This window comes from Mangrovibacterium lignilyticum, from assembly GCF_010882175.1.
Lineage (GTDB): Bacteria > Bacteroidota > Bacteroidia > Bacteroidales > Prolixibacteraceae > Mangrovibacterium > Mangrovibacterium lignilyticum.
Window position 1 is genome coordinate 575,464 of the sequence record NZ_WKLH01000001.1, and the last position, 57,671, is coordinate 633,134.

The following is a 57,671-nucleotide window of genomic DNA, read 5'->3' on the forward strand; positions in this document are numbered from 1 at the left end:
CCGATACGCTCGCGCCGCCCAATGCTGCTTCGATCTCTTCGGCTGTTGGGTTACAACCAATGTCGCCTCCCTGGCTCGCTGCTGTTATCACAGGGGCCTCGGTATCGACTTTCCACATCACGGTGACCTCTACCGGAACGGCTTCATTCAAACATTCGTCTATGGCTGTGAATGTACGGGTCTGGCTCATCATACATCCGTCGGAACTAACGTCTCCGTCACTGTAATCTGCGCTCAGGCCGGTATCACAATTATCCGATACGCTCGCGCCGCCCAATGCTGCTTCGATCTCTTCGGCTGTTGGGTTACAACCAATGTCGCCTCCCTGGCTCGCTGCTGTTATCACAGGGGCCTCGGTATCGACTTTCCACATCACGGTGACCTCTACCGGAACGGCTTCATTCAAACATTCGTCTACGGCTGTGAATGTACGGGTCTGGCTCATCATACATCCGTCGGAACTAACGGCTCCGTCGCTGGAATCTGCGCTCAGTCCGGTATCACAATTGTCTGATACGCTCGCGCTGCCCAATGCTGCTTCAATCTCTTCCGCTGTTGGGTTACAACCCAAGTCTTCTCCGGGCATGTCTGCGGTAATAACCGGTGATTCAAGGTCTTCTTTCCAAGCATAAATTACTTCGCCGACACTTGAATTGTCACAAGCATCGGTTGCAGTATAGGTAAAAGTCTGACTCTTACTGCAATCTCCCGTAATCTCACCGGCTTCACATACAACAGCAATTTCTCCGGCACAATTATCTGTCGCTATCAAATTATCAATACAAACCGGCGGCGTTGGATTACAACCCAAATCTCCGCCAGCAGGCAATTCCGGAAGCACCGGCGCTTCATTATCGACAACTCCAACAACTAACTCACATTCTGAGTTACAGATTAATCCATCAGAAGACACTGTTAAGGTCAGCGTATAACTTCCACATGCCGAATTGGCCTCTACCGACACTGTTTGTTCATTCTCCCCTGCAGTAATCGTCGCCCCTCCTGAAACACTCCAGCTATACGACGCATAATCTTCCGGAGCCGAATATTCATTCACAGAACCAGGACAAACGACTTCCAAACCTGTAATCGAACATTTCGGAGTAGAAATAAAGTCGTCTGCAACAAAGTCATCCAAAGATGCAGTTAACTCTTGAGAAGAACGGGTTTCTAACATAAATGATGATCCGCACAGCTGAACAATCTCCTCGCCTAATATGAAAGACAAATCGATATACCCTTCATAAAAAGTATTGGTTTCGTAATCATTATTAATAAACGACCATCCGCCAGGAACCGCCACAGGTCCTCCATTGTTTTCTGCCACTTGAGCTGGAGTCGTAATTAAATCAAAATGATCGTCTGGGGCAGTTCCATCACCATTACCAGCGCCCACCCATTGATAAACTGTAACATTACCGTTTTTACCTCCTCCTGTAAAATCAGCAAGGACCAGCAAGTCTCCAGGAGCAATGTTATGTTGAGGGAAGAAGGCTCCTTTCCCCTTACTATCGACAGGCAAAGGACCTGTCCCATCTAAAAAGAGCCAAAAACCAATTTGTGCATCACCGTTATTCGAGGTTCGGTCTCCTGCAAAAAATAAGGTATCACCCTTTAAAAACACAGCGCCATTGGCGATATCATTTTTTGCTTTGGTCTGGCTTACACTCCAAACCCACTCTTCTGCGGGAATAATGTCTTTAGTCCCTTCAGTAAACTGGTTGTCAACAACACCATTGCCATATGCATCCTGCACATGGACGTAAGTAGGCAATGGATTTGCGTTTAACATATTCCAATCATCCGTATTACCGTCAACCGTAATCTGGGAATACCCACTAAGGCTACAAATAAGTCCACAACAGACCATCACAAATGCCCACAAACGGGCATGACGAGTTTTTAAATCATAAAAAACCAGGTAGATTTTTTTCATTTCAGGAATCGCTAAAATTTTATCACATAAGTTAAGTACAACAGAGAGGCATTTGAAGAGATACCACAAGCTCTTCAAACGAGGACCACGTAACAGTTTTTCTTTCTGTGTGATAAAATCGCAATTTCTATACTGGAGATATTTATGGGAGGTTTCCCAAATCGGCAGTAGCACCAAGTCCTGAAATCACATGAGTTATCAACAATGAATTGTTAATAACCACCCAAAGGAACGACAATCTGATCCCAAAAATCAATAGGTAATTTCCACACCCTCAGAATAACAAAATAAATTTTCACTTGTAATTTCCCGACCGCGCATTATTTCTATAGCTATCAGAGCGCTATCTTCTTTTTATTATATTTGTTAAGCAAAATTTAACCAACAGAAACGGGATGCCTGAGGACTTAGATGAAAAAGAATGGTTTGCCCTGACTTTCGACAAACACTATGAATACATTCGAAACTACCTGTATTATCTTTCCGGCGATATCGCTTTAGCGGAAGATTTAAGCCAGGATGTTTTTCTTCAAGTGTGGGAAGAACGCGCCCATGTTAATCGACAGACAGTTCGCTCGTATCTTTTCGCCATCGCCCAAAATTCGTATTTCAAGTATCACCGGAGAAAAAATGTAAAACTCAATTTCATTAATTCTTTATTGAATGAAAATGAGCATGAATCACCTGAATTCTTATTAGAACTCAAGGAATTTGGTCAGAAGCTACAGGGAGTGATCGCCGAGATTCCGGATAAAACCAGGGCAATTTTTCTAATGAGCCGCATTGACTCGATGAGCTATAGCGAAATTGCTGTAAATTTGGATATCAGCAACAAGGCGGTTGAAAAGCACATGAGCAAAGCTCTAAAGTATTTAAGATCAAAAGTCGACCGAAAACTTTAAACAGCATGAAACAAGAAAAAGACATCAGAAAGCTGGTTTCAGGCTATAAAGTTCCGGCAACAAAAACCAAAGCGGAGGCTTGGGAACAACTAACCCGGAAAATATCGGAGAAAGAGCAACCGAAAAAGGAGAAAATACGCCGACTCCCATACTATATCTCAGCTGCCGCAGCGGCTGCAATTCTTGTTATTTTCTTTTCGCTGAATTCACTACAACCAGTTCAGAAAGCTCAAAACACACAACTTGCTGCTCAACAAACCATTTTACCCGACAGCAGTACGGTCGTGTTAAAAACAAATTCCAGCATTAAATACCATGAGCGATTGATCGACGGAGCCAGATTAGTTAAACTTGACGGAGAAGCGTTTTTTGAAGTCACCAAAGGGAAAAAATTCCAGGTAGATTTCCCAGGAGGAGAGATCGAAGTATTAGGCACAAAATTCAATATTCAGGCATATTCTAAAAACGTCGGACGGGTTGATTGCTACGAAGGGGCTGTTCGTTTGACAATCAATAAAAACGAATTTTTATTAACCAGAGGAAAAGCAATTAGCTTTACTCCGAACAGCATTGACGGTCCTTTTGATTTTAGCACCGATGTGGTTACCAATATTTCCAATAACCTTTATCATTGGGCCGACAGACCTCTAAGAGAAATTCTCACACTCATTTGTGCGCGCGAAGGTTACCAGCTACAAGCCTCCGAAACCATTCTGGGAAAACGATTCACCGGATCGTTGAACCTGAACAACAGCAAACTCGCGCTCACAATTCTAACTAAAGCGATGAACCTGGACTACGACTTAACCAACAAACAACTTAGTATCGTTGAAAACAATTAAGCCTTACTTCACCTTATTAATAATTGGCTGTTTATTTTCCATACAGGGATTTTCTCAGGCAAAACAGATAGCGGTCAATGCAAAGCAAAAAGCGTTAAGCTCAGTATTGGAAGAAGTGGCCTCCCAAAACGACCTTCAATTTGCATTTGATGCCAATTATTTTGCTGAGATAAAGGTTGACCTTACGATTGAAAATAAGAGTCTGGACGATTTTCTCAGCCTAATTTGCACCCGATACCACTTGATCTCAGAAAAGATAGACAACACGATTGTCATTTATAAAAACCCGGACCCCTTGCCCGAGCCGGAACCTGAGATGGTTAAATTTTCGGGAATCATCCAGGACGGAACAACCGGAGAACCACTTCTTTTTTGCCACCTCGGTTTTCTAAATTCAGAACATAAAGGAACAACGACCAACGAATTGGGAGTCTTTACAACAAACGTTGAAAAGCAGGATAAAATAACAATCGCGATTAGCCATTTGGGCTACCAACGACTGGATACGACCCTATACCTGTCGCCGGAAAAATTTCACACCATCAACCTGAATCCGTTTTCAATACATATAGAAGCGATCCAGGTTTTTCAACAGGAAAAAGATGTGGTCGAAATGGGCAACCAATCCGAGCGCATCGCTTTCAACCCAAAACAATCGGCCAATTTACCACGCGCCGACGACAGCGACCTGATCAGCTCTTTAAGCCTGATTCCCGGGGTTAGCTTCATTGGAGGACAAACGGCTGGCATTTCAATCAGGGGAAGTTCACCGGACCAGAACCTGGTTGTTTTAGATGGCATACCTGTTTTGGAAACAAGCCACTTATTTGGGAACCTGAGCGTATTGAACTCAAAATACATTTCGCAGGCATTCGTTTCACGCGGAGCTTTCGATGCTACTTATGGCGAAAAGACATCAGGCGTGGTTGAACTAAAAGGAAAAAGCAATTACTACAAACCCAGTTTGGACTTATCGGCCAACCTCCTAAATGTAAGTGCAACAGCCAATGTTCCGGTTGGGAAAGCTGTTTCACTTACCGGCTCCTACCGGCTATCTTACATCGACAAGTGGGAAAATTACCTGTATGAACAAATTCTGGAACAAGGCAGCTCCGACGATGGGTCTTCAGTCTCACCAGTTGTACAGTACGATGATCTAAATTTCAAAATAGGAATTAAACCTTCCGACAAGCACGAAATTTCATTCAATTTTCTAAACAGCAACGACCTGCAAGTGCGCGATTATGAATTTAAAGAGGGCTCGCGTTTTTACCGTTACGAAGATGCAGACAGCGAAAACCGGGGAGTTAGCGGGAACTGGTTTTACCAAACGACGACAAATTTTCAACAGCAACTAACTATTGGCTACAACGACTTAACCAGAACCTCCTATTCTCACTCGGGAATGGGGCCAAACAGCCAGGGAAAAGGAGGCAAAGACGAAAAAGATGAGGACCGCAATTATCTGGAAGAATTTTCAGCCAAATGGTCGGGTGAATTGAAAACCGGAGATTTTACCCACCAGGTAGGATTTGGTGCCAGCACAAACCAGGTGACCTACGATTACCTTGCCGAACGTTCGACTGGGAATAAACTCACCGACTCGATTGTATTCGATTCGGAATCGACCGTATACCACGCTTACCTGCAGGAAAAACTCAACCTGTTTGATAAACTTGAGGCCAGAATCGGACTTCGCGCAAATTACCTCGATTTAACATCCGAAGTCTACCTGCAACCTCGAATCGGGCTGAAATATAAATTGAATGACTATGTGAATCTGCTATACGCCGGCGGTCTGTACAACCAGTTTCTTTCGCGCATACGCAAAGTTGATATCAACGGCAACAACGATTTGGTTTGGTTTCTACCAAATGAATCCGGCGAAGGCGTACTGGAAGCACAACAGCATGTACTGGGAGTGCAATTCGCGCACAACGGCTGGGCCGTTAATGTTGAAGGGTACTACAAAAAAACCGACGGCAAGGTGAATATTTTTTCGGAACAAACAGGCGGCCAGCAAAAACTGATTGAATACAACCAACGCAACGGCAGCTCCGAAAATATCGGGCTGGATGTACTGCTCCAATATAAACAAGGCAAGTTCACACACATATTAACCAGTTCGTTGTCAAAATCGGAAGAACAGTTCGAAGTTTTCAACAACGGAGAAGCCTATCCGTCGTTCGACGACCAGCGCTTTAAAATCCGGTGGACTGAAATGGCCAAAATTAAAGGCTGGGTTATTGCCAGCAATGTTTATTACCACAGCGGAAGTCCGTATTTGGTATCCGACTCAAATTCAGGGGACTCAGAATTCGACCGTTTGCCTTATTATATGCAGGCCGACTTATCCTTCATTAAGCGTTTGCAATACAAATTTTTCAATCTAAGCACGGGGGTCTCACTGATGAATATCCTGAACCGGCAAAATGTCCTGGAGGTCGATTATTTTAACGTATCAGACGCTACCGGATCTTATTCCGTGCGAACCGACATTACAGCCATGCGTTTTACTCCCGTATTTTTTGTGAATATTCTTCTTCACTAATTAGTTCCCGATTCGCTCGATAATAACGAGGCTCCCTGTAACCAGAATTGGCACATGCTGTCAATAATAACGTACGTTTATCACCGGCACCCACAAACAATTCCCTTGGCAGACCGTTCGTCATAAGCATCAACCGTGTCAAATTTCCTTTTAGGACTAATATTTTTTCTTCAAAAATAAACCGACACAAACAAACACACCAAACAACTATACAGCAACACATTACGAACACACAAAAACCTTCCTACAACATCTAAAAGTGTACTTATTTCATCTTTTATTAGAAAAAAAAACAAAATTAGGGGTAGGGTATTTTCCAACGAAAGGATAATAAGCTCAGACAACGAAAAAACATCATGTTTGAAGCACGCAAAATATGTCTACTCTCTGCCTTTCTTGTTCTACCCGCTTCCGAAAATCGGATCGAACAAGTTATTCGTGCATATTGCATTCCGGCACGAAAAGACAAGCATGCTGCTTACAACGAAACTCTAAAAAAGATTGAAGAAGGTAAAAGACGACGGATTGAGCACGGAGCACTATTACTAAGTCCTGTTTATCGAATCGCAATTTCAACCGCTGCTTCTCTCATCCTGATTTTCCTTCTTCAACTTCTTTTATTTAGTCAGACGCGTTTTGAGAGTACAGATCAGGCTGCCACTTTTCGTTTACCCGACCAATCGAGGGTCGTGTTAAGCGAAAACAGCTCGATCAGTTACTCGAAATATATATGGAATAGAAAAGTAAAATTACAAGGCGAAGCCTACTTCGAGGTACAAAAGGGAGAAAAGTTTATTGTAAAGACCGATGAAGGTAGTGTGAGCGTTCTTGGAACCCGGTTTCTGATAACAGAAAAGGAAGACAAACTGAAAGTTAGCTGCTATGAGGGCAAAGTTGCCTACGAAAACAAAAAACTGCAGGAAGTCATACCTGCCGGCACGAGTAAGGAATTTAAAAATGACGAGCTAATCAGTTCGGAAACAACAGATGTTACTTACCCGCAGACAGCCGTTTTCAGTGCAAATTATTCAGGCGAACAGCTTAATCAGGTAACGAAAGATTTGGAAGATTTTTTCCAGGTAACAATTCATCTTGAAACAAGCCGAAACCTGTTATTCAGCGCAACCCTTGAGACGGCAAATCTTGAGTCAGCCTTAAAAATTATCAGCCGCTCTCTCAATCTTCATTACTCTTTCAAAACAACTGAAGAAGTATTTTTAACAGAAAAACAGTAAAGAGTTATGAAAAGAAAAATTAAATCGTCCCTAGTATTATTAACTGCATTTGCGTTAGGAGTCCTTGCGTCATGTACCAGTACCGACGAAGGTATCGCCGGCAACGATTCTACAAAAGGCAGTTTAAAGGTTTTATTGACCGATGCGCCATTTCCGAGCGATCAAGTCGCAGAAGTTAATGTAACGATCGACAAAGTATCGATTAAAAAAGTAGATGACGCAACAACCGAAGAAACAGATGAATCCGGTTTTATAATTCTATCTGAAGAAACTCAGGAATTCAACCTGCTTGATCTTCAAAACGGAATCGTAGCGAATCTTGCAGACACCTCTGCGATCGAAGTTGGAACTTACAGCGAAATTCGGCTGCATATTGTAAAAGCTGAAGTTGTACTTACTGAAGAAGAAGGCAGTGAGACATTCGATCTAAAAATACCAAGTGGAACCAGCAGTGGTCTAAAAATCAAAATTGACGGTGGTGTCGAAATTAAAGGCAATCTGGAAGCAGTTGTGATTGTTGACTTTGATGTGAGCCGTTCATTCCTCGTTCAAGGAAATCCAGCAAAAAACGGAAAAGAACTAACTGGATTTAAATTCAAGCCCGTTGTACGTGCCACTGCTCAAGACTTTAGTGGAGAAATCAGTGGAAAAGTAACCTTCAATTATTACGATGACGCTAATGCGCCATTAGATTCAATAAGCGCTGGAATTCCTGTCTATATTTTAAGTGGAGAAGATACAATCTCTTCAGCTTTAACCGACGACCAAGGATACTATTCCGTAATAGGACTTGTAGCCGGCACTTACACAGTTGCATGTTCTGTTGACGGTTATAATGACTTTAGCGAATCTTATGATGTAATCGAAAAGGAAACAACAACTGTGAATATCAACATGGAGGAGACACTTGGAACAATCGAGGGAACTGTTTCCACAACAGAGGGAGAAGGAGAAACTGCGACCACTGTTCTGCTAGGTGGTGTAACTGTTGAAATAAAAAATGCGGCTGACGAAATAATAGCCTCAGCTGTAGCCAACGAAGAAGGATTTTACAGTGTGGCTGACTTACTTCCAGGAACCTATAAAGTCACATGTAGCGTTGCCACATATGACAGCTTTGAGCAAACCAATGTAATAGTCGCAAAAGGCGATGTAATCACGGTTGAGATTTCGCTGTCATTGACATCAATATAGTCGAGACAGCAGCAGACGACAAGTCTGCAACTTAAAACGAATTCACAACATTTACATACGTGTAAATATATTTCTAAAAGCAAAACGAAAGGTATCCTGTGGTGGGATACCTTTTATCTTTTCACCAATTCCGGCAAACCGTTCCGGCTGGTTTTAATTCTTAGAAACTATCTGCTATTTCCGGAGCTTAGAAATTCCATTCAACACCTAAACGGGCTGAAAAACGCCTCATATTGTCATCGTTTTTCTCATACAATTTCTTGAAATAAAGCGTGTACTCGGGCGATAAGGTTATTCCCAAATGCTTATTGATATTGTATTTAAAAATAGCACCGCCAATAAAACCAGCCATGTTATCAGCATAAGCCGACGATACATAGCTCAAATCCGAAGTTGTACCATCGGTTTTATCGGTTACCTGATCCGAGTCATAAATATATTCGAGTTTCAAACCGGGAGAAACAAACAATTCAAATTTGTCTTTTGTCCATACCCGAAAATCAAACCGTGGGTTAATGTTGAAGTAACTCATGGTCATCTCTGTTTGAATAAGGTCCGCCCCTGAGTAATATTGCCCGAAGCTGTATTGCCCGAAACGAGATTCAATACGGAAACGAACGATATCAGAGAATTTATAACCAAGGTCTAATCCCCAACTGAGATCATTCCCTTCATTTTCAAAAATGTCGTAGTTATTGTAATTGTAATATTTATTGGCCGAGTAGTCCCAACCGGCATTTAAATTGACAAAAAAGCGTGATTGCGAAAAGCCCAAAAAAGGCACTGTAAGAATTGAAAGTAAGATGAAATACTTTTTCATGTTGTAAATATTAAAATTGGTTGTCTGTTTCTGATACTAAAAAACAAAGTTGATTACGATCCACCAGCCAATCAAACAGAACCGATGGTTTGTGCAATTTCACCGACGTTTAGGGTAAATCTGCGGACCAAATAATCATGCCCCCACTTAGCAAAGATTATTCCACTATTCCAACTCAAAAGCCAAAGACCCTACTTTATTAATTGTCTATTTCCGTTTTTCATCCTACTTTTGCGCTCAATTTATTGAAAACAAGAAGAAAGCTTTTCGATCATCTGTTACAGAGATCGTAAAAGATCTTGATTTTTTTTGAAACGGGGAGTTTAAAATATGAAAAGGGTAGTTATTGGTTTATCAGGTGGAGTTGATTCGAGCGTTGCAGCCTATTTATTAAAGCAGCAAGGCTATGACGTAATCGCATTATTCATGATTAACTGGCACGATCGCACGGGCACATTAACCGGGCAATGTACCTGGGAAGATGACGCCTTGATTGCCCGAATGGTGGCTAAAAAGCTGGACATGCCTTTTCACATTGTCGACCTGAGCGAGCACTACAAAAAACGAGTAGTCGATTACATGTTTGACGAATACAGTAACGGTCGGACTCCCAATCCCGATGTCCTTTGCAATCGCGAGATCAAGTTCGATATTTTCATGGACGAGTGCCTGAAACATGGAGCAGACTTCGTGGCAACCGGACACTATTGTCAAAAATCGGAATTTGAGAAAGACGGGCAAATGATCTACCAGCTTCGAGCCGGAGCCGATAATAACAAAGACCAAAGTTATTTCCTGTGCCAGCTGAACCAGGAACAACTGAGTAAAGCGCTATTCCCGATCGGTCATTTGGATAAACCGGAAGTCCGCCGCATTGCAGCCGAACAAGATCTGCCCACCGCGACCCGAAAAGATTCGCAAGGTATTTGCTTTGTTGGGAAAGTCGATTTACCAACCTTCCTGCAACAGCAACTGGAACCGAAAGACGGCAATGTAATTGAAGTTCCGGCAAGTTTTATGGAAAAGAAAAAACAGGTTGAAAAAACACCGGAGAACTTCCGCAAACTTTGCTTCGCTTATCCTTACAAACCCTGGAACGGCGAAGTAATTGGGGAACATCGCGGTGCCCATTTCTACACCGTTGGCCAACGCAAAGGGCTCAATATTGGCGGACACAGCGAACCACTTTTTGTTATTGGCACCGACGTAAAACGCAACATTATCTATGTTGGTGAAGGGACCGAACATCCGGGCTTGTATCGTCCCGGCTTGTTTATCAGCAACGAAGAAATTCATTGGATCAGGACTGACCTGGCAATGGAAGTCGGCGAAATTCGTGAATACGATGTTCGAATTCGCTATCGTCAACCACTGGAGAAAGCGACATTGTACCGACAAGAAGACGGAATTTACATGCTTTTTGAGGATGAGCAACGAGGCATCACAGCGGGCCAATTTGCCGCCTGGTACGAGGACGACGAATTGATCGGTTCAGGAGTAATTGCTTAATTGTTGTTAGCACCTCAGTAGCACAAAATATGCATCCAGTTCAACTGAAAAAGGAACAAATCAGCGCATTTCTTCCTTTCTGCTAATACTCATACTTTTCCACTAAAAATTGTACCTTTGGGCACATTAAAAAATTTACACATGATCAAATCGATGACCGGCTATGGAAAAGCCGAATTTGAAACCGGTAATAAGAAAATTACTATTGAACTAAAATCGTTGAACAGCAAACAGCTGGATATCAACTCGCGTATGCCGATGCTTTATCGCGAGAAAGATTTGGTCATTCGTAAAGAAATTTCTGAAAAATTGATTCGCGGGAAAGTTGACTTTTCACTTTACCTGGAAAATCTGGGAACAGAAAGCAACTCTGCGATTAACGCCAATATTGTTTCAGCCTATTTCAACCAACTCAGTGACATCCAACAAAAATTGGGTCTTCCTGTCACGGAACAAATCATGCAAAACATCATGCGCCTTCCGGACACCGTGAAAACGGTTTATGAGGAATTGAATGAAAATGAGTGGCTGGAAATTTTTGTACACATCAAAAAGGTGATTGCTACGCTCGACGAGTTCAGAGTGCAGGAAGGTAAAGCCTTGGATAAAGATATCCGCTCAAACATTACTGATATTCAGCAGTTGTTAACGCAAATCGAGACCTTCGAGACACAACGAATCGAAAATGTTAAAACCCGGATCCTTGATGGCTTAAACGAAATTGCCCTTAACGGAAATATGGATAAAAACCGTTTTGAACAGGAACTGATTTACTACCTGGAGAAACTGGATATCAATGAAGAAAAAGTTCGTTTAACCAACCACTGCACTTATTTCCTCGAAACGCTTGAAAGCCCAAAAGACGTAGGTAAAAAATTAGGTTTCATCGCACAGGAAATCGGACGTGAAATCAACACAATCGGCAGTAAGGCCAACGAAAGCAATATTCAACGGATAGTCGTTCAAATGAAAGACGCACTGGAACGCATCAAAGAACAACTACTCAACGTACTTTAAAAGAATATTTATTATTGAACGGATAGCTTTCAGGTTGTAATGGGTTAAAATAATCCGGAACCTGAAACTTGACACTCGGGACTATGGATAAAGGCAAACTTATCATCTTTTCAGCTCCTTCGGGAGCAGGCAAAACCACCATTGTAAAACATTTGCTGCAACAGGATTTTGGACTGGAATTTTCAATCTCTGCAACCAGCAGGGCACCGCGTCATACCGAAACGCATGGTGTTGATTACTACTTTTTGAGCCCCGATGAATTCAAAAAAAAGGTAGAAGCTGATGAATTTCTGGAATGGGAAGAAGTTTACAAAGGCACAAGCTACGGTACGCTTAAAGCAGAAGTCGAAAGAATTCGGGACAAGGGCAAACATGTCGTGTTCGATGTGGATGTTGTTGGCGGAATCAATATTAAAAAGTATTACGGTGACGAGGCCCTCGCAGTCTTCGTACAACCGCCATCGATTCAAGAGCTGCGAAACCGCTTGGTCGGCCGTTCAACCGATGCATTGGACGTAATTGAGAAACGAATTGCCAAAGCTGAACATGAATTGACTTTTGCCCCGAACTTCGATGTCATCCTGGTAAGCGAAGAGCTTCCCGTAACTTTGGCCCATGCCGATAAACTCGTTACCGATTTCATCAACAAAAAATAAATTACCATATTGCAAACAAACAAATCCGGTCAAAACACACAGACTGGTTAAACGTTTTGATAGCTGGAACCGACAGTTATCGGGATTGAAACATGCAATTTATAACTCATGAAAGTAGGACTCTATTTCGGAACATTCAACCCTATTCACATTGGGCACATGGCTATTGCCAACTACATGCTCGAATTCACTGAGCTGGAAAAATTGTGGTTTGTTGTAAGTCCTCAAAATCCTTTCAAAAACAAGAAACACCTCCTTGATGATTACCAGCGATTGGAACTGGTAAATCGTGCCATTGAAGATGATTACCGCTTCTCAGCCAATTCTATTGAATTCAGCTTACCAAAGCCATCCTACACCATTGACACGTTGGCTCATCTGCAAGAAAAATACCCGCAACACGAATTTTCGTTAATCATGGGTTCTGATAACCTGGAGTTTCTAAACAAATGGAAGAATCACGAACAGTTGCTGGCATACTATCATATTTTAGTTTATCCACGCCCGGGATTTGAGTCAAGTGAATGGTTACGTTTCCCCAATATCAATCTCATTGAAGCCCCATTGATGGAAATTTCAGCTTCATTCATCCGGAACTCGATCAAAGAAGGTAAAGATATTCGCCATTTCCTTCCTGCTAAAACATGGCAATACCTGAGCGAGATGAATTTTTACAAATAACATCCCGGTCAGGTATCTTAATCTTTCAGCTGATTTCCTTTGCTATTTCTTAGCAACGCCGATCACCCCGATAGCAACGCGTTTCCCGGCAGCACCGGTTGGCTGCGATACCAAATCATCTTCATCGGCATGAACGATTATACCACGCCCAAGGATTGATTCAATACCCGAGAATGTCATATTCGGATAAGTCACCTCGTAAGTTGCCACACCATCAGCATTGGCTTCAAGGTTACCCAAATCACCAACATGACTCATAGCTGCATCCGGCGCACCATGCTCGTGGCCTTCCGGATTAAAGTGACCTCCTGCTGAGGTTCCGTCGGGAGCTGTTACATCTCCGAACTGATGAATGTGGAAGCCATGTTTGCCGGGAGTCAAACCGCTCACTTCACCCTTTACAACAACGCCAGCATCTGTTTTTGTAAAAGTTATTGTTCCTGAAACGGAATTCCCTTGGGTAGGTTGAAGTACACAAATTGCTTTTTCAACACCATTATCAGCCGGTGCTTCCATAACTTTATCATGCATCACCATTTCGTGCTCATGCTCTGTACTCTTTTGAGTACCTGAACTACAGGCCTGAACCAATAAAACCAACATGGTTCCCCAAAAACTCAATTTCACCAAACTCTTATTGTTCATAATAGCTAATTTAAATTATAACGACATTAAAATTTATGCTCTATATTGAATTCCGGCTGTAATATAACACCGGACTATCATTCGTCTCCATTAGCTTTCGAATCAGCTCTTTTTTGAACAAACTCCTCCAAAAACCTACTTTTTCTTCCATAATAATAATGAGTTCCGGATCAATCATTTCCGCATAATCAATAAACTCTTCATCGAAATGTCCTTTGTCCAATACCTTATAATTAACAGTTGCTTTCGGAAATAGTTGATCAATCTCCAATAAAGCAGACATTTCTTCGTCGGCAAAATGCTCAGGTCTACCCAACATATTAATCACCGGCCTAAAACGACTCAGAAAATCGTGAATCTTCCCAATCCATTTCTCTTCATTTTTCGAAAAAACACTTGGAATCAAAACAGAGCGATACGGAACAAATTTTTCGCCCGGTGAAACGAACAGGCAACCGCCGTTAAAAGTCTTACTAATATCGATGGTCTCCTTTTGTGAATCAAAAATATAATTGTCCGGCTCCTTGCTTAAAAGAAAGAGTGAGCCCGGATAATCGGCTGCCAAGTCAGTCATCCGATTCTCGATACTACCGATGCTTAAATCCAAATCCCACCTGAGCGGATAATTCAATCTTGAAATCTCATAACTTAAATACGTTTCAAGCTCCTGCTCACTCTGGAGAATTTCTTTTTCAATTATTTCCCCTTGAGTCATTTTGGTGTCCGGAGTTACACTCGACGAATCAGCAACTGCGCTTGGCACTCCCTGCTGAACCCTGGGATCAACAACGTGCACAAATAATACTTCCCGCTGCAGGTGCTTGGCCAGATTTAAACCATAAGGAATAATACTCTCCTCTTTACTTTTAATATCACTAATAACTATAACTTTCATGTCTTATCCTTTCTATTTCTATACATCAATGCAAGTGCCATACCGTGCCGACAACAAACACATACAATACTATAATCGTGGCACTTACCAGCGTCATCCTAAAATATTCAAGATTCTATTTTGGGGATTTTTTGAGCGATTGACGATTAAGTTCCACAGATGCTTAAAAGATTGGCTCAAACATGTGTGCAACATTGTTGTTTTATAACAGCAGTTAAAATCATTCTAAATTGATTTCAACCGAATCAATAGATATAGATATTTCTATATTTGCATAATGACTCCGAGTTTAATCGGCTAAGTGCATGGCATAAGCTTATTAATCCGATGGGTTAAACGGGAAACCGATTAGCCTCCCGATTTCGCCAGTGGGCGAATGACTTTGGAAAGGAGAAGACAATGGCTCAAATTGAATAGTATAAATTGCCTGAAATTCCCCTTTTCATTATATTATGAATTGGGGATTTTCTTTTTTACACATGAAACAAAAATGGTCAAACATATTATTGATTGCAGGATCCGGACAGAACTCCGGAAAGACCACATTCATTTGCCGGCTTCTTGAGAGCTTGTCCGACTATCGACCAATTACAGTGAAAATTTCGCGGCATTTTTACGAACCAACGCCAGGCTTGAAAGCTTTAGTCGACGAAGAAAATTACCAACTGTTTGAAGAAACGAACCTGGAAACCCGGAAGGATAGTTCGCGCTATTTACAACACGGAGCCACCAGATCCTTTTACATTCAGGCCCGGGACCAACAGTTGCAACTGGCATTTATGGCTTTGCTTCCGTACCTTGAAGCGGAGCAGCCGATTTTGATCGAATCAGCCGCAATGCATCACATCATCGATGCCGGCCTGTTTATTCTTATTATCCGCGAAGACGGGGAACAAAAACCATCAACCGAAATCAATAAAAAAGTTGCCGATCTGTTGATCTATTCCGATGGACAGCAGTATTCTCCGACACCCGATCACCTAATTTTTGACAGCGAATGGAAAATAAAATCCTAAATAACTTACAACAAGCGATCGAGCTGGCATTCGAAAAAGCAAAGGTTTTGCCAACCGAGCAAGTTCACTTCCTGGAATCTGCCGGAAGAATTTTGGCTCAGGATGTCTATTCCGACGTCAACATGCCCCCCTTCAACAAATCGGCCATGGACGGTTATGCCTGCCGAAAAGAAGATTTGGGAGCATGGTTGCAAATGCTCGAAGTTATACCTGCCGGCCAGCCTCCTCTTCATACAATAGGCGCAGGTCAATGCTCTAAGATCATGACCGGCGCAGCTGTCCCCAAAGGAGCCGACACGGTTTTCATGGTAGAACAGAGTGAAGTAAACGGAAGCCAAAAGGTACGATTCACTGGCAGCAAAACGAACAGCAATATTTGCCTTTTAGGCGAGGATGTAACAACCGGCGAGCGGGTTCTGACGTCCGGCACACGGATCAAAGCTCAGCACATTGCTATGCTGGCAGCGGTCGGTTGCACCAAGCCCGAAGTTTATCAAAAACCGAAGGTGGGAATAATTTCTACCGGGTCGGAATTGGTGGAACCCGACGTATTTCCACAAGCATCGCAAATACGGAATTCAAACGGGCATCAAATGAATATTCAGGCACAGGAATGTCTTTGCGTGGTCAACTATTACGGCACCGTTGAAGATGACGAACAAGCCACCTTTGACCTGATCAAACGATCAACAGCAGAAAACGACGTCACGCTCATTTCCGGAGGGGTGTCGGTGGGTGATTTTGACTATGTCCCTGAAATCATCCGCCAATTGGGGTTCGAGATTCTTTTCAACAAAATAGCTGTTAAGCCCGGCAAACACACCACTTTTGCTTTCAATCAAAACAAATATATTATCGGCCTTCCCGGGAATCCGGTATCGTCATTCATTCAGTTTGAAATTTTTGCCAAGCCATTCCTCTTGAAATTGATGAACTTTTCAACTTCTGAAATCAAAATTCCCCTCCCCTTGGCTTCCGACTACGAGCGGCGAAAGTCAGATCGGGAAGAATTTATTCCAGTTAAAATCAATGCCAAAAATGAAGTCGAAACCATTCGCTATCATGGTTCGGCCCATATCCATGCCTACCACGAAGCATACGGATTTATGACTATTCCTGAGGGTATTCGGTTAATCAAAAAAGGAGAAACAGTTTATGTACGACCATTATAAACGACCGATTAACTATCTCCGGATCTCAGTGACTGATCGCTGCAACCTGCGATGCAATTATTGCATGCCGACTGATGGCGTCAAACTCATGAGCCTTGACGATATCCTTTCGTTTGAAGAGATCGAGGACTTCACTCGTCTGGCTGTGTCGAAAGGGATCAACAAAGTGCGCTTGACCGGAGGAGAACCTCTGGTGCGAAAAGATATCATAACACTCGTAAAAAGGTTGGCTGCAATTGAAGGATTGGAAGATTTGTCGATGACAACAAACGGGATTTTACTGGAGCAATTTGCAGGGGAATTAAAAGCTGCCGGCTTGAAGCGGGTCAACATTAGTCTCGACACAGTTAATCCAGATCGCTATTGCGAAATTACCAGAACCGGGAATATTCAGCAAGTATTTAAAGGTATTGAGTCCGCTCAAAAAGTCGGTTTCGATCCAATCAAAATTAACTGTGTACTGCTGGCTGAGCCGGATGAAGAAATCCTCCGACTGAAACAATATTGTACCGCCAATAAACTAGACCTGCGTTTCATTCACCAAATGGACTTACAAAATGGTGAATTCTCAAAGGTTGAAGGTGGCGAAGGGGGTAACTGCAACCGCTGCAACCGGATTCGTTTGCTGGCTAATGGCGACGTCAAACCCTGTTTATTCAGTGATTTGGCTTATAACATCCGTCAAGTGGGTCACGAAAAAGCACTCGACTTGTCTATCGCGAATAAACCCAAATCGGGAACATTCAACAAATCGGGGGAGTTTTATAATATCGGAGGCTGAGTAGGAAGTGCTCACTAATCAGCAATATAAATTGCTTTTGTCTGCGTAATTTGAAATTTAGAATTTGGAGCTTTTATGAAAAAACTAACACATATCGACGAAGCCGGAAGAGCCAATATGGTTGATGTTGGAAACAAAAACCAACAAAGCCGATCGGCAACTGCGGAAGGATTTATCTCACTGAATGACGAAACCATCAGGTTGATTCAGGACAATCAACTCAAAAAAGGCGATGTGATTACTTTAGCTGAAATCGCTGGTATACAAGCTGCGAAAAGAACCAGTGACCTCATCCCGTTATGCCACACACTGCTGCTAACCAAAGTTGAAGTACATTGTGAATTACAGGACAAGGGCATCACGGCCAGATGCACGGCCAAATGTATCGGCCAAACCGGAGTCGAAATGGAAGCGCTTACTGGGGTTCAAGTAGCCTTGCTCACCATTTATGATATGTGCAAAGCAGTCGACAAAGCGATGGTTATTTCCAATGTCCGATTACTCGAAAAAACGAAAACAGACCTTTAAAGCCAACTAAAATGACAACCAATATTACTGTTCGTTCCGTCAATATTTCCGAAAAAAAAGGAACCATTAAGAAGCCAGTACCTCAAATTCAGCTTACCGAAATCGGCGTTGTGGGCGATGCTCACTCCGGCAATTGGCACCGGCAAGTGAGCTTACTCGCCAAAGAAAGCATCGAAAAGTTTTCGGAAGAAGCAGGACGAAACATCGCCTTTGGCGAATTCGCCGAAAACATCACAACCGAGGGCTTACTATTGCATACCACTAAACCATTGGATCGTTTCATTGGCAAAGGAATTGAACTGGAAGTCACCCAGATTGGCAAAAAATGCCATGGCGACAACTGTTCCATTTTTCGTGAAGTTGGAAACTGCGTGATGCCCAAGGAAGGGATTTTTGCCCGGGTTGTCCGTTTGGGAAGTTTAAAAGCAGACGAACGATTGGAATATCAACCTAAAATTATCCGTATCAAAATTATCACACTGAGCGATCGTGCCAGCCGCGGAGAATACGCGGACAAAAGCGGCCCGCAAATAAAAAACCTCAGTCATAAATATTTTGAGCAAATCAACCGGCAGGTGAGCTTCGAGCAGAATTTAGTTCCCGACGAAGCCGACTTACTAAAAAGCAAAATTGAAGATGCTGTGAAATCCGGATTCGATGTCATTTTCACGACAGGTGGAACAGGAATCGGGCCCCGGGATATTACTCCGGAAACAATACAGCCGATGCTGGATAAGGAAATTCCCGGAATCATGGAACTCATCCGGGTGAAATATGGCATGCAAAAGCCCGCAGCACTGCTAAGTCGCGGAATTGCCGGGTTAATTGGCCGTACACTAATCTATTCTATGCCTGGAAGTGTGAAAGCAGTTACCGAATACTGCAATGAAATTCTTCCAACGATAGAGCATTCTCTATATATGATTTACGGTATCGACAGCCACTAAAAAATCCCGACTGGTATTGCCGGGATTCATTCAATTATATTTTCAGCTGATTAATGTACACCAATCAAATCCGGGTTGTCATCCAAATCCGAAGTTACAAATCCATCCGATTTAACGCTTCCCAATGCCAATATCCCCGCCATGTGGGGAGCGGCCATCGAGGTTCCGCTTAAAGTTGCATAACCTCCATCTTTGTAAGTCGAATAGATGCTGTATCCAGGTTCGCAATAGTCAATCGGCGGATTGCCGTAGTTCGAGAAGTAAGCAAACTTATCATTGATATCCATGGCCGAAACCGTGTAAATATTAGCGTGGTTTGCCCGAGCCGGCGAATGCTTGTTGGCATCATCCGATTCATTTCCGGCAGCCAGCGCAAATTTAACACCCGATGTCGCCGCTGCAATCACGGCATTGTCCAGTGTGGTTGATCCGCCTCCACCCAAACTCATATTGGCGACATCTCCGTTCGCCGCGTTGTCTGCCACATAATCAACACCAGCTACAACTCCCGAAACCGTTCCGCTTCCACGTCGATTCAAAACCTTGACGGGCACAACTGTTGCTCCGGCAGCGACACCAATCACTCCAAAACCATTATTTAGAGCTGCTATCGTCCCGGCAACGTGAGTTCCATGGCCGTTTAAATCGTCGCCTTCCTTATCGGAAGTAAAATTGGCCGCCCGAGCCGCATCCACCTTTAAATCCGGATGATCAAAATCGACACCTGTATCAATTATCCACACGGTTTTTCCGGTGCCATCAACGCCACCATTAACACGGGTTATCCCCCAGGGAGTTTCTTGTGCCGGAGGAGTTGAACTGCCACCACCGTTGGGTTTTCCGCGATAGGCTTTGATCGGGCTCAAACTAATCACCTGATCTTCTTCAATAAGGGCAATGCTGGATTCACCTTCCATTTTTTTCAACTGCCCGGGTGGTATTTTAATTGAAAATCCTTGCAGTGCTGTTGCATACACATAACCGATTTCTCCGTCTGTTACATCCAGTTTCTTCAACAACCGGGCAACTGTTGCTGATACTTTTTCCTTTTTCTTACTGTAACCTGCTGTTTTGGAGAGCTCCGCATTTAGTTGCGGGTCATTTAGGGTGATAATGTAGGAAACTTTCGAAGCACTTGCCGACTTCAAATTCAACGCGTCGTCTGACGTTTCAACTTCCTCAACTGATTTTTCGCACGCATGCATGACTGCTGCAGCGACCAAGATACTGCACACAATCCCAAGGGTTCTAAGTTTTCTCATCATATCTAGGAATTTTGATTAATTAGATAAGCTAGTTATCCCACTCAACAACATATCAAGCTAGAAATGAAAACAATCCGAATTCCGGGAAAGTTCAATATTCTGTTATTCAACCCACATATAGGTATTCCTCTTATGCTTTTCCGTATTGGCTTGGCGGAACCTGATAGCGCTCCTTGAATTTTTTACTGAAGTATTTCAAATCGTTAAAACCGGATAAATAGGCTGCTTCAGAAACATTATACCCGCCGGAGCTGAGATACTGAGCAGCAATTTGGAGTTTGGTATTTCGAAGGAATTCAACCGGGCTCATTCCGGTTAGTGTTTTCACTTTGTTGTAAAATACGGTTCGCCCCAACGCCGTTTCTTTCACCAACGCATCGACATTGAAGTCGGAATCCTGGCAATTATCGGTTATCAGGTTCACCAGCGATTTCAAAAACTCTTCGTCCTTATTCGTAATTTTAATATTCCCCTGGAATGGATTATTCTTACTAACGTAGTCCAGCACATTTTGCCGCTGCCGAAGCAAGTTTTGAACAACACTAATCAAATATTCGGAATTGAAAGGCTTGATTACGTATGCTTCAGCTCCGGATTCAATTCCTTCAATCTGTGAATCAACAGCTGATTTGGCAGTCAGCATGACTACCGGAATATGGCTCAACTCGAAGTCCTGCTTGATCTCTCTGGTCATCTGAATACCATCCATAACCGGCATCATCAGGTCGGTGACCACCAGATCGGGATGTTTTTCACGGACAAGTTGCAAACCTTCTTCTCCATTTGAAGCGTGTATAATTTTAAACGAACCGTTCAAAAATGAAGCAATATACTGTCGAATATCCGCCTGATCTTCCACAAGCAATACGGTATACTTTTGTGTTGCGATTTGAGAATCATCCGATTGCTCAGAAGACAGTTGAACATTCTCCTCCAACTCTTCGCTATGCGAAACCGGTCGGGTCTGATCTGCCGGTTTGTAATTGAGTTCACCCGCTGTAAAATGGCGATTCCCCTGCTTCAAGCTTACCGTAAAAATACTCCCCTGCCCTTCGGTGCTTTGCACTTCAATATTCCCCCGGTGCAACTTCATCAGCTCGAAAGAATAAGCCAGTCCAATACCACTCCCGCTATATTCTGAGTTCTCATCAGATAGCGCAGTAAAACGCTGAAAAAGCATTGGCATTTTATTTTTGGCAATTCCCTTTCCTTCATCTTCAACCAAAATACGGACCTCTTTTGCCTTTCCATCTGTTTCAATACGCACAGAAATCCGCTTCCCTTCAGGTGTGAATTTAAAGGCATTCGACAACAGATTAAACAGAACCGAGTCCATTTTTTCCTGATCAATCCAAACATTCACCGACTCCAAATTATCAGGTAATTCAAATTGAATGTGCCGCTGTTCGGCAAGCTGATCAAAATTTTGCCCAATTTCACGGACAAAGGCAACCAAGTCCACTTCACTCAATTTCAGCTTCATTTTTTGATTCTGTACCTTCCGGAAATCAAGGAGCTGGTTAATCAACCGCAACATCCGCTTCCCGTTACTGCTCATCATCTCGATGGGGTGTTTAACCGAATCGGGCAGATTGCTCATTCGCTTCAAATCTTCCAAGGGTCCCAAAACCAAGGTTAGCGGTGTTCGAATCTCATGCGAAATATTGGTAAAGAATTTCAGTTTGATCTCATTTACCTTGCGTTCAACCTTCAGGTCGGTACTGAGGCGGTTATATTTAACGAAGATGCGTCGCGAAACTTCAAAAACCAGTATCGCCAGAATGAAGTAAATGATGTAGGCCAGATTCGTTCGCCACCAGGGAGGCAAAATTGTAATGTGCAATGACTTGGGCGTATCAGACCAGGTTCCGTCCCAATTGGCTGCCTTTACCTTGAACGTATATTCTCCGGGAGACAAGTTGGTATAACTGGCCTTGCGCTCGTTGCGCACATCATACCACCTATTGTCGAAACCTTCGAGAGTGTATGAATACTGATTCTTGAGCGGGTCGAAATAGCTCAAAGCTGCATATTCGATGCTAAAGCTCGACTGATCGTATTTCAGGACAATATCGTTTGTGAAGTTGATATGTGCTTTTAGAGGCGAATTGTCGTCCTTGTAATCTACTTCCTGATTAAAGAGCGAGAAAGACGTAAAAACAACCGGAGGCTGAAAATTTTGCTTCGTCACTTCATTCTCGGTCACAATCAACAAACCATCCAGAGTTCCGAATAATAACCGACCATCCTTCAACTTATAGCAGGTGCCCTCTGAAAAATTGCTGCACATCAGCCCATTGTTCGTGTCGTAGTTTTCAAATTCGCGCGATTGAATATTGTACCGGGAAATACCGTTCTCGGTGCTTAACCACAAATCTCCTTTGTCGCCTTCCAAAATACCAAAAACAGCATCGTTGATTAATCCTTCCTGTTTGCTTTCGTGACTAAAAATCACTTCATCATCCGAATTCTGCATGATGCGGTTCAGACCTCCACCAAAGGTTCCCAACCACATGCGATGCGTTTCATCTTCATACAAATAAATAAGGTCGTTATAACTCAGACTGCGATCGTAATTGACATCGTAGAAGTAAGTATTGAATTGCGGGTTTGGATCTGTAATTGAACTAACCAACTCATTCAAACCAAAAGTTGTTGCTACCCAAATGGTTCCGCCCAGATCTTCCAAAATGTAGCGAACTTCGTTGCTGGAAAGATTGCTGTTCTCTGTAGAAATATTGGTAAACCGCAAATGCTCCGAGCTGGGATTATCAATCACGTCAATTCCGCTTCCGTAGGCTCCAACCAATATCCGCCCTTCCTGATCTTGAGTGATGCTGTAAATGTAGTCGTTTGAAAGGGATTGCTTATTCCCTTCCTCATGGCGATAAATATGAAAGGACAGTTCATTGTAATTCCGGTAATTTTGAAGTGGGCGCCGGCTGCGCGCCAATCCCCCGCCTTTCGATCCCAACCAAATGTATCCCTGCTCATCCTGCAAAATAGTATACACATTAAATCGACGCAAACGTCCATGTTCCGTTGGAATACCATCGTATTTATGGACCAGTTCAAATTCGGTGTTATAGATATATAATCGGCCCGATTTTGTTGCCAACCACACATTTTCCCGGTTATCTTGCCTAATGGCGCGAATGACATTATCCGTCAAGCTCGTCACTTGTTTTTCAACTTTTAATTGCCGAAACATCGGGTTGGCAGGAATGGCTTTATTAACCCCCGCATTGAACTGTCCGGTTCCCACCCAAATTAACCCCGAATGATCCTGAGCAACGCAATAGGCAATGTCCGAGCTGAGGGAATTGGGATCGTTGGGATCGTTGCGGTAAAAACGAAAGGAATCGCTCTCCTCATCATAAACCCCCAAGCCACCACCGTGAGTCGCTACCCACAAGTTCGAGTCCCGATCTTCGAACAGGTATTGGCGCTGCAAATCCACCAATGTCTGGATGTCTCTCGGCACCAATTCATAAAAAACAGCCTTTTCAAAATCTGACGTTATCCGGGTAATTCCGAAATCATCGGTCGTTACCCAAAAGCTTCCATTCGAGGCTTCAAAGACGTCAACAATTGTTTGACCATCCATGTAATGACGAATCAGCTTACCATTTTCTTCGCATACAAAAAGTCCGCTGCTCTTTGTGCCAACAATCAACTTACCAGTGTCGCTTAGCTTCACGAGCGTCACCACATCATTCAATCCCTCCACGGGCAATGGCTCCATCTTTTCCTGCTGCAAATCCATTCGAACCAAGCCACTCATTTGAGAACCAAAATAAAGGTGCCGTTCATTCGCCACACCACAGGTAATGTTCACCCCTTTGGAAAAAACCTGTGGACTTTTCAACTGATCCCCGGAATAGCTGTCTCTGTTATAAAAATTCAATCCCGCCTTTGTTCCAATCCAGATCCCTGAGTCCCGGTCGGCCAAAATAAAATTGACCATTGAATCGGAGATACCCCTGTCAGTGCCTTTTTCAATCACACTGAACTCGTATGTCCCCTGCTCATTACCGGGCGCCGTTAAGCGATAAATTCCGGCATTATTACTTCCCAGCCAAATCTCGTTATCCAACTCCAGGAAAGAGGTAATTTTTGTATTTCTGGGATTTCCCGGCTCTGTTGTTGGCGGAAAAGAATAGAATTTCTCGGTTCGCAAATCCAGGTAATGGTAATGCCCGTCATGCGAAGCAAGCCAAATTAAACCGCGCTTGTCTTCCCAGATATTTACAATCCTGTTATTGGTGAGCGAAAACGGATTATTGTATTGAGTTTTGTATATCTTGAATTCATAACCATCGTAACGATTCAGACCGTCCATGGTTCCAAACCACATGTAACCGCGGCTATCGCAAAATATACTTTGCACCGAATTCTGCGATAAACCATCGTTGGTATTTAGCACTTCAAAATGCTCAACCTCAACAGCCCTGACTGAGCTACTGAAAGCAGAAATAAAAACAAGGAATAAAAGACTGAGAATTTTCTTCACGCCTAACAAATTTTGGGAGCTCCAAAGTTGGTAAAAATCAACTCGCCTGCAAAAATAAACGACCTAAAATACAATCGTTCCTTCAAGCTGCATTCGCATTCAGCAAACGCGTTACCAATGCCTTAGAACAGCCGGAATAACAATTCACCCCCCAATAACGGTCAATTTATCGCCAATAAAAACAAGGGGTAACAGCTATGTTTGCATACGATTCGAAAACAAAGGTGAAAACGAGGTCGAAACAGAAACAAAAGATTCAGTAGAACAATTTATTATCAGACTATGAAATCAGTAAAGTTTATTTTAGCAATTGTATTATTCTCCAGCCTCAGTTGGTCGGCAAATGCCATTCAGGATGAGAAAAAGTGGGCAGAGATTTACGAAATAATTGACAATATTAAAGAACCGGTTTTCCCGGACAAAACATTCAATATCGAGGAATTTGGTGCCAAAGCTGACGGCACAACCCTCAACACGGACGCCATCAACAACGCCATTATTGCTTGTAGCAAAGCCGGTGGTGGCACTGTTCTCGTTCCTAAAGGTACGTTCCTTACAGGAGCAGTTCATTTAAAAAACGATGTCAATCTGCATATTTCGGAAGATGCAACACTGAAATTCTCGACCAATCCGAAAGACTATCTACCACTTGTTCATACCCGCTGGGAAGGAAACGACGTGTTCAATTACTCACCGCTCATTTATGCAAACGGACAAAATAACATTGCCATTACCGGAAAAGGAACGTTAGACGGTCAAGGTTCAAAAGACGCTTGGTGGCCATGGAAAGGAATAGATGCATACGGATGGGTTAAAGGTACACCAAGCCAGTTAGACAAAACAGGTCGTCCGTTGCTGGACAAATGGGAAAGCGAAGAAGCTCCTTTATTTGAGCGTCAGGCCGGTGAAGGTCACTACCTGCGTCCTCAATTCATCAGCTTCATTCATTGTACTTCGGTTAAAATGGAAGACTTCAAAATCACTCGTTCCCCGTTCTGGGTGATCCACCCTATTTTGTCGAAAGATGTGATTATTCGCGGTGTTCATATCGAAAGCCTTGGACCAAACTCTGATGGTTTCGACCCTGAATCATGCAAGAACGTGTTGGTTGAAAACTGTATTTTCGATACCGGCGACGACTGTATCGCCCTGAAATCAGGACGAAATAAGGACGGTCGCAAGCCAAATGTACCTTGCCAAAACGTATTGGTGCGCAACTGTAAAATGATTGAAGGTCACGGTGGTATTGTATTGGGAAGTGAAATTTCGGCCGGATGTAGAAATATTTTTATCGAAAACTGCGAAATGAGCAGCCCCGATCTGGACCGTGCAATCCGTATAAAAACGAACAGTCACCGCGGTGGTGTTACCGATGGGTTTTACGCTCGAAATATTAGTGTAGGCCAGGTGAAGGATGCCGTTGTTCGGATCAACTGCTCGTACGATATCACCAGCGAAGGACAGGGAGAGTACTATCCAATGGTTCGCAACGTGTACATTTCGAACATAACAGCCGACATGTCTAAATCGGAAAGGAAAGCAAAATATGGCTTGCGTTTGGAAGGCATTGAAGGTGCAAATGCCGTGGAAAACATTTTCATCAGCGACTGTAAATTCGACGGTGTTGAAAAAGTGAGCCAGATTAGCGACGTTAAAAACTTACATATCGAAGAAACTTATATCAATGGTGAAAAAGTTGAACTAAATTAGTAGCCTCAACATAAATTCTAAACCAAAAATTAATCAAATGAATGCTCGTATTGTAATCTTCATTATGCTGATGGGCTTTCTGGCCTCCTGTTCCAAACCAGTTAGCGTAACGGTAACAAATCCGTTGGACGAACCAGTTAACGAATTAGTTACCGGGATAACCGCACCTGAAATCATTCAAGCAGCCGAAACCTTGAAATCATTCAAATTGATGGCCGGAACGACTGAAGTTCCTTACCAGGTGATTAAAGACGGCGACCAGATCGGTTCAATTCTTGTTCAACTTGATTTAGAAGCCGGTGCCACAAAAACACTGACGCTGAAAAAAGCAGAACCTGCTGTATTTCCAAAGAAAACGCAGGCCGAAATCTCGATTAAAGAAGGTGGCGTTTGGGAATGGGTGAAAAAGAAAAACGGAAATGAGCAATACGAATACATCGGTGGAACATGGAAACATGTAAACTCGCTTTGGGTTGATGAAAAACACACCGACCACTCGTTTGATATTCGCTACGAAGGTCCGGGATGGGAATCCGACAAAATCGGCTACCGTTTCTACCTCGATTGGAGAAATGCTACGGACATTTTCGGTAAGAAAGTGGACACGATGGTGTTACAACAAGTTGGTCTCGATGGGTTCGATTCGTATCACGAAATGAGCGACTGGGGCGCTGACATCCTGAAAGTGGGAAAAGCCTTAGGTATTGGAACCATCGCACATTGGGCTGATGGACAGGCTAACCGGGTGGCAAAAACGGATAGTTTGTATTCTGAAGTAACACTGAACGGCAACCTGGAGTCGCAAGTAACCACCCTGTACAAAGGTTGGGAATTTGCCGATGGCAAAACCGATTTAACGTCCGTGTTAACGATTCGCGGAGGCAGCCATCTGACTAAATGCGAGTTAACCAGCAGCAATCCGATCGACAGTCTGGCAACAGGAATCATCACGTTACCCGATACTGAAGTATTCCAGTCGCCCGAAGGTGATGGAGAATGGGCCTACTTTGGAACATTCGGTGTACAATCACTCAATAAAGATCATTTGGGGATGTTCATCTTTTACAAAAAAGACCAGTTGGAATTGCTGACTCAGGATAAACTTAACCACGTGATTGTCATGAAACCTGAGAACCAGAAAGTGACTTATTACTTTGGTGGTGCATGGGAACTGGATGCTTCGCAAATGAATACTGCAGCGAAATTTGAGACTTTCTTAAATCACCAGCTTGCATTGCTGAACTCAGGTCTGATCGATTAGACCAAGCGCAAAAATTAAACAAAATAAATCGTACGATATCGAATTTGATATTGGAGGGGGAACATGTATAATAATTTTTGAATAAGCTTAATTAAGAAGATATTGACAAACCAGTGAAGTTGATTGTGGGGAATGAGGTTTGTCTATTCTTCTTTATTTAAAACCAACTCAATGAGATTAATCCTATTCACTTTGCTGCTTGCATTCCTGGCTTCCTGCCAAAGCAAACCGCTGCAACTCGACAGCAAAGAAGCAATTCTTGCCCGCATTATTCAACCTGAATTTCCTGACACCACATTCGTTGTGACTGATTTTGGAGCCCTCGGCGATTCGGTCTCAAATAATAAAGAAGCATTCGAGAAGGCCATCCAAACCTGTCATGAAGTTGGCGGGGGAACCGTTTTCGTTCCCGCCGGATATTGGTTCATCGACGGCCCCATTCATTTCGAGAGTAATATCAATCTCCATTTGGCTACAGGCGCCACTCTTCGTTTTGGTGCTACCCCTTCCTCCTATTTACCGGTCGTTAAAACCAGTTGGGAAGGAACGTTACTTTATAACTACAGCCCCTTAATTTATGCTTTCGGGAAAGAAAATATTGCGATCACAGGAAAAGGAACAATTGACGGCGAAGGCTCAAAAACGTTTGCGGGCTGGCACGGACAGCAAAAGGCCGACCAGCTGCTTAGCCGCGACATGAACCACGATAACACACCGGTTGAAGATCGGGTTTTCGGTGAAGGCCATTTCCTGCGACCACAACTCATTCAACTTTATGAGTGTAAAAATATTTTAATTGAAGGAGTGAAAATTGAAGATTCTCCTTTTTGGTGTATTCATTTGCTCATGTGCGAGAACGTCACTGTCAGAGGATTGAGCTACGACGCACAAAACAAAAACAACGACGGAATTGACCCCGAATATTCACGCGACATTCTCATTGAAAACATCACCTTCAATAACAACGACGACAACGTGGCTGTGAAAGCCGGCCGCGACAATGAAGGGAGAGCAATGCAACGCCCAAGCGAAAATATCATCATTCGCAATTGCCACTTCAAAGGATTGCACGCTGTTGTGATGGGAAGTGAAATGTCATCGGGAGTCCGCAATGTTTTTGTTGACGACTGTGATGCTGCCGGTTACCTGAAACGGGGTATTTACCTGAAGTCAAATCCCGACCGCGGTGGTGAAATTTCAAATGTCTTTGTTAACAATCTTCATCTTGGAGAAGTACTCGATTGCTTCATGGTTACCTCAAACTACCACAACGAAGGCAGCGAATTCCCAACGAATATTCATTCAGTTTATCTCAATAATGTTAGTTGTGAAAAAGCCACAAACTACGGAATCTATATCAAAGGGCACGAATTAAAAGCGGTGCATGGCTTTGTGATCAAGGATTTCAAAGTTGACAGTGCCGGTCGCGGTGTGCATGTTGAACATGCTGAAAACATCAAACTGGAAAACGTCACCGTAAATGGCCAGGAAATTGTATGGGATCCTGTGAAACTGAGTGAAAACGCAAGCAGCGACTACGACTATTAATAATTTAAGGCTTGATATGAAAAGAATCAATTTGAATCAACAGAACAAACCAGAACAGAAAAGCAAAGTATGAAAAATTTGACAATCGCACTTTTGATCACCCTGCTGATCCCGTTAGCTGGGTACAGTCAAAACGAATTTGCCCGCGACACGTCGTTCAGTATTCAATCAACCTGGCAAAAATTTAAAAAGCACTACCCCAATATCACCCCGATATCTGAAATTCAAAGCAATCAGTTTTTGAGCCTGCGTGACCAGGTTTACCGGGTTCGCGAAAACCGCATCTTACGAATGGACATCTTCATTCCGAACAAGAAACCTGATAAAAAACGGCCGTTGATCATGATGATTCATGGCGGCGGATGGCGGTCCGGAGATAAATCGCATTTGGTACCCTTGGCACAAAAACTAGCCATCGATGGCTATGTAACTGCCAGTGTTGAGCAGCGACTTTCTGCGGAAGCACTTTATCCCGCAGCCCCGTACGACTTGAAAGAAGCAATCCGCTTTTTAAAACACAATGCCGATATCTACGGAATCGACACTACCCGGATTGCCGTATTGGGAGCATCCTCAGGAGCCACAATGGCAAGCCTGATGACCACAACCGGAACGATCAACAAGTTCGACGACCCACAATCAGTCTATTCCAATAATACAGCAAAGGTACAAGCGCTAATCAATGTTGACGGAGTCGTCGACTTTACCGATCCCAATGAAAGTGCTAAAGATACCAATCCGGAAAAACCTTCTGCAGGAGCAATGTTCTTCGGTGGTACCTACAACGAAGTTCCGGAGAAATGGGTTGAAGCCTCCCCTATTCAATATGCCGGGAAAGACACGCCTCCAACACTCTACGTCAATAGTTCATTGCCGCGCTTCCATGCCGGTAGAGACGATTTTTTTAAGGTACTCGACCAATACAACACCTACCACGAGCAACATACCATTGAGGGTAGTCCTCACGCTTTTTGGCTTTTTCACCCGTGGTTCGATGAAACACACGTGTATATCCTGAACTTTTTAGATCACATCTTTCAATCAAACAATAAACTATGAAATTTAAGCATTTCTATTTTTTCCTGTTTCTATCATTTTTCGCATTGCAGCTCCAAGCGCAGACCTGGAATGCTGATCCAGGCAACGGAAAGTATAAAAACCCGATTCTATTTGCCGACTATTCCGACCCCGACGTTTGTCGCGTTGGTGATGACTATTATATGACTGCCTCAAGCTTTAATTGTGCTCCGGGCTTACCTATTCTTCACTCAAAAGATATGGTAAACTGGGAACTGATTGGTTATGCACTGGAACAGCAAGTTCCGGTAGATCACTTTAGCACTCCACAACACGGAAATGGCGTTTGGGCTCCGTCCATTCGTTACCACGAGGGTGAATTATACATCTACTGGGGTGATCCCGACTTCGGCATTTACATGGTAAAAACCAAAGATCCGGAAGGCCCGTGGAGTGAACCGGTATTGGTAAAAGAAGGTAAAGGCTTAATCGACTCTTGTCCGATTTGGACTGAAGATGGCAAAGCCTATCTATCGTATGCATTTGCCGGAAGCCGCGCTGGTGTAAAAACGGTGATCCTGATGACCGAAATGACCCCCGACGGAACAAAAACCATCGGTAACAGCGCGCTGGTATTTGATGGTCACAATGGCCATACCACCTGCGAGGGAACTAAATTCTATCAACATGGCGACTACTATTATATAATGGCTCCGGCTGGTGGTGTAAAACCTGGATGGCAGTTGGCTATGCGCTCAAAAAACATTTGGGGACCATACGAGATGAAGGTTGTTCTTCACCAAGGCGACAGCAACGTTAATGGCCCCCATCAGGGAGCATTGGTCGTTCAGGAAAACGGAGACAGCTGGTTCTACCATTTCCAGGATCGCTGGGCTTATGGCCGAATTGTTCACCTGCAACCCGTAACCTGGGTCGATGGCTGGCCTATTCCCGGGGTTGACAGTAACAAAGACGGAATTGGCGAGCCCGTTGCCGAATGGACCAAACCAAACGTTGGCAAAACTTATCCGGCTACTCCGTTAAAGACAACCGATGAATTCAACAGCCACGAATGGGGTTTGCAATGGCAATGGCAGGCAAATCCAACGGTTTACTTCGGCTACATGTCGGCCAGCTTGGGTTACTTACGCCTGAACTGTATTCAACAGCCGGAAGACTATGTGAGCCTGTGGCAACTGCCCAACCTGCTCCTGCAAAAGTTCCCGGCTCCCGATTTCACAGCAACAACCAAACTGACGTTCGCCAACCACGAAGAAGGTGATCGCACCGGGTTGCTCGTTATGGGTGAAGATTATGCTTATATTGGCTTGCAACAGGTCGACGGTAAGCTGAAATTGATTCAAAACAGCTGTAAAGATGCCCGTACCGGAGGCACTGAGGTAGAACATTCGGCAATCGATATCGATCAAAATGAGATTTACCTGCGGGTGACGGTAACGCACGTACCTAACAGCCCAACTCATGATGCCAAAGCTACATTTAGCTATAGCCTGAATGGCAAACGATTCAAAGACTTAGGGAATGAATTCGCACCGCGTGCAGGACGATGGATTGGCGCGAAAATCGGCTTATTTGCAACCAGCACAACCCACAGCAACGACTGTGGCTATGCCGATCTGGATTGGTTCCGGGTTGAATAAAAAAATAAGAACGAACAACGACATTAAACGCATGTACAAACGGGAAACCTTTTGGCCCCCCTTGGTACTTGAAACTAAATTTTCGATATGAAACTGAAATTATTCGCTTTTGCGGCCTTGGCGCTACTTTTCGGTGCATGCCAAAGCAGCCAGCAAAGCAACGAACAAAAAGAAGAAACTGAAAATGTCAAAATCTTCATGATTGGCGATTCAACAATGGCCAATAAAGAAGCCAACCGCAGACCTGAAACCGGTTGGGGAATGGTATTTAATGAATTCTTCAACGACAAAGTTGAAGTAGACAATCATGCCGTGAATGGCCGAAGCTCAAAAAGCTTTATTGGCGAAGGGCGCTGGGAAAAAGTGTACGAGCAGCTCAAACCCGGAGATTACTTGTTCATTCAGTTTGGACACAACGATCAGAAGTTTAAAAGTCCGGATCGTTACACCAACCCCTTTACAACTTATCGGGCCAACCTGGAACGTTATGTAACCGAAGCGCGCGACAAGGGAGCCATTCCTATTTTGTTGTCTTCTATTGTTCGTCGTAATTTCAATGAATACGGATGTCTGATCGACACCCACACCGATTATCCTTTAGTTACCCGCCTGGTTGCCAACGATATGGATGTTCCATTTATCGACTTGCAAAGGCTAACCGATTTCCGGGTAACGGAGCTGGGATCCGATGATTCGAAACAATTATACAACTGGCTTGCTCCGGGCGATAATCCCAATTATCCCAAAGGAGTACAAGATGATACACACCTGAACGTCAAAGGAGCGCACGAAGTGGCTCAAATGGTTATTAACGAGCTGAAGAAACAGGATATTCTGACTTCATATATCAAGTAATCCCTGTCACCTGATTGGAGAAGATGGCCGATAGCTTTTTGCTGTCGGCCATCTTTTTAGGCCTAACATACACCGTATTGGGGGGCTGTCTCTCCACATTCGCCGCTGCTGTTAACTCGGGAAACAAAAACTTTCGCGCTGTTTTCCTTGTTGTAAATCTCAGACGAATGATTATTTTTAGCGGACAATGCACACAGAAATCAGAACATACGGATTAATTGACAAACAAGGCCAATCGACAGATTTCATTCTAAAAAATATGGGTGAACTGTACGATTCTTTTGGTGGCCGCCCGGATGCTCCACACCGGCATGACTATTACACCATATTACTCATTGAGAAAGCCAAAGGTGCCCATTTGGTCGATTTTAAATCGTATGATCTGTTCGATCATTGTCTCTTCTTCATTTACCCGGGGCAAGTTCATCAACTCATTGCAACAAGCAAACCTAAAGGTTGGGTAATTAATTTCAGCCAGTTGTTCCTGGTGCAGAATAGTATTCCCGACCGAATGATCGATGATGTATACCTGTTTAATAAGCATGGCGAAACGCCACCGTTACCGGTTACCGAAGAAAACTTCCAGCATTATAAAGACATTATTCGGCAAATTGAGCAGTACAGCAGCCTGGATCCAGGCTACAAAAACGACGCGCTTGGGGCATTGCTGAAACTGATGTTAATCCAAAGCAATTCACATTGCTCCCTGCAAAAACAAAAAAATCCACAAACAGTAGAAGCGGGCAATCAACTGCTGCGTCATTTTAAAGAATTGATTGACCAACACTACAAAGAACTGCATAAGGTGAGCGACTATGCCGAAAAGTTGTCGGTAACCAGCGACTACCTCAACAAATCAGTGAAGTCAATTACCGGCAAATCGGCCAAAGAATTTATCCTCGAACGAATTCTGGTTGAAGCCAAGCGCGTTTTGCTATTTACTGAATCGACTAACAAAGAGCTGGCTTTTGACTTGGGATTTGAAGAACCTGCTCATTTCAGCAACTTCTTTAAAAAGTATACCAACGTATCGCCGATTGATTTCCGGAATACGGCGCGACAGTTCTAATTCCATTTCCGATTTGACATCATTGCCGCAATGCACGATCGCAGTTTTCAAACTATGGACTAGCTGTTTTTTCCCTTCCAACAGCCCTTTTTTGCCATAAATTCCATCGAAGAACGGATTTTTGCAATACCCCACCTGATTTTCGCAAATTAAAAGACATTTGCATCCTCTATCTTTGTACTATCAAATTAAAACAACGCCATCAGGCATTTGAACGAAAAGAAAGGACAAAGTCATGAAAACAATTTTGCACAAAGCCAACACAAGAGGACATGCCAACCATGGTTGGTTAAACTCCTACCACACTTTCAGCTTTGCCAATTATTACAATCCCGAGCGGGTTCATTTTGGTGCGCTGCGTGTGCTGAATGATGACACCATCGACGGGGGAACAGGTTTCGGAACACACCCGCACGATAACATGGAAATCATTTCCATCCCATTATCCGGAGCGTTGGAACACAAAGACAGCATGGGAAACACCGCTGTAATTGAATCCGGAGAAGTACAGGTAATGAGCGCCGGAACCGGAATCTTTCATTCCGAATACAATAAGAATAAAGATATTCCCGGCAAATTTCTTCAAATCTGGGTTTTCCCGAATAAGAAGAATGTGACGCCTCGCTACGACCAGATTTCAATCCGCGATTTGGAAAAAGAAAACGATTTCTTTCAAATCCTCTCTCCCAATCCGGAAGAACCGGGGGTATGGGTTCACCAGCAAGCCTGGTTCAGCTTGGGCAATTTCACAGCCGACACGAAGGCTACCTATCAACTTCACAGCGAAAACAGCGGCTTGTACGTTTTTGTACTGAAAGGGAAAGCAGAAGTAGCCGGTAACGAACTGAGTGATCGCGATGGTCTGGGAATTTGGGAAACAACAGCGGTTGAATTTAACGTTGAAAAGAACACCCAACTCTTATTGATGGAAGTCCCAATGAATTTGAATTAATTAAAATAGAAAATAAATTATAATCCTTAAAATCAATACAAAATGAAAACAGTAAAAGTATTATTAGCAGCTGTAGCTCTTACAATTGGTCTGGGTGTTCAAGCCCAAACATTAAAGGTTGATGCATCGAAAAGCACGATTACCTGGTTAGGAAAAAAAGTAACCGGAGAACACTCAGGTACTATTGAAGTAAAAAGTGGTGAATTGACTTTAGATGGCAATGCCATTGCCGGTGGTGAATTCGTTGTTGATATGACAAGTCTTAAAAACACCGACTTGACTGATCCGGAATGGAACGGCAAATTAATTGGTCACCTGAAATCAGACGATTTCTTCGGTGTTGAAACTTACCCGGAAGCGAAGTTGGTCATCACCAAAAAAGCAGCTTTCTCAGGAAACAAAGCAACTGTAACTGGAGACTTGACGATTAAAAGTACCACAAAACCTGTGACTTTTGACGTAACTCAGGACGGAAAAACTTACAAAGCAGAAATCACGATCGACCGTTCAGAATATGACATCCGTTATGGCTCGAACTCATTTTTCGATAACCTGGGAGATAAAGCCATCTACGACGATTTCTACCTGACCGTATCGCTGGTTTTAGAATAATCTGTTGACAAATAGAGAAAAGGGAAACCCCCGCAGGCCTGGCTTGCGGGGGTTAATTTTTTCAGAAAAGACGGTGTTTGACGCGAACGATTTTAAGTTTTCAATGGTAAAACTTTACGATATTGAAAAGAAATCTAACACGCGGCTTTGGCTGAAAATTATTTAGCATGTTTTGCTTATTTTGCAGCAGATGGCTCGCTTACCGAGTCTTTTGTTTGAACCGGAAAAAAGCGAAATTTAAAAAGACTTATTGAACATGAAATATTTTACACTACCAGGCTATGGCGGTTCATCAGCAGAACACTGGCAAACTTATTTTGAAAAGAGCTTGCCCAATTGCGAACGAATAGAACAAGCTGACTGGGATAAGCCCAACTGCGAGAAATGGGTGAAGACGTTAGAAACGAAGATTACCGCCTGCAAGGATGAGGAAATTATTTTAATTGCACATAGCTTGGGTTGCATCACTTTGGCCCATTGGGTGAACCGCTTTCAGAAAAAGGTGAAAGCGGCGTTACTCGTCGCCCCTCCGGATCTCGAAAATCAAAATCACGGCTTTCAAAGTTTCACACCTACCCCTTTAGACAGGTTACCGTTTAAAACGATTCTGGTAGCTAGTGATAATGACCCTTGGAGTACGAAAGAGCAGTCTGAGAAGCTGGCCCGGAATTGGGGAAGTCGTTTTATCTTGCTAGAAAATGCCGGACATGTCAATGCCGATTCTGGCTTCGGAAAATGGGAACAAGGCATTGAACTGGTCAACGAGCTATCAGCCGACTAGTCCAATTACATTCTTTATTCTGCATATTATATCAACCATTAATTGCAGGCTGTTTTTTGTTTTTATCTCACGATATCAAATGCAGGTTCCAATATCGATTTGCCAATAAAAGAGTAACCATTCTACAAATCCTCTTTTCTTAAAATCCGTTCCGCTTCAATTTGCCTGAAAATGTCGTGCATGGCTTCAACATACAGTTCCTCTCCCTTTTCCTGATCGTTGTGGAAGGGGTAAACAAACAATAACAGAGTTTGCACCCACGTGTCGAGATGTGCATTCCTGGTGTAAGTTGCCAGCAATTGTCCGCTGTTATCGTGAACGCCAACTTCAACAAAATAGTTATACCGATACCTAATCGGGACCACTGTCAAACTCATCGTGGAGACTAAAGTTCCAATTGAAAACTTAACGAACGAACTCTCCCTTTTAAACTTCATTTCGATGAAATAGTCACAGGAATCTTTCAACCGATCCAGTTCTTTATACCTCTCTGTATTATTCACATCAGCCGCTGTAATCGTCCAGGTTTGAAACAGATCGACATTGCTAAACTCGTTCATCGCGTCATTAAAAACTTCGTAAAAGCCATTCTGAAAAGGCGCTGTCAGCTTTGGGACAACATCGTAACCAAAAGCCTGCCGGGTATGGCTAAAAATGAACAAAACATTCACTTTCGCCAGATCTGCTTTCGCCAATGGAGGCTGATTGTAGAGTCCATCTATCGGTGACCGGAATGTAGCACATCCGTATAGGACCAAACCCAAAAGAAGTAGAATTAACCAGTTCGATGACTTCATAAAGGCCAAGGTATTAGTTTATTATGATTGGGTACGGTAAAAACCGTTTATTACTGTTTGTAAGCGGGTAGATAAATCATCTATTTAAATCATTCCATCGAGCATCAATTCTATTCCTGAAAATTCGGATTAGAATTCGTTTTGAGTAACTGGGGTCCATCACCTCTCAATCCATAGATACCCAAACTCAGTTAAAGATTAATTCTCTTTACTAATTTAACCATCAAAAGTTACAATGGGCTAAAGTCGTTAGAATCCCCAAATCGCGCATTCCCATATTTTCGTGGAAAACCAGCAAGCTGTTAAAACGTCAAATTTTATCGCTATGCCCCCGCTCTGTGTTAACAACCAATCTCTTGGTTGCTGCTTTTTACTATTTCAACCACCCTGTCACACTGTAACGATTTCGACCGGCAGGTAAAACCTCGTGCTCAATCAGCTCACTTTTAAAAATTACCGTTCTGCCTCCTTTGGGCAAAATGTGAACTTCCTGTTTATCCAAATAAAGAACAAGAGCTCCACCATCGTCTGCAGTCCAATCTTCATTCAGGTAAGTAACGACCGAGAACTTCCGGCTCTCATCATTCTTAAAGCGATCAAAATGGCGTTTGTAGAAATTCCCGCGTTCAAAGCAGGCATAATGAAATTCAAAATCCTGAATACCTGTAAAACAAGTCCGGTTCAGGTACTGGCTGAAATTATAAATCTGATTTACAAATGCGTTCTCCGCAACATGCTCTGACCGGTTATCAATCCAGTGAATCTTATCGGACCGAATTGCCCGCTCCTGTGCAAAAAGTGTATCCTTACCAATACCTGCTAACTTAAAATCCTCCTCGTCCAATAGCCGGATCAATTCTGCTTTTAAGCCGTTTAAAACTTCGGGGGTGAAAAGCCCGTCAACTACCGCATAATTATGCTCTACCAGACCATCAATAATGGCTTCGTAGCAATCGAAAATCTCCTCTGTTTCCATATCGTTTTACGTCTCTGAAAAAGAGACTGATCAAGAACATGGAATCAGGAAATAAGTTCGCGAATAAATCAAAAATAGTTGCTAAAGCTGCTTAATTCATTCCTGCCAGAAAATCGTTACAACTCATCGGGACAATTTTCCCTTTTGTCGGAGTTAATTCACTCCAAATCAGGTTGAAATAGTCGACCACTAAGCGGGCGGTTATTTGTGGACGGTTGGCCGTTGTATGTCCATCAGAAACAACGGTGATCTGATAGTCACGGGTTAAAGCAGATTTAACGGTTGCATCAACACAAAAATCGGTTGCACATCCGGTAATAACGAGCTCATCGACACCAAGATCTTCCAAACGCTGCTGAAGTGAGGTCTCATAAAAAGCATCGTTAGCCATTTTAGAAATAACCAGGTCATCAGGCAAACGGTTTAATTCCGGTAAAAGCTCCCACTCCGCCGTTCCCGGCAGACAGGTATTCTCCACCGAACCATCGTGCTGAATAAAGATCACCGGAAGCTTATTCTTCCTGAATTGACCTGAGAGCAGATTGATCCGTTCAATCACGCCTTCCGCATCGTGGCGCGATGTCATCGGGGTAAAAGAGATCTTTTGCATATCGATAATCACTAAAGCTTTCATTGTTCCAAATTTTGAATTACCCCCACCCATTTACAAAACAGATGCCAAATGACCTCCGAAGCAAGTGACAATAACTTATTAAGAACCGGTCTACTTTATTTTTGATTGCGCCCGCACGGCTCGGAGACTTTATTGAATCGTCTGGATTAACGCAAAAAAACCGCCAGCTCAATGTTGGTAAATTTCGATTGTTCAGTTAAATAATCCCTGTTTCCCTTATTTAACAAACACCAACACCTCACCGGCGGAACTAATTCTAATGTGAAGGCGACTGATCAGATCTGAAGCCCATCAATCGCCTGATATATGATTGTGCAATTCTCTACGTTTTAAGTTCTCTGATTCCAGGACTATGCCGAAACGTACATTTTTTCAGGCTGAAAAATTCCTTTTCGAACAGAAACTATTTCTTGTTATTTCGCTTCTCATCGCCTCCGGAAACAAAACTTCTTATTACTTCAGACTATCCTTAACTGTTTCGGTCACGTCTTCTACACCATCTTTGATGTCGTTGCCCATATCTTCCAATTTGTCACCGGCATCGTCAGTCCAGTCGTTCAACTTGTCGCGAAGATTTTGGCTTTCGCTTTTCATATTCTCCCAGGCTTCTTTTGTTTCATCACCAACGTCTTCACCGGCTGATTGAATTTCACCTCCAATTTCTTCGATGGCTTCGTCCAACTTGTCCAGCCGTTGCTCCATGTCAGCTAAATACTGAGGATCATCATTCGTCGCGTTATCTAGTTTTTGCTCCAAATCAGAAAGCTCTTCTTTGGCTTTGTCCAGATTCGATTTGGCACCTGACTGGCTACAAGCCGCCAGAACAAAGGTTGCTAATACAAAAGATGCTAAGGCTAATTTTAGGGTTGTTCTCGTTTTCATAACTCGTAATTTTTAGGGTTTAAAATTTATTCTTTGGTTTTGCTTGATCGGAATATGATGCCAAAAATCTAATTTCACAGAGGTCGTATCCCGAAGTCCTGATGAATCAAGGCTTTCAGAAGGCAAAAAAAAAGAGCCTGATGATTCAGACTCGTTGACAAACTATTTTTGACTTGTGGATTGTGGTACTCAAAGTGTGGATTAATTCTGCAGGTTGAGGTCATCCTTGATCAACAGTTCCAGAAACTCACTGGATAGGGGTTTCTCCAAATAAGCGTTCACAAAATGGTACTTCATCACCTTATCGCGATCCTCTTTGCTTTTGGACGATGTACACACATACACCTCCATCGTCTCCTTGACGCTTTTCAACTTTTCAAACTCTTTAAGAAACTCAAAACCATCCATTTCGGGCATATAGAGGTCTAACAGAATATAGTCCGGAAGATCTTTCTTTTTCAATTTCCTGAGATACTTTATTCCCTCCTGTCCATCCTTACAATGGATCAGGTAACCGGCGAGATCCTTGCGTTCAAGTATTGAGTTATAAACATTTACCATCTCCCTGTCATCATCGATAAAAACTACCGTTTTAAAATCCGAGTGTCTTACCATCAAATAGTCATTTTACCTATAGAATTCAATTTACATGCCGAAACTGAATTCTGAATGTTCAATAAATTCTTTTTCTTCGCGAGCCTCACAAATCAATATCGTAAAGCTTCATTTTATTGTACAACGTTTTCCGGTCAATGTTCAGGATCCGGGCAGCTTTGGATTTATTATAGCCGGCCTCCTGAATTGTTTTCATGATCAATTGCTTTTCAATTTCGGAGGAAGCGTTTTTCAACATCGACTCGGAGCGGTTAACCTTGACCTCAGCCACAGCCAGTTCTCCATTTTCCGGAAAAATGATCTCAACCGGTAAACAGCTTTTGTCAATGGTATCGCCGGTGGCCATTAAAACCGAACGTTTCACCACATTTCGCAGCTCGCGCAAATTACCGTACCAGGGATAATTCAACAGGATTTGTTCGGTTTCCCGGTCAAACCCGACAACCGAACGATTCAACTCTGTGTTGGCTTGCCGGATAAAATTGGAAACAAAAACCAGGATATCGTCTCCACGCTCCCGAATTGGCGGAAGCGAAAGCTTAAATTCATTCACCCGATGATATAAATCTTCGCGGAATGTACCTTCCTGCACTTCGTTGCTTAATTGCTCATTCGTAGCCGCAATAATCCGGATATCGACCTTTCGGCTTTTATCGTCGCCCACCCGGGAAACTTCGCGTTCCTGAATGGTACGTAACAGCTTAAGCTGAATTTCGTAAGTCAGGTTTCCGATTTCATCGAGAAACAAAGTTCCGCCGTCAGCTTTTTGAAAAACTCCTTCCTTGTCGACTACAGCACCGGTAAATGAACCCTTTACATGGCCAAATAATTCACTGTTCGCAATATCTTTGGGTATAGCGCCACAATCAATCGCAACAAAAGGTTTATCGCGGCGCAGGCTGTTATCATGTATAAAACGGGCAATATATTCCTTCCCGGTTCCTGTTTCCCCTTCAATAATAACCGACATATTGGTTGGCGCCACTTTCTTTGCCAGATCAACCACTTGCCGAATCCGGGGACTGTTGCCAATGATGAACTCACCATTCTTAAACGTTGAATCAGCAGCTTTTGAAGCTACCGTCTCTGCTTTCGGCTTTTTCAACAACTTCGCAATCAAACTAATTAATTCTTCCTGCTGAATTGGTTTGGTAATATAATCATCGGCTCCCATCTTCATCAGTTTCACAGCCATCCGCACATCAGCATAAGCAGTCATAATAATGACCGGAATATCCGGATTCATGGCTCGTACCTTTTGCAAAACCTCCAGTCCGCTGGAATCAGGCAACCGAAAATCGCACAGCACCAATTCGATCCCTTTGTTTTTAAAGATCTGTAGCGCACTTTGGGCTGAAAATGCTGTTTCGACCTGATATTTGTGATTTTTCAAATGCTTTTTTAAAATTTCACAAATGAATGAGTCATCATCAATGATCAATATTTTTCCCATCTATTGTATTATTATCTTTTATGAATTTAAGTACTCTTTACTAACTTCTTTTAATAGTTCGCTGACAGCGCCAACGGTTTCTTGCACCAGTTGCGGTATTTCTTTAAAATCACGCACCCTCAGAGCCAGATCTTCCAGTCGCTCCAACCGATCAACCAAGCTGTTCAATTTAAAAAAACGAAAGGAAGAAAGTGCTTTGTGGGCAGCTTCTCCAACCCCATCGAAATTTTGATTGGCTGTATCCTCTTCCAAACGCGTGAGCAACACCTCCGTATTATTTACGAAATTTTGGATCATCATGCTTACAAATTCCTGATCGCCATTCGCTGTTTGCTCAAGTTCTGAAATATCAAACACCGGATTGCCAATAACTTTTGCCGCCGACTGCACCTCCAAGCTCGGGGTATCATGCTTACTTTCAACCCCCAAGGCATTACACAATTTATAGTATAAGTCGATTTCTTTATACGGTTTGATCAAATAGTCATCAAATCCGGCTTTCAGGTATTTGGCCAAATCGCTCTGCAAAGCATTCGCGGTAACCGCCAATGTTGGTGTTTTATAATTAACCTGTTCACCAGACGAACGCAGGGCATGAATGATCTCCAAGCCGGTTTTCTCTGGCATATGAATATCGAGTAAAATGGAATCGAACCGGGTACTTTCAATCAAATTCAACGCGTCACCGCCATTTCTGGCGATTGCTAATTTGGTTCCCCAATTCCGGAGAATCATTTCAGCCAACAACAAGTTGTGATCATCATCGTCGGCAATAAGAATGTGCTTATCCTCCAGGTTCCGATCTTCCAGGTTGTACTTTTTCTTATCCTCTTTCAGAACGGCCTCAGCGGTTTTTTCAAAGGGTAGTTCAACGGTAAAAGTTGAACCAACATTCACTTTACTTTTAACCTTAATATTGCCCTTCAGCATTTCGACCAACCGCTTGCAAATACCCAGTCCCAATCCGGCACCGGTCCTTCGTCCGGGCGTACTGGCCGATCCTTGCTCGAATACATTGAATATATTGACCAACTCGGCAGAACTGATACCAACACCGGTATCTTCAACGATAAACTTCAATTCAACCCGTCGCTTCAGGTTTTTCTTTATTTGAGCCCGGAAAGTCACTTTCCCGCTTTCCGTATATTTAATGGCATTCACCAAGAGGTTCATCAGAATCTGCCTTAACCGAAACGGATCGCCCACAATCGCTTCCGGCAGTTTACTATCCGCAATCATTTCAAAAGCCAAGCCGTTTTCTTTGGCCTGAGCTTCAAACATCACGTTCAGGTCATTTAAAATATCCATCACCCGGAAGGGCACGTTTTCCAAATAAACTTTTCCCATACCCAGCTTAAAAAGAAAAACCACCTCGCCAACCAGGTACATTAAGTGATCAGATGCATTCTGAATGAGCTTTACAAAACGTTGCTGACCGTCATTCAGTTCCGTCTTAGCCAATTGTTCCGAAAAACCGACAATCGCGTTCAAGGGTGTTCGGATTTCATGGCTCATATTCGCGATAAAGATCGATTTGGCCTGATTCGCTTTCTGCGCTTCCTCCTTACTTTTAAGCAACTGCTCTTCAACCAGCTTATCGTTGGTCACATTCTGGGCAATCAAAATTCCGGCAACCGTTTTTCCATCGCTGTCTTTCAGCGGTGAGCCAACCAGGTAATAGATCTCGTCCCGAAACCGGACTTCACCTTCGGTTTTCTCGCCATTCAGCACTTTATTGTAAAAAGGATAAATCCGGCGAACCGTCCGTTTATCGTAAACTTCAAAAACAGTTTTCCCAACAAAATCGATATTGGTATAGTCGAACCGTTTCTTTTCTCCGCCTGCGGCAAACAAATACCGGTAGTCTTTATCGAACAGGTAAATATCGATCCCCGGCATATTCTCAAAAATAATCGACTGGTAATTTTCCAAATGAACCAATGGATTGTCCGGGCAACGCAGACAGGCCACATAATGTCCCTCCGCCGGATTGCTCAACTGCATATCCATAAAAAGACGGCAGTTTCTAATTTCGCCCAAACTGGAATTCAGACACAGCGTAATATCCTGACTGGATTTCTTTTCAATCGCTTCGCAAAACCAATCCTTAAACCGCAGAAAGTCGTCTTCACGCAAAATATCTTGTATAAACAGCCGCTGATCCAGCTGCGAATATTCCCGGTCCAAGTGACCATGCATGCCCGCATAATGCAGAATCTCAAAATCAGCATTAAAAATCCAGATGCTATCCTGCTTCCTGTTCTCCGAAACATAGGAAGAAGAAAACTCCGTATCATGCTTCAGTTTGCTGACCCTGATTTTATCGAGCTGTTGAGTCAACCAACCTTCCAGTTCTTCGAGTTCTACTGCTGATTTCCCTTCATCGGAAACGAACTTTTGAACAACTTCGGACAATTGGATTAGGGAAGAATGTAGATTCTCAGTCTGATTTGTCATACATCAGTTTTTGATTGTTTTGCCGGGCCAATTCAGGAGCCTCAATGCCAGGCTTCGTTATTTGCCGCCGGCAGGCTTTTGGGAAATGCTTAACGACAGAGTATTTTGCTCCCGCATTATTCTGTAAAGCACTTATAACAACAATGATTTCCTTAATATGTTATCGATCGCTTTCTAAATTTAACAAAAATCTCGGATAAGACCAGCAATATACGCCTGCAGCACGGAGCCATTAACATTTTCAATACAAATCGCCTCACAAACCCACCAATCGTGAATTTAAGTTCTTCACATTGAGGAAAAAACACCCCAACCCGGGGAGGCAGCAACAGCAGGCCGGTCAAACACAAGGCCCTAAAAAACATTCACCACAGTGTTCAAATTCAAACTCTTACAACGAACAAGGATTCCAAAAGAGATCTTTTGGCACAATTATGCCACTATACCTGGCAAACATTAAAACTGTTCGCTATGAAAATAATTGGATCAATACTTTTTATTGCCGGGTTTATCGGCATAGTCGTTTTCGGCATGCAGGCTCTCAACGACTCCGACAGCTTCAATCTGTTTGGACTCGACATTGCCTTTAGCAGTGCCAACTGGACGCCCCTGATCGCCAGTGGCTTTGTCGGCCTGATCGGGATTGTGCTTTACCAATTTAAACGATAGCCGGACCAAATCCTTCGAATTATTAACCCCAAAATATAAAATCATGAATAAATTAGAATTAAAAGGACAATGGAATGTTGTCAAAGGAAAACTGAAACAAAAGTACGGCGATTTAAGCGATGATGATCTGACTTATACCGAAGGTCAGGAAGATGAATTAATAGGTCGTCTTCAACGGGCTACCGGAAAAGCCAAGGAAGAGCTCATTGACGAAATCAATAAACTGTAGGCCATGAGATCAATTCTTTACCTCATTGCCGTCATTCTGATAATCGGCTGGCTGCTGGGTGTTTTTGTCTATTCGGTTGGACACCTGATTCATATCCTACTGGTGTTTGCGATCATCTCGATCTTAATCTCCTTCATTAAAGGACGATAAACGACGAATAGGCGCCTGACAAAGACATACAAGTCCGAATGAACCATTTTAAAAGTTCATTCGGACTTTTTTAGGCTCCAATAGCCCACCGCGAAAATCAAAGTTAGCAGGTATGCCGCCAAAGACATTCAATCAGTCTCGCAACTGAAAAAGAACATCTAAAATTTCAATATCGGGAGCTTCCAGTAACTCATAAGCTTCCGGAATACCCTTCGCCAATGCTGATTCCCGAAATGTTTGCAGCGATTCGTTCGAATCCCAAACATACACGCCGCCATAACGCCCGGCGTCATCCATCTTCACATAGTACTTCTGCACAAGTCCCGGAATGGCCTTAAACTGTGGTTCCCGGCCCTTGGCCCGTTTAATTAACTCGTCTTCTGAAAGTTTAGTTTTTAACCTTATAATCTGCAGAATCATAACAGCTTGTTTTCAATTTGACAATCTTGCTTTAGCCGTTTTCGGAAAGCTAATGTTTATAACGGGAAAAGGCGGGCTGTCGTTACGCTTCCAAAGTTCGCCAAAGCAGCTAAACAGAAGATGACAACCTGAAGCGTATCGTCCATGCAAAACACATTCAACTTATTTTCGCGACAGTTGTGCCGCATATTCCGCTCTCAGCTGTTGTATTTCCAACCGACTCGCTTCATGTTCGGCTGCAAGGCAAGCAATTATTTTGTCCAGTTCCGCGCTTTCCTGTCCCGATGCATTATCGGTGGCAAATTTCCGGATCGACTTCAGTAACTGACAGTAGTCATGCCAATGTCCGATTTGGTTAATCGCTGCGTCAAAAGTCTCATGCAGCTCATCCGGTTTTTCTTCATGCTTCAATTTCATGACAATCAATCGTACGTCGTGCGTAAGCTTCAACTGTTTTCGAATATCGTGGAGTGTCCGATCATCGGCAAACCAGTCTGTTTCGAGTAAATGCCGGATTCCCTCGGCAGCATAAAGTCCAGCCTCCCTGATCACCTCTTCATCCCCGAAATCGGCCAACTGTTGTATCAATACCGAGTCAAGCACATTCAGTTGTTCCAAATCAAATACCTGCAGCTGCTCAAGCAGTTGTTCGTTGGCACGTGTCTGTTGCTCCCCGAGATAAGTCACGTAAGAAACCAATGTGGGATTATCGTATTGCCCAATGATGTTCAGATTAATCTGCGCCTCCCGCACCTCTCCCGCTGCATCAAATAACTGAAAGAATAAAGCTAAATGTTCGTCTCTGTTCCACTTGCCATGACTTAATGCTTCGATTAACAGCCATGTTGTTCTCAGTTTCTTGATGCTCACTCTCAACTGGTGTAAATCTGACTTGCTATAACCTTCCCGGCATATTTCAAGGGACTTACAAAAGGAGGTCCGTAGATCGGTATAATGTTGCAATAAGCTATTTTCGCCCATTATAGATGTAACGGGGAAAATTACCCGTTCGTTACGCCTTCCGGGGACCAAAATGGGAGAATAGATCATCGGTGTCGCCGGGTCATCTCAGCCGGAAAATCAAGGTAGGCCTATTGCAGCCAATTCGTCATTCAACAGGTTTCGTTTTACGGCTTAAAGCAATCAAACCACCGATGGGCCCCAGGGCCAAAATCAAATAGATGCTGCTTGAATCGGTCATTCCGCGGATGGCACCAATGAGTTGGATGCTGACAATGGTTATCGTAAAACCGATGCAATTCACAATCGTCAGTGCTGTGCCTTTAATTTGCGGCTGTACATTGTGAGCCACCAAAGTTGAGAAAAGGGGTGAATCGGCCACCACCACCATGCCCCAAAAAAGGAGGAAAACAAGAAACACGAGATCGTGGTTGACCGCCAAAATGAAGGGTGAAACGATACAGCAAGCACAGGATAAAAACAAGGCAGCAAAGGCCGTTCGTTTTGTTCCCAATGATTGCGACAAATAGCCTCCCAGCACACAAGCCAGTCCTCCGGTTCCAATGATCAAAAACGACATCAACGGAACGCTGAATGTTGCATACACATGTAAATCACGGTATGTTTTCAACAATGCAGGAACGAAGGCCCAAAAGGCATAAAGTTCCCACATGTGTCCAAAGTAGCCAAATGCTGCACTCCGAAGACTGCCATTGTTAAACACCTTGAAAAATGCAGAGAAATCCAAACTCACTCCGGACTTGCGATAGGGACCGTTGGGCACCAGGAGAAGCATAAGTGCACCACCCAACAAAGCCAGCACCGAGGTCGCAAGTAGAACAATCTCCCAGGGCAAAAAACCGGTCATATCCTTTAACAAATGAGGAAAGGCAGTTCCCACCACCAATGCTCCGACTAAGAAGCCAAGCGATTTCCCCAATCCTTTTTCGTAGTAATCGGCAGCGATCTTCATCCCCACCGGGTAAATTCCAGCCAGAAAGAATCCGGTGATAAAACGCAGGGTGAGCAGGCTAATAAAACCATTTCCTTCCCAAATAACACCGGCATTGAATAAAGCCCCCAACAAAGCACTTACGAAAAACACCTTCGACGGCGAAAAACGATCCGCAATGGTGAGAACGGCGAAGGTCAACGTACCAACAATGAAGCCGAACTGAATGGCCGAAGTTAAATGTCCCACAGCTGTTGCCGGCAGATCGAAGTTGCTCACCAGATCGCTCATCACGCCATTTCCGGCAAACCAGAGCGACGTGCAACAAAACTGAGAAAGCACGATTACAGGCAGAATTCGTTTCGGATGTTCCATCGACAGGCTTTCGCTACTTCAATAATAAGCGCTAACCGGCTTCGATTGTTTTCGCAAATCGAAGAACAAGTGAAATTACCAAACATTTCAGCGGTCCTCTCCGAAAGTTTTTCACTCCGGGAAATAGTCGCAAAACATGTTTTTTGTTTATTTAAACTGTAAAAGGTATCTTAGAAAAAAGATCCTAATGCTACAATTGTTGCAATTCGAACATTTCCTCTTTTTCCTCCTGGCTTTCCTTTGGATTGTCATCGGGAGTTTTCATGTAGCAAAATACTTTCAGAAGATCAAACTCCCTTTGATTACAGGCTTTTTGATTTCCGGGGTTATTGCCGGGCCTTTTTTCCTGGAGTTGGTTTCCGACGAGTCCTTTCCCAACCTTCAAATCGTCAATGAATTTTCACTTTCCTATATTGCCTTTGCGGCAGGTGTGGAGCTTTACCTGAAAGAAATTCGCAGCAGCCTGAAAAGTATTCTCTGGAATACATTTGGACAGTTGGTGGTCACCTTTGGGGTCGCTGTATCTGCCATCGTGTTGCTGGCGCCGGTTATTCCGTTTCTGGCCGAATTACCGCCCAACAGTGTTCTGGCTGTTGCCTTGCTAACCGGTACCATTTTTGTCGCCCGTTCACCCTCATCGGCTATCGCCATCATCAACGAGATGCGTGCCAAAGGGCGATTTACAAAAACAGCGATTAGTGTCACGGTTATCAAAGATGTGCTGGTCATTCTGTTGTTCGCCATTTGCCTGTCGGTGGCCAACACCCTGGTGAAAGGAATTGAATTAAGCTATTTCTTCCTTGTCGAACTGGTTGTTGAGCTTTCGGCCACCTTCGCAATGGGGATCTTTTCATCGAAAGTCATCCAATACCTGTTTTCCTTTAAACTGCATCAGTCCTTTAAAATCGCAATTCTACTGGGCTTTGGGTATTTAATCTATCCGCTGTCACACCTGATCCACCGGTTAAGCGAACAATACCTGCCTTTCGAAATACTGATTGAACCATTATTGGTCTGCATCACCATCAGTTTTGTGATTGTGAATTACACCAATCTGCGGATTGAATTTCAAACCGTTGTTGAAAAGATCGGTCCGGCCATTTATGCGGCGTTCTTCACGCTGGCCGGTGCAATGATGTCGCTCGACATTTTAGCATACACCTGGAAAATAGCCTTGTTGTTTTTTGTCATCCGCTTAGTTGGCATGATGGGAGGAGCCTGGTTAGGCGGGACCATTGCCGGCGATCCCAAAATATTCAGACGAATAGGCTGGATGCCTTATGTCACCCAGGCAGGCGTTAGTTTGGCGCTCGTTATGGTTGTTGACAATGCCTTTCCGGCGTGGGGAAACGAATTAGCGACCATCATTATTGCTGTCATCATTGTCAACCAGCTCATTGGTCCCCCCTTGTTTAAATGGGCAATCAAACGGGTCGGCGAGAACCGCAACCTGGCCAAAGATCATTACGATCATTCACACCGGGTCATCATTTTTGGTTACGAAAACCAATCGGTGGCCTTATCCAACGAGCTACTCAAGAACAAGTGGAAGGTCACCATCGCGACCCGCAAACCGAAGGAAGTGGTCGATGATATTCCCGGCGTTAAGACAATCCACATCAAAGGATTGCAGGAGGAAACCCTGAAAAACTTAAACCTGAGGGAATACGATACTTTGGTTTTGCTGCATTCCGATCATGGCAATTATAAGATTTGCGAATGGGTGTATGAGCATATCGGGAAAAAGGTCGTCATTGTGCGACTGTCGGACCGCAAAAACCTGAAGAAGTTCTACGAACTGGGCGCTTTGGTGATCGATCCGGCCACGGCATTTGTTAACCTGCTGCAGCACTTTGTTCGTTCACCATTGGCAACTTCCCTGTTAATGGGCATGGAACCCGATAAGGATACGCTCGACGTGACCGTTGAAGATGAAAGTCTGTTTGGCGTTGCTTTGCGAAACCTTCGCTTACCGGTCGATGTGTTGATCCTCTCGGTCGAACGCAACGGGAACATCATTATCACACATGGTTATACCCGCTTACGCAAAGGCGATGTGGTAACTGTTGTTGGATCGGTGGAAAGCCTGCAAAAAGTAGCCTTGCAGTTCGAATCTCTTGAACTGGAAAAGAATAACTACCGATAAGCTTTGGCTCGGCTTTACCCAATTGACGAATAGACTTCTTAGCTACTTTTAATTGGTCAACTTTCCGGAAAGCTTACTGGAAACCCATTAATTGGCGAACGTGATCCGCATTTGCCTTTGAGGTCAGTAACTCTAACAACAACAGCGCAACATCGACTGCGGTCGATGGGTTCCAGGATGTAATCAGCTGATCATCCATGACAATTGGCTGATGGATTACTTCGACACCAAACCCCTGCAATGCTTCCCGACGAACTGGATTATTGTAGGTTGTCCCTTTTTTACCTTTCAACACACCACTCTTTCCCATGGGTAACGCGCCAACACAAATCGAAGCAATCAATTTATTGTTCGCCCGAAATCCCCGAATTAAATCAAGAAATTTTTCATTGTAAGCATCTTCGTAAAATCCATAAACCTCAAATCCTCCGGGAATAGCCAGAGCATCAAAATCGTTTACATTGATCTCATCAATTTGGTAATCGACGATAAACCGTTGATTAAAGGAACTTTTAATTTCCTTTTTTAAGGCACAGGTAAACAGTTCGGTGGTACAATCACCTTCAACAAGGTTCCAGCCAATAACATCAATAAATACACAGGCTTCGAATGTTTCGAAGCCATCGGCTAATAACAACAGTACTTTTTTCATTTTAAATCAGCTTCTAATTTTATCGTGATGAAGTTTTAAGTTAGCTGGAAAGACTCGTATTGGACAATCGGGGTAACCGAAAAGCGGCTGGGATGCTTATTAGTCGTCCAGCTGCCTTTCACCGTTTCCAAACTAATTTGTGACGACTCGATCCAATGACATCAGTGCTCAATATCAGCCTGTCATCTTTGAATTCGTAAGATCGAACCTGATTTTGACCAACCCAATTAGGAAAAGAACTGATGGCTATTCGGTGAATCACTTGGTTCGAATTCGGATGAACGTCATAAGTCCCACAATAAGCAATAAACCCGGTGTAAGCATCAATCATCTCATCCGGTTGGGCTTGAAGCAAATCTTCGGAATGAAATTCAGGCCGGTTATTTTTCATGATTTGAACGGCCATGTCACCTCGCTCATCATAGGTAATCCGTCCGATTACATCCTCGCCAAAGGGAAATACGATTTCCCCATTCGCTAACTCGGCGGTCCACTCCTGCAATTGCCAGGAACCAAGAAGTTTCTCAATCGATTTTTCCATGTTGTCTATGTTTATCATTTTATTGCCTGAGCCTTTTAATCCTTTTGAAATAACGATCCGATTCGCTTATAACTTGCAAAACTCAAGATAAAGCAAATTGAACAAAACAGCCCTTTGAATGGCGCCTTATTTTTGCGCCATACGACCGGCCGCATGTTACGCCGAAGATTGTCAATGGACGGACAGGCTCCTTCCACCCTGATCGTTATCGGGACACCAAGCTTTGCGCGGCACAGGGTCAGACGCTTGATTGTTGTCCGTTCGCGCTCCATGTGATTCTGTTTCTTAGTCTGCTTTCAACGGCGGCCCAACAACTTCCATGTCATGGTTTTTAAATACCGTTTTTATTTCCTCTAATGTTGGCGGAGAAGTCCATGCGTCGGTAGTTTTAAAAAAATCTTCCATCTTCCCGGCTGGCATATATGCAACAATCACTTTGCCCTTTTCTGTTAATTGCACAAAAGCGTGTTGCACGTTTCGTGGCAGAAAAATAGTATCACCTGGTTTCATCAGGTATTTTTCATCGCCAACCTGAAAAAGATATTCGCCTTCGATGATGTAAAAAAACTCATCTTGATAAAGGTGAATATGTAACGGGGGGCCTCCTTTGGGTGTGAACCCGTTTTGTTCGAAAACGGCTAATCCGCCGTCGGTATCCTTTGCCGATATTTTAACATCTAAAACGTTTAGCGTAACACCCTTCATTTTATAATGTATGCCAGATCGTGCTTCACCTGAATTTACTTTAAAACCGTTATTTGTTGCAGTCATGATTTTAGAGGTTAGTTTCGCAAAAAGAGTTAATGGCAATATGGCCAGAGATGTCAGTAAGAATTTTCGACGTATCATGATCTTCGCTCCGTATTCAGGGTTAAAGTTACCGGTTTAACAAACGAATTAATTTCATGATAAGCGCTGGAGGTGGTTTCATTCCCAGTTGTTCCATCAGTCCTAAACGATCAGGAACACCCCAATGCTCGACAAGCTTTCCGTCCCTAAATTTCATGATATCAATAACCGTAATTTCAAATGTCTTGCCGGATGGCGGTAAAGGCCCAAATTGCCCTTTATGGGTCCCCCGGCCCGTCATACGTCCCCACACCATATCCCCGTTACTAATTATATCTTCGATCGTCAGGGAGAAATCCGGAAATGCGTTGTGCAAACTTGTTATTGCTTTTTTAACCCCTTCGGCATTGGGAGGTACCATACCGCTTTGGTTTTCGATAAAATCGGGTGAAACATAGCTGTCAAATACTGTTGTATCACCCTCGCTAAATCCCGTCACAATGAAAATTCTGAAAAGCTCTTCATTTGTTTTCATATCGGTATTTGTTAACGTTTTGTCTTCCTGAATTACCTCAGGTTTAGACACAACAATAACAAATAACTCCGGTTAAAGTTATTAGCCCGGGTAAGGTGGAAATATCAACTGACACAGTTATTTGAACACTCTCTGAACATTACCTCAACATGCCCCATTGCAAACCTGCCACGTCGCATTGTAACGTTGCAAAGCCTCATTGTAATATTGCTAAGCCTCTTTGCAATATTGCAAAGCCGTATTGTAATATTGCTAAGCCACGTTGTAATATTGCAACGTCTCATTGTAACATTGCAAAGCGACGTTGTAATATTGCAACGTCCCTTTGTAAACCTGCAATGGCGCATTGCAACCCGACAAAATGGAGCCAAAATTGAATGTGCTGAAAAGACAGGGGATCCGGAGGTAAAAAGGCTTACGCGTGAAGGCAAAAGGGAAACGTTTTAGGTGAAAAGACAGAAGGAAAAGCCGCGTATAATGGAAGTTTAAGCCCGGAGCCCGGGGGGGTGCCCCTGTAGGAGTTTTGAGTTTGAAGACGAGCAAAGGAACCGGTCACAGCTTAATGAGTTTGAAAACAGCACGTCGTTTGTCGGTCTGTATTTTCAGGAAATAGGAACCTCCTTTGTATCCGGAAAGGTCAAAATAGGGGAAGGTCGACGGTATTGTCTGAAAGAACAGCTGTCCGGTTGGCCCCTGTAACGAGATCTTCTCCAGTGTCTCATTTTCGTCCAGCTTCAAGCTAAATCCGGTCTTCGTTGGATTTGGATAAATATAAGGCGCCGCAAGTTCTGCCTCCACATCAAAACCTCCTGCGACATCAACAGTCACCGTCACCGAATCAATTGAATAACACGACGCATCATTAACGGCCACAACCCAAATCATGAAAGTCCCGACGCCAAGGTCCGCTGTATAGATCGTTTTGGTGGCCTTCGTTGCGCCATCACTCCACAAGTAGGCAGATGCATTGCTGTTGGGGATTAACTGCAGCGTATCGCCAACTTCGATGAATTGATCCGGACCAAGATCGACAAACGGGCTCTCAGCAACCGTCAGCTCAATGAAACTTGTTGCCTCGCAACCTGCTTCGTTGGTTACCGCATAGACAATCGGATGCGAACCAACTCCTGCAAGCTGCGGATCAAAATAGTTGCCGGATATCCCGTCTCCGGAAAGAATACCGTCCTCGGGATAAACTTCAATCAACACCGGTTCCTCATTGTCACAGAAACTGAGGTCGGTGTTTAGGATCTGTGGATCGGGCAAAGCAAACACTTCCAGATCCACAGTCACTGTTTCCTCGCAACCGGCTTCGTTGGTTACGGCATAAGTAATCAAGTGCGAGCCTACGCCGGCAACCTGCGGATTGAAATAGTATCCGGATATCCCGTCACCGGAAAGAATACCACCATCGGGATAAACTTCAATCAATACCGGTTCCTCATTGACACAGAAATTCAAATCGGTGTTTAGTATTTGTGGATCGGGCAAAGCATAAACTTCCAGCTCCACCGAGACTGTAGCCTCGCAACCGGCTTCATTGATTAAAGTGTAAGCAATCGGATGCGAACCAATTCCGGCGACTTGCGGATCGAAATAGTTTCCGGATATCCCGTCTCCGGAAAGAATACCGTCCTCGGGATAAACTTCAATCAACACCGGTTCGTCGGTGATACAGAAAATTAAGTCTGTGTTTAGGATCTGTGGATCGGGCAAAGCATAAACTTCCAGCTCCACCGAGACTGTAGCCTCGCAACCGGCTTCATTGATTAAAGTGTAAGCAATCGGATGCGAACCAATTCCGGCAACTTGCGGATTGAAATAGTTGCCGGATATCCCATCACCGGAAAGAATTCCGCTATCGGGAGAAACTTCAATCAACACCAGTTCCTCATTGACACAGAAAATGAAGTCTGTGTTTAATATCTGAGGTTCGGGTAAAGCAAACACTTCCAGCTCCACAGTCACTGTTTCCTCGCAACCGGCTTCGTTGGTTACGGCATAAGTAATCAAGTGCGAACCTACGCCGGCAACTTGCGGATCAAAATAGTTGCCGGATATCCCGTATCCGGAAAGAATACCGCCATCGGGAGACACTTCAATCAACACCGGTTCATCGGTGATACAGAAATTCAAATCGGTGTTCAGAATCTGCGGTTCGGGTAAAGCATAAACCACAAGGTTCACAGAGACTGTAGCCTCGCAACCGGCTTCATTGATTAAAGTGTAAGCAATCGGATGCGAACCAATTCCGGCAACTTGCGGATTGAAATAGTATCCGGATATCCCGTCACCGGAAAGAATACCACCATCGGGATAAACTTCAATCAATACCGGTTCATCCGTGACACAGAAAATGAAGTCTGTGTTTAGGATCTGAGGTTCGGGTAAAGCATAAACCACAAGGTTCACCGCGACTGTTACCTCGCAACCGGCTTCGTTGGTTACGGCATAAGTAATCAAGTGCGAGCCTACGCCGGCAACTTGCGGATCAAAATAGTTGCCGGATATCCCGTCACCGGAAAGAACACCACCGGCGGGAGACACTTCAATCAACACTGGCTCTTCGGTGACACAGAAAATGAAGTCTGTGTTTAATATCTGAGGTTCGGGTAAAGCATAAACCACAAGGTTCACCGCGACTGTTGCCTCACAACCGGCTTCGTTGGTTACTGCATAAGTAATCAAGTGCGAGCCTACGCCGGCAACTTGCGGATCAAAATAATTGCCGGATATGCCATCACCGGAAAGAATACCGCCATCGGGAGACACTTCAATCAACACCGGCTCTTCGGTGACACAGAAACTGAAGTCGGTGTTTAGGATCTGAGGTTCGGGTAAAGCATAAACCATAAGGTTCACAGAGACTGTTGCCTCGCAACCGGCTTCGTTGGTTACCGCATAGACAATCGGATGCGAACCAACTCCGGCGACCTGCGGATTGAAATAGTTGCCGGATATCCCATCACCGGAAAGAACACCACCGGCGGGATAAACTTCAATCAATACCGGTTCGTCGGTGATACAGAAATTCAAATCGGTGTTCAGGATCTGTGGATCGGGTAAAGCATAAACCACAAGGTTCACAGAGACTGTTGCCTCGCAACCGGCTTCGTTGGTTACCGCATAGACAATCGGCTGCGAACCAATTCCGGCGACCTGCGGATTGAAATAGTTGCCGGATATCCCGTCTCCGGAAAGAATACCGCCATCGGGAGACACTTCAATCAACACCGGCTCTTCGGTGACACAGAAACTGAAGTCGGTGTTTAGGATCTGAGGTTCGGGTAAAGCATAAACCATAAGGTTCACAGAGACTGTTGCCTCGCAACCGGCTTCGTTGGTTACCGCATAGACAATCGGATGCGAACCAACTCCGGCGACCTGCGGATTGAAATAGTTGCCGGATATCCCATCACCGGAAAGAACACCACCGGCGGGATAAACTTCAATCAATACCGGTTCGTCGGTGATACAGAAATTCAAATCGGTGTTCAGGATCTGTGGATCGGGCAAAGCATAAACTTCCAGCTCCACCGAGACTGTTGCCTCGCAACCGGCTTCGTTGGTTACCGCATAGACTATCAAGTGCGAGCCTACGCCGGCAACTTGCGGATTGAAATAGTATCCGGATATCCCGTCACCGGAGAGAATACCACCGTCGGGAGACACTTCAATCAATACCGGTTCATCGGTGATACAGAAATTCAAATCGGTGTTCAGGATCTGTGGATCAGGCAAAGCATAAACCACAAGGTTCACAGAGACTGTAGCCTCGCAACCGGCTTCATTGGTTACGGCATAAGTAATCAAGTGCGAACCAACTCCGGCGACCTGCGGATTGAAATAGTTGCCGGATATCCCGTCACCGAAAAGAATACCACCGTCGGGATAAACTTCAATCAACACCGGCTCTTCGGTGACACAGAAACTGAGATCGGTGTTCAGGATCTGTGGATCAGGCAAAGCAAACACTTCCAGCTCCACAGTCACTGTTGCCTCGCAACCAGCTTCGTTGGTTACTGCATAAGTAATCAAGTGCGAGCCTACGCCGGCAACTTGCGGATCGAAATAATTTCCGGATATCCCGTCACCGGAAAGAATACCGCCATCGGGAGACACTTCAATCAACACCGGAGCGTCGGTGATACAGAAAATGAAGTCTGTGTTTAGGATCTGAGGTTCGGGTAAAGCATAAACCATAAGGTTCACAGAGACTGTTGCCTCGCAACCGGCTTCGTTGGTTACCGCATAGACAATCGGATGCGAACCAACTCCGGCGACCTGCGGATTGAAATAGTTGCCGGATATCCCATCACCGGAAAGAACACCACCGGCGGGATAAACTTCAATCAATACCGGTTCGTCGGTGATACAGAAATTCAAATCGGTGTTCAGGATCTGTGGATCAGGTGAAGCGTAGACTTCAACAGTTGTTTCCAAGGTGTTATTCAGGCTGTTGTCATCCAGGGAACAAGTCAAGCTAAATTCCAACGAGTAAATTCCAATATCCGATAAATCGACCGTTCCTTTGAACTCATAATTCAGGATTTCGTTAGACGCAACAGCGTTGGTAAGAACCAGCAACTCGCTTATGGTCTCTCCCGAATTACACGTAAACTGGATGGTCAGGTTATCGCCGGGTAAGGCGGTTTGTTCGCCAACATTTTTTATTGCGACTGTTACCGGCTCATTTTCAGAAAGTACACAGGCTGAAACAGGACTGATTAGGCCATCGATCGCGAAATCGAGGGAACGTTGTATGGGCTCCCCTGCAATGTAAATATTATCCAAACCAGCCCCCATTCCCCACTCGTAAAAGTCATCATAGTAGAAACCAATTTGGGTGCCGTTCATGCAAATTCCTT

At 43.8% G+C, this 57,671-nt stretch carries 49 protein-coding genes and 1 riboswitch (1 of these 50 running past the window's edge); of the genes, 28 read left to right on the plus strand and 21 right to left on the minus strand.

Features of this window, described 5'->3' with window-relative positions; all coding sequences use genetic code 11:
* Positions 1 to 1,936 (minus strand): hypothetical protein (locus tag GJV22_RS02190; RefSeq protein WP_163708036.1); only part of this gene is annotated, 1,936 nt, incomplete at its 3' end.
* A gap of 395 nt (positions 1,937 to 2,331) precedes the next feature.
* Between GJV22_RS02190 and GJV22_RS02195 the strand changes: the two genes are divergently transcribed.
* The 5 genes from GJV22_RS02195 (at position 2,332) to GJV22_RS02215 (ending at position 8,660) form a co-directional block, all read left to right on the plus strand.
* Complete coding sequence (locus GJV22_RS02195; RefSeq protein WP_163708039.1) at positions 2,332 to 2,838, plus strand: RNA polymerase sigma factor; 507 nt, start codon at positions 2,332 to 2,334, stop codon at positions 2,836 to 2,838.
* Positions 2,839 to 2,843: 5 nt separating this feature from the next.
* Complete coding sequence (locus tag GJV22_RS02200) at positions 2,844 to 3,680, plus strand: FecR family protein (protein WP_163708042.1); 837 nt, start codon at positions 2,844 to 2,846, stop codon at positions 3,678 to 3,680.
* The gene (locus tag GJV22_RS02205) at positions 3,667 to 6,231 is read left to right on the plus strand and encodes a TonB-dependent receptor (RefSeq protein WP_163708046.1); all 2,565 of its coding nucleotides are present in this window, start codon (positions 3,667 to 3,669) and stop codon (positions 6,229 to 6,231) included. The genes GJV22_RS02200 and GJV22_RS02205 overlap by 14 nt, the downstream gene beginning before the upstream one ends.
* 356 nt (positions 6,232 to 6,587) lie before the next feature.
* Positions 6,588 to 7,466, plus strand: a complete 879-nt coding sequence (locus GJV22_RS02210) for a FecR family protein (RefSeq protein WP_163708048.1) — start codon at positions 6,588 to 6,590, stop codon at positions 7,464 to 7,466.
* A gap of 6 nt (positions 7,467 to 7,472) precedes the next feature.
* Entirely contained in the window at positions 7,473 to 8,660 is a 1,188-nt protein-coding gene (locus GJV22_RS02215; RefSeq protein WP_163708051.1) for a DUF4382 domain-containing protein, read from the plus strand.
* Between the two features lie 187 nt (positions 8,661 to 8,847).
* Here the strand turns inward: GJV22_RS02215 and GJV22_RS02220 are convergent, their stop codons facing one another.
* Positions 8,848 to 9,480, minus strand: coding sequence for an outer membrane beta-barrel protein (locus GJV22_RS02220; protein ID WP_163708054.1), 633 nt, complete (start codon positions 9,478 to 9,480; stop codon positions 8,848 to 8,850).
* Between the two features lie 330 nt (positions 9,481 to 9,810).
* Here GJV22_RS02220 and mnmA point away from each other — a divergent pair, with 330 nt between their 5' ends.
* The 4 genes from mnmA to nadD all read left to right on the plus strand — a co-directional run bounded on the left by mnmA (position 9,811) and on the right by nadD (position 13,343).
* The gene (gene mnmA, locus GJV22_RS02225) at positions 9,811 to 10,989 is read left to right on the plus strand and encodes a tRNA 2-thiouridine(34) synthase MnmA (protein ID WP_163708057.1); all 1,179 of its coding nucleotides are present in this window, start codon (positions 9,811 to 9,813) and stop codon (positions 10,987 to 10,989) included.
* A 141-nt stretch (positions 10,990 to 11,130) separates the two neighbouring features.
* Entirely contained in the window at positions 11,131 to 12,006 is an 876-nt protein-coding gene (locus tag GJV22_RS02230; RefSeq protein ID WP_163708060.1) for a YicC/YloC family endoribonuclease, read from the plus strand.
* An 83-nt stretch (positions 12,007 to 12,089) separates the two neighbouring features.
* A complete protein-coding gene (gene gmk, locus GJV22_RS02235) occupies positions 12,090 to 12,662 on the plus strand; it encodes a guanylate kinase (protein ID WP_163708063.1) in 573 nt (190 codons plus the stop codon).
* A gap of 108 nt (positions 12,663 to 12,770) precedes the next feature.
* The gene (nadD, locus tag GJV22_RS02240; protein ID WP_163708066.1) at positions 12,771 to 13,343 is read left to right on the plus strand and encodes a nicotinate (nicotinamide) nucleotide adenylyltransferase; all 573 of its coding nucleotides are present in this window, start codon (positions 12,771 to 12,773) and stop codon (positions 13,341 to 13,343) included.
* A gap of 42 nt (positions 13,344 to 13,385) precedes the next feature.
* Here the strand turns inward: nadD and GJV22_RS02245 are convergent, their stop codons facing one another.
* Together GJV22_RS02245 and GJV22_RS02250 are read right to left on the minus strand one after the other, a co-directional pair.
* The gene (locus tag GJV22_RS02245) at positions 13,386 to 13,988 is read right to left on the minus strand and encodes a superoxide dismutase family protein (protein WP_205461723.1); all 603 of its coding nucleotides are present in this window, start codon (positions 13,986 to 13,988) and stop codon (positions 13,386 to 13,388) included.
* 40 nt (positions 13,989 to 14,028) lie between these two features.
* A complete protein-coding gene (locus tag GJV22_RS02250; RefSeq protein WP_163708069.1) occupies positions 14,029 to 14,883 on the minus strand; it encodes a hypothetical protein in 855 nt (284 codons plus the stop codon).
* A gap of 270 nt (positions 14,884 to 15,153) precedes the next feature.
* Positions 15,154 to 15,292: riboswitch (molybdenum cofactor riboswitch) on the plus strand.
* Between the two features lie 70 nt (positions 15,293 to 15,362).
* Between GJV22_RS02250 and GJV22_RS02255 the strand changes: the two genes are divergently transcribed.
* The 5 genes from GJV22_RS02255 (at position 15,363) to GJV22_RS02275 (ending at position 19,327) form a co-directional block, all read left to right on the plus strand.
* Positions 15,363 to 15,899: a P-loop NTPase family protein gene (locus tag GJV22_RS02255; RefSeq protein ID WP_163708072.1), complete on the plus strand. Its 537-nt coding sequence runs from the start codon at positions 15,363 to 15,365 to the stop codon at positions 15,897 to 15,899.
* A complete protein-coding gene (locus tag GJV22_RS02260; RefSeq protein ID WP_163708074.1) occupies positions 15,881 to 17,071 on the plus strand; it encodes a molybdopterin molybdotransferase MoeA in 1,191 nt (396 codons plus the stop codon). Before GJV22_RS02255 ends, GJV22_RS02260 begins: the two co-directional genes overlap by 19 nt.
* Positions 17,055 to 17,852: a GTP 3',8-cyclase MoaA gene (locus GJV22_RS02265; RefSeq protein ID WP_163708077.1), complete on the plus strand. Its 798-nt coding sequence runs from the start codon at positions 17,055 to 17,057 to the stop codon at positions 17,850 to 17,852. Before GJV22_RS02260 ends, GJV22_RS02265 begins: the two co-directional genes overlap by 17 nt.
* A gap of 75 nt (positions 17,853 to 17,927) precedes the next feature.
* Positions 17,928 to 18,380 (plus strand): cyclic pyranopterin monophosphate synthase MoaC, encoded by a 453-nt coding sequence (gene moaC / locus GJV22_RS02270; RefSeq protein WP_163708080.1) that lies wholly within the window; start codon positions 17,928 to 17,930, stop codon positions 18,378 to 18,380.
* An 11-nt stretch (positions 18,381 to 18,391) separates the two neighbouring features.
* Complete coding sequence (locus GJV22_RS02275; protein ID WP_163708084.1) at positions 18,392 to 19,327, plus strand: MOSC domain-containing protein; 936 nt, start codon at positions 18,392 to 18,394, stop codon at positions 19,325 to 19,327.
* Positions 19,328 to 19,377: 50 nt separating this feature from the next.
* Here the strand turns inward: GJV22_RS02275 and GJV22_RS02280 are convergent, their stop codons facing one another.
* Positions 19,378 to 20,592, minus strand: coding sequence for a S8 family peptidase (locus GJV22_RS02280; RefSeq protein ID WP_163708086.1), 1,215 nt, complete (start codon positions 20,590 to 20,592; stop codon positions 19,378 to 19,380).
* Between the two features lie 130 nt (positions 20,593 to 20,722).
* Positions 20,723 to 25,105 carry a hybrid sensor histidine kinase/response regulator transcription factor gene (locus GJV22_RS02285; protein ID WP_163708089.1) on the minus strand — a complete coding sequence of 1,461 codons (4,383 nt, stop codon included), beginning with the start codon at positions 25,103 to 25,105 and terminating at the stop codon, positions 20,723 to 20,725.
* A gap of 282 nt (positions 25,106 to 25,387) precedes the next feature.
* Here GJV22_RS02285 and GJV22_RS02290 point away from each other — a divergent pair, with 282 nt between their 5' ends.
* The 10 genes from GJV22_RS02290 (at position 25,388) to GJV22_RS02335 (ending at position 36,571) form a co-directional block, all read left to right on the plus strand.
* Positions 25,388 to 26,815 (plus strand): glycoside hydrolase family 28 protein, encoded by a 1,428-nt coding sequence (locus GJV22_RS02290; protein ID WP_163708091.1) that lies wholly within the window; start codon positions 25,388 to 25,390, stop codon positions 26,813 to 26,815.
* A gap of 37 nt (positions 26,816 to 26,852) precedes the next feature.
* Positions 26,853 to 28,076: a DUF4861 family protein gene (locus GJV22_RS02295; protein ID WP_163708094.1), complete on the plus strand. Its 1,224-nt coding sequence runs from the start codon at positions 26,853 to 26,855 to the stop codon at positions 28,074 to 28,076.
* 171 nt (positions 28,077 to 28,247) lie between these two features.
* The gene (locus GJV22_RS02300) at positions 28,248 to 29,624 is read left to right on the plus strand and encodes a glycoside hydrolase family 28 protein (RefSeq protein WP_163708098.1); all 1,377 of its coding nucleotides are present in this window, start codon (positions 28,248 to 28,250) and stop codon (positions 29,622 to 29,624) included.
* A 69-nt stretch (positions 29,625 to 29,693) separates the two neighbouring features.
* Positions 29,694 to 30,683, plus strand: a complete 990-nt coding sequence (locus GJV22_RS02305; RefSeq protein WP_163708101.1) for an alpha/beta hydrolase — start codon at positions 29,694 to 29,696, stop codon at positions 30,681 to 30,683.
* The gene (locus GJV22_RS02310; protein ID WP_163708104.1) at positions 30,680 to 32,302 is read left to right on the plus strand and encodes a glycoside hydrolase family 43 protein; all 1,623 of its coding nucleotides are present in this window, start codon (positions 30,680 to 30,682) and stop codon (positions 32,300 to 32,302) included. Before GJV22_RS02305 ends, GJV22_RS02310 begins: the two co-directional genes overlap by 4 nt.
* Before the next feature lie 87 nt (positions 32,303 to 32,389).
* Positions 32,390 to 33,157: a rhamnogalacturonan acetylesterase gene (locus GJV22_RS02315; RefSeq protein WP_163708107.1), complete on the plus strand. Its 768-nt coding sequence runs from the start codon at positions 32,390 to 32,392 to the stop codon at positions 33,155 to 33,157.
* 187 nt (positions 33,158 to 33,344) lie between these two features.
* Positions 33,345 to 34,226, plus strand: a complete 882-nt coding sequence (locus GJV22_RS02320; protein ID WP_163708110.1) for an AraC family transcriptional regulator — start codon at positions 33,345 to 33,347, stop codon at positions 34,224 to 34,226.
* Between the two features lie 235 nt (positions 34,227 to 34,461).
* Positions 34,462 to 35,178 carry a pirin family protein gene (locus GJV22_RS02325; protein WP_163708112.1) on the plus strand — a complete coding sequence of 239 codons (717 nt, stop codon included), beginning with the start codon at positions 34,462 to 34,464 and terminating at the stop codon, positions 35,176 to 35,178.
* Positions 35,179 to 35,220: 42 nt separating this feature from the next.
* Positions 35,221 to 35,790, plus strand: coding sequence for a YceI family protein (locus tag GJV22_RS02330; RefSeq protein ID WP_163708114.1), 570 nt, complete (start codon positions 35,221 to 35,223; stop codon positions 35,788 to 35,790).
* Positions 35,791 to 36,046: 256 nt separating this feature from the next.
* Entirely contained in the window at positions 36,047 to 36,571 is a 525-nt protein-coding gene (locus GJV22_RS02335) for an RBBP9/YdeN family alpha/beta hydrolase (RefSeq protein ID WP_163708119.1), read from the plus strand.
* A gap of 122 nt (positions 36,572 to 36,693) precedes the next feature.
* On the opposite strand, the gene GJV22_RS02340 is transcribed toward GJV22_RS02335, so the two are convergent.
* The 7 genes from GJV22_RS02340 to GJV22_RS02370 all read right to left on the minus strand — a co-directional run bounded on the left by GJV22_RS02340 (position 36,694) and on the right by GJV22_RS02370 (position 44,385).
* Positions 36,694 to 37,368: a hypothetical protein gene (locus tag GJV22_RS02340; protein ID WP_163708121.1), complete on the minus strand. Its 675-nt coding sequence runs from the start codon at positions 37,366 to 37,368 to the stop codon at positions 36,694 to 36,696.
* Positions 37,369 to 37,741: 373 nt separating this feature from the next.
* Positions 37,742 to 38,344, minus strand: a complete 603-nt coding sequence (locus tag GJV22_RS02345; RefSeq protein WP_163708124.1) for a 2OG-Fe(II) oxygenase — start codon at positions 38,342 to 38,344, stop codon at positions 37,742 to 37,744.
* A 91-nt stretch (positions 38,345 to 38,435) separates the two neighbouring features.
* Positions 38,436 to 38,978: a cysteine hydrolase family protein gene (locus GJV22_RS02350; protein ID WP_163708127.1), complete on the minus strand. Its 543-nt coding sequence runs from the start codon at positions 38,976 to 38,978 to the stop codon at positions 38,436 to 38,438.
* Positions 38,979 to 39,431: 453 nt separating this feature from the next.
* Positions 39,432 to 39,860, minus strand: a complete 429-nt coding sequence (locus GJV22_RS02355; protein WP_163708132.1) for an apolipoprotein A1/A4/E family protein — start codon at positions 39,858 to 39,860, stop codon at positions 39,432 to 39,434.
* A 201-nt stretch (positions 39,861 to 40,061) separates the two neighbouring features.
* On the minus strand, positions 40,062 to 40,475 hold the full coding sequence (locus GJV22_RS02360) for a response regulator (RefSeq protein ID WP_163708135.1): 414 nt from the start codon (positions 40,473 to 40,475) through the stop codon (positions 40,062 to 40,064).
* 85 nt (positions 40,476 to 40,560) lie between these two features.
* Complete coding sequence (locus GJV22_RS02365; protein ID WP_163708138.1) at positions 40,561 to 41,928, minus strand: sigma-54-dependent transcriptional regulator; 1,368 nt, start codon at positions 41,926 to 41,928, stop codon at positions 40,561 to 40,563.
* 18 nt (positions 41,929 to 41,946) lie between these two features.
* Positions 41,947 to 44,385 (minus strand): PAS domain-containing sensor histidine kinase, encoded by a 2,439-nt coding sequence (locus tag GJV22_RS02370; RefSeq protein WP_163708141.1) that lies wholly within the window; start codon positions 44,383 to 44,385, stop codon positions 41,947 to 41,949.
* Positions 44,386 to 44,856: 471 nt separating this feature from the next.
* Between GJV22_RS02370 and GJV22_RS02375 the strand changes: the two genes are divergently transcribed.
* Genes GJV22_RS02375 through GJV22_RS02385 form a run of 3 tightly spaced genes read left to right on the plus strand, consistent with a single transcriptional unit; the run spans position 44,857 to position 45,433 of the window.
* Complete coding sequence (locus GJV22_RS02375; protein ID WP_163708143.1) at positions 44,857 to 45,054, plus strand: hypothetical protein; 198 nt, start codon at positions 44,857 to 44,859, stop codon at positions 45,052 to 45,054.
* A 43-nt stretch (positions 45,055 to 45,097) separates the two neighbouring features.
* Positions 45,098 to 45,283 (plus strand): CsbD family protein, encoded by a 186-nt coding sequence (locus GJV22_RS02380; RefSeq protein WP_163708146.1) that lies wholly within the window; start codon positions 45,098 to 45,100, stop codon positions 45,281 to 45,283.
* A gap of 3 nt (positions 45,284 to 45,286) precedes the next feature.
* Positions 45,287 to 45,433, plus strand: a complete 147-nt coding sequence (locus GJV22_RS02385) for a lmo0937 family membrane protein (RefSeq protein WP_163708149.1) — start codon at positions 45,287 to 45,289, stop codon at positions 45,431 to 45,433.
* Between the two features lie 132 nt (positions 45,434 to 45,565).
* On the opposite strand, the gene GJV22_RS02390 is transcribed toward GJV22_RS02385, so the two are convergent.
* The 3 genes from GJV22_RS02390 to GJV22_RS02400 all read right to left on the minus strand — a co-directional run bounded on the left by GJV22_RS02390 (position 45,566) and on the right by GJV22_RS02400 (position 48,140).
* Positions 45,566 to 45,853 (minus strand): YdhR family protein, encoded by a 288-nt coding sequence (locus GJV22_RS02390; protein WP_163708151.1) that lies wholly within the window; start codon positions 45,851 to 45,853, stop codon positions 45,566 to 45,568.
* A 162-nt stretch (positions 45,854 to 46,015) separates the two neighbouring features.
* Positions 46,016 to 46,903, minus strand: coding sequence for a CHAD domain-containing protein (locus tag GJV22_RS02395; protein ID WP_317168640.1), 888 nt, complete (start codon positions 46,901 to 46,903; stop codon positions 46,016 to 46,018).
* Positions 46,904 to 46,961: 58 nt separating this feature from the next.
* Entirely contained in the window at positions 46,962 to 48,140 is a 1,179-nt protein-coding gene (locus GJV22_RS02400) for an MFS transporter (protein ID WP_163708157.1), read from the minus strand.
* 187 nt (positions 48,141 to 48,327) lie between these two features.
* Here GJV22_RS02400 and GJV22_RS02405 point away from each other — a divergent pair, with 187 nt between their 5' ends.
* The gene (locus GJV22_RS02405; protein WP_163708160.1) at positions 48,328 to 50,286 is read left to right on the plus strand and encodes a monovalent cation:proton antiporter family protein; all 1,959 of its coding nucleotides are present in this window, start codon (positions 48,328 to 48,330) and stop codon (positions 50,284 to 50,286) included.
* Between the two features lie 73 nt (positions 50,287 to 50,359).
* Here GJV22_RS02405 and GJV22_RS02410 read toward each other — a convergent pair whose 3' ends face one another.
* From GJV22_RS02410 to GJV22_RS02430, 5 genes are all read right to left on the minus strand, one after another.
* On the minus strand, positions 50,360 to 50,938 hold the full coding sequence (locus tag GJV22_RS02410; protein ID WP_163708162.1) for a DJ-1/PfpI family protein: 579 nt from the start codon (positions 50,936 to 50,938) through the stop codon (positions 50,360 to 50,362).
* Between the two features lie 118 nt (positions 50,939 to 51,056).
* Positions 51,057 to 51,479, minus strand: a complete 423-nt coding sequence (locus tag GJV22_RS02415; RefSeq protein ID WP_163708165.1) for a lipocalin-like domain-containing protein — start codon at positions 51,477 to 51,479, stop codon at positions 51,057 to 51,059.
* Between the two features lie 285 nt (positions 51,480 to 51,764).
* On the minus strand, positions 51,765 to 52,328 hold the full coding sequence (locus GJV22_RS02420; RefSeq protein ID WP_163708168.1) for a cupin domain-containing protein: 564 nt from the start codon (positions 52,326 to 52,328) through the stop codon (positions 51,765 to 51,767).
* Between the two features lie 28 nt (positions 52,329 to 52,356).
* Entirely contained in the window at positions 52,357 to 52,803 is a 447-nt protein-coding gene (locus GJV22_RS02425; protein ID WP_163708171.1) for an ester cyclase, read from the minus strand.
* Between the two features lie 552 nt (positions 52,804 to 53,355).
* Positions 53,356 to 57,671, minus strand: partial view of a S8 family serine peptidase gene (locus GJV22_RS02430; RefSeq protein WP_163708174.1) — the 3' portion only. Its footprint extends 2,416 nt past the window's final position; the window shows 4,316 of its 6,732 coding nt (coding positions 2,417-6,732); its start codon lies beyond the right edge, outside the window — the gene reads right to left on this strand; it ends in the stop codon at positions 53,356 to 53,358.

Coding starts and splice junctions, on each gene's coding strand:
- GJV22_RS02195 (WP_163708039.1), top strand. CDS start 2,332: ATGCCTGAGGACTTAGATGAAAAAGAATGGTTTGCCCTGACTTTCGAC.
- GJV22_RS02200 (WP_163708042.1), top strand. CDS start 2,844: ATGAAACAAGAAAAAGACATCAGAAAGCTGGTTTCAGGCTATAAAGTT.
- GJV22_RS02210 (WP_163708048.1), top strand. CDS start 6,588: ATGTTTGAAGCACGCAAAATATGTCTACTCTCTGCCTTTCTTGTTCTA.
- GJV22_RS02215 (WP_163708051.1), top strand. CDS start 7,473: ATGAAAAGAAAAATTAAATCGTCCCTAGTATTATTAACTGCATTTGCG.
- GJV22_RS02220 (WP_163708054.1), bottom strand. CDS start 9,480: ATGAAAAAGTATTTCATCTTACTTTCAATTCTTACAGTGCCTTTTTTG.
- mnmA (WP_163708057.1), top strand. CDS start 9,811: ATGAAAAGGGTAGTTATTGGTTTATCAGGTGGAGTTGATTCGAGCGTT.
- GJV22_RS02230 (WP_163708060.1), top strand. CDS start 11,131: ATGATCAAATCGATGACCGGCTATGGAAAAGCCGAATTTGAAACCGGT.
- gmk (WP_163708063.1), top strand. CDS start 12,090: ATGGATAAAGGCAAACTTATCATCTTTTCAGCTCCTTCGGGAGCAGGC.
- nadD (WP_163708066.1), top strand. CDS start 12,771: ATGAAAGTAGGACTCTATTTCGGAACATTCAACCCTATTCACATTGGG.
- GJV22_RS02245 (WP_205461723.1), bottom strand. CDS start 13,988: ATGAACAATAAGAGTTTGGTGAAATTGAGTTTTTGGGGAACCATGTTG.
- GJV22_RS02250 (WP_163708069.1), bottom strand. CDS start 14,883: ATGAAAGTTATAGTTATTAGTGATATTAAAAGTAAAGAGGAGAGTATT.
- GJV22_RS02255 (WP_163708072.1), top strand. CDS start 15,363: ATGAAACAAAAATGGTCAAACATATTATTGATTGCAGGATCCGGACAG.
- GJV22_RS02260 (WP_163708074.1), top strand. CDS start 15,881: ATGGAAAATAAAATCCTAAATAACTTACAACAAGCGATCGAGCTGGCA.
- GJV22_RS02265 (WP_163708077.1), top strand. CDS start 17,055: ATGTACGACCATTATAAACGACCGATTAACTATCTCCGGATCTCAGTG.
- moaC (WP_163708080.1), top strand. CDS start 17,928: ATGAAAAAACTAACACATATCGACGAAGCCGGAAGAGCCAATATGGTT.
- GJV22_RS02275 (WP_163708084.1), top strand. CDS start 18,392: ATGACAACCAATATTACTGTTCGTTCCGTCAATATTTCCGAAAAAAAA.
- GJV22_RS02280 (WP_163708086.1), bottom strand. CDS start 20,592: ATGATGAGAAAACTTAGAACCCTTGGGATTGTGTGCAGTATCTTGGTC.
- GJV22_RS02290 (WP_163708091.1), top strand. CDS start 25,388: ATGAAATCAGTAAAGTTTATTTTAGCAATTGTATTATTCTCCAGCCTC.
- GJV22_RS02295 (WP_163708094.1), top strand. CDS start 26,853: ATGAATGCTCGTATTGTAATCTTCATTATGCTGATGGGCTTTCTGGCC.
- GJV22_RS02300 (WP_163708098.1), top strand. CDS start 28,248: ATGAGATTAATCCTATTCACTTTGCTGCTTGCATTCCTGGCTTCCTGC.
- GJV22_RS02305 (WP_163708101.1), top strand. CDS start 29,694: ATGAAAAATTTGACAATCGCACTTTTGATCACCCTGCTGATCCCGTTA.
- GJV22_RS02310 (WP_163708104.1), top strand. CDS start 30,680: ATGAAATTTAAGCATTTCTATTTTTTCCTGTTTCTATCATTTTTCGCA.
- GJV22_RS02315 (WP_163708107.1), top strand. CDS start 32,390: ATGAAACTGAAATTATTCGCTTTTGCGGCCTTGGCGCTACTTTTCGGT.
- GJV22_RS02320 (WP_163708110.1), top strand. CDS start 33,345: ATGCACACAGAAATCAGAACATACGGATTAATTGACAAACAAGGCCAA.
- GJV22_RS02325 (WP_163708112.1), top strand. CDS start 34,462: ATGAAAACAATTTTGCACAAAGCCAACACAAGAGGACATGCCAACCAT.
- GJV22_RS02330 (WP_163708114.1), top strand. CDS start 35,221: ATGAAAACAGTAAAAGTATTATTAGCAGCTGTAGCTCTTACAATTGGT.
- GJV22_RS02335 (WP_163708119.1), top strand. CDS start 36,047: ATGAAATATTTTACACTACCAGGCTATGGCGGTTCATCAGCAGAACAC.
- GJV22_RS02340 (WP_163708121.1), bottom strand. CDS start 37,368: ATGAAGTCATCGAACTGGTTAATTCTACTTCTTTTGGGTTTGGTCCTA.
- GJV22_RS02345 (WP_163708124.1), bottom strand. CDS start 38,344: ATGGAAACAGAGGAGATTTTCGATTGCTACGAAGCCATTATTGATGGT.
- GJV22_RS02350 (WP_163708127.1), bottom strand. CDS start 38,978: ATGAAAGCTTTAGTGATTATCGATATGCAAAAGATCTCTTTTACCCCG.
- GJV22_RS02355 (WP_163708132.1), bottom strand. CDS start 39,860: ATGAAAACGAGAACAACCCTAAAATTAGCCTTAGCATCTTTTGTATTA.
- GJV22_RS02360 (WP_163708135.1), bottom strand. CDS start 40,475: ATGGTAAGACACTCGGATTTTAAAACGGTAGTTTTTATCGATGATGAC.
- GJV22_RS02365 (WP_163708138.1), bottom strand. CDS start 41,928: ATGGGAAAAATATTGATCATTGATGATGACTCATTCATTTGTGAAATT.
- GJV22_RS02370 (WP_163708141.1), bottom strand. CDS start 44,385: ATGACAAATCAGACTGAGAATCTACATTCTTCCCTAATCCAATTGTCC.
- GJV22_RS02375 (WP_163708143.1), top strand. CDS start 44,857: ATGAAAATAATTGGATCAATACTTTTTATTGCCGGGTTTATCGGCATA.
- GJV22_RS02380 (WP_163708146.1), top strand. CDS start 45,098: ATGAATAAATTAGAATTAAAAGGACAATGGAATGTTGTCAAAGGAAAA.
- GJV22_RS02385 (WP_163708149.1), top strand. CDS start 45,287: ATGAGATCAATTCTTTACCTCATTGCCGTCATTCTGATAATCGGCTGG.
- GJV22_RS02390 (WP_163708151.1), bottom strand. CDS start 45,853: ATGATTCTGCAGATTATAAGGTTAAAAACTAAACTTTCAGAAGACGAG.
- GJV22_RS02395 (WP_317168640.1), bottom strand. CDS start 46,903: ATGATCTATTCTCCCATTTTGGTCCCCGGAAGGCGTAACGAACGGGTA.
- GJV22_RS02400 (WP_163708157.1), bottom strand. CDS start 48,140: ATGGAACATCCGAAACGAATTCTGCCTGTAATCGTGCTTTCTCAGTTT.
- GJV22_RS02405 (WP_163708160.1), top strand. CDS start 48,328: ATGCTACAATTGTTGCAATTCGAACATTTCCTCTTTTTCCTCCTGGCT.
- GJV22_RS02410 (WP_163708162.1), bottom strand. CDS start 50,938: ATGAAAAAAGTACTGTTGTTATTAGCCGATGGCTTCGAAACATTCGAA.
- GJV22_RS02415 (WP_163708165.1), bottom strand. CDS start 51,479: ATGGAAAAATCGATTGAGAAACTTCTTGGTTCCTGGCAATTGCAGGAG.
- GJV22_RS02420 (WP_163708168.1), bottom strand. CDS start 52,328: ATGATACGTCGAAAATTCTTACTGACATCTCTGGCCATATTGCCATTA.
- GJV22_RS02425 (WP_163708171.1), bottom strand. CDS start 52,803: ATGAAAACAAATGAAGAGCTTTTCAGAATTTTCATTGTGACGGGATTT.